The following is a 57,252-nucleotide window of genomic DNA, read 5'->3' on the forward strand; positions in this document are numbered from 1 at the left end:
TCGTCTGCCCGAGGTGCAGGACGAGGAAAAGGGTTCCATTCTCGGTGAGTACATCATCGTCGGTACGCTCGCGAGCGTTCTGGTCTCCATAACCGGCGCCGTGGCCGTTCGCCTTGCACTAGGATTGTCGGCACTATGACGAGCTTCCTGGAGCATCCCGGCTTCAAGCTGCTGTTGGGTCTTGGCCTGTCGCCGGAGGGCTTTGCCGTGGCCGGCAGCGGGCCCTTATTCGCCCGCGGCTGGATAACCGACCCCGGCGATGTCGACGTGATCGCCAGAGGCGCGACGTGGGATCAAGTTCGCGAATTAGGGCAAGTTGATGATGCTCCCTTTTCGAGAGTCAAACGCGTCCTGTTGTTCGACGGCCAGATCGAGGTGCTCGATGGATGGTTTCCGGAGATCTGGGATGTGGATGGACTGATCGATGACTCCGACGTCATCGAAGGAGTGCGGTTTGTGAGACTGGCGGTCATCGCCCAGACCAAGAAACTGCTCCGGCGGCCCCGGGATGAGCTTCACCTCAAGGTCTTGGCCGCGCACGGATGGGTCGGCTGACCGCCTATGCGAGCGCTCCGATCTGATCAGCCGCACGGCTGGCGGTGGGTCGCTCGCCTCGACTCGTACCACGCGTCGCCGACCGGCTCGCCGGCCAGGTTCCAGCTCCACGAGATCTTCGGCGTGACGCGCAGGTAGAAGCCGGGCCCCACCATCCCGGTCCGCTCGATGGGACCGTCGGCGCTGCCGTAGACGCGAATTCCTCTCGCGATGAACGGCTGCATCGAGACCAAGTCGTCCACCACCAGGGCGACCTGGCGATGGCCGGCCGCGACGTTCCGGATCTTTCGGGTGCGGTGGACCGACTCGCCCGAGCCGCCCACCCAGAAGTGGGTCCCGTCGAACTCGAAGGCGAGCGGCACGACGTCAGGCTGCGCTTGCGGCCCGATCGTCGAGAAACGCGCGAGCGGTTGAGATCGCAGGTAGGCGATCTCCTCGTCGGTGAACGACAAGGTGCCCCCTCGGGTGGTCGACGCTCCTTTACGCCCTGCAGTCTCTCAGGGATCACCGCATAACGCATCAAATGCGGGGGCGCTGCGTGCCTCAAGGCGAGCGGTGGGCCGGCCATCAGGAGGCCGGCGTGCCCGGCGCACCCGCCGCACTGAGCCGCACCCGCCGGTCTGGCAGGGTGGCGGCATGGCATTGTCCTGGGAAGAGTCGTACATCGGCGGCCTGCGCACGCTCGCCGGCGACGAGCGGGTGCTCATCTCCGTCGGCGCGCATGGGCTCGTTCGCGACGCGGATGGCCGGATTCTGCTGATCCAGCGCTCCGACGACCGGACCTGGGCGCTGCCCGGCGGCACGATGGAGCTGGGCGAGACGTTGCGCGAGTGCGCCATCCGGGAGATCCGCGAGGAAGCCGGCCTGCTGGCGCGCGAGGTCACCCCGTTCGGCCTCTACACCCGGGCGCGGGACTGGTTTCCCAACCCCTACGGGCACCGCTATCAGTACATCGCCCTGATGTGCCGGGTCGACGGCTACGACGGCGAGCTGGAGCGGGTCACCGACGAGAGCGTCGATGCCGGCTGGTTCGCCCCGGACGCGCTGCCGGCGGGCTCGGGTGGCCTGGTCACCCGGGCCCTGCGCGATCTGGCACTGTTCGAGGCGAAGGGCACCTTCGCCCTGGACTAGGCCGGGCCGCTACATGCCCGCGGCGACCTGGGCGAAGTAGCGGTTCGCCACCCGGGTGTGCAGCTCGAAGCCGAGCGGCTCCGGCGCGCGCAGCACCTGCCAGCCGAGGGCCTCCTTGTTCGGCACCACGGGCGGCAGGTCGTCCTCCGTGGACAACGCCGGGAGCAGGCCGAAGATCAGCAAGGTGCCGTCCGGTGCGCTGATCGCGTCGTACAGCCGTACCGAATCGGGGTCTGCCTCCAGGCCGACCTCCTCGCGCAGCTCGCGCACCGCCGCGTGCTCCCAGGTCTCGCCCACCTCGATGAAGCCGCCCGGCAGGGCCAGGGTGTCCCGCGCCGGCGGGATGCCGCGGCGCACGACCAGCAGGCCGCCGCCGACCGGCTGCACCGCGACGGCGACCGGCGTCGGGTTGAGGTAGCTGGTCTCGCCGCAGGCGCCGCAGCGGCGCGGCCAGGCCTGCCCGGGCACGAAGCGCGCGCCGCAGAAGGTGCAGTGCGCATATCTGTCAGGCATGCAGCGGGGCGTTGCAGGCCGCGACCAGTGCCTGACGGCAGGCCGTGGTCAGCGGGCGCAGGGCGGCGTCGCGCTGTTGGGCCTCGTAGCCGTTTACCGCGCCGCCGGGGGCGTTGTGCTCGGCCAGCACCAGGACCTGGTCGAGGACGCTGGCCCGGGCGAAGAGCCGGCGCGAGCGCGGGTCGAACCCCGGCGGCAGCGTCGCGGTGCTCTCCGGGCGGCGCAGCGCCTGTAGCGCGCCCGCCAGCTCCGGGCGCCAATGCGCGACGTCGAGGCGGGTCAGCTGCGTGGTCGCCTCGGCCAGCGCCGTGGTCAGCGCGGCCTCCGCCTCGGCGGAACCCATCTGGAACGTCGGCTTGAAGGCCGGCACCGGGTAGAAGCGCCACAGTACGGTCTCGAACTCGACGCCCGAGCCGGAGGTGTGCCGGCGCAGCTCGGGCACCACCCCGAAGGACGGCGTCACCAGGGCCTCGCCGGCCAGCAGCGCCGCGCCGGTCAGCTCGCCGGGGCCGGGTAGCCCGCGGGGGTCGCCGGGGGCTGGCAGCACCAGCCGGATGTCGTCCGGGTGCAGCTTGGCGAACGCGGGTAGCGCGTGGGCGATGGACACGTCGGTCCACGTGCCGGGGGCATCGGCGACGAGGTGCTCCTCGTCGCCGGCGATCTCGTCGGCCAGCTCGTCGAAGGGCACGAGACCGGCCCGCCAGGCGCGTACCCACGCTACGAACCGGGTCGACCGGCGTGCCGTGAGTGTCGCCGCATCTGCTGCGGGGGACATGCGAGCAAGGGTACGTGCCGTTCGGCGAGCTTGTCTCGGTCGGAGCGTCGGAACCGGCGTGTCCGGACCCACAAGTTAACGTGCGGGACATGTATGGCGATGATGTGCTCGCGGGTGAATGGCGGCGCCGCAAGGTGGTGCCCGAGGTGGACGCCGAGCGGGATCTGGTGGTCGAGGACGTCGATTCGGGGTTCTGCGGCGCGGTCGTCGGCTTCGAGCTGGGCGCCGTCGTGCTGGAGGACCGGCGCGGCAAGCGCCGCAACTTTCCGCTAGAGCCCGCCGCGTTCCTGCTGGAGGGCCAGGTCGTGACGCTGCGCCGGCCCGCCGCCAAGCAAGCCACCCCGGCACGGCAGCGGACCGCTTCCGGGTCCGTCGCGGTCGCGGGGGTACGCGCCCAGGTCGCCAAGGCCAGCCGGATCTGGGTCGAGGGCGTGCACGACGCCGCCCTGGTCGAGCGGATCTGGGGCGACGACCTGCGCGTCGAGGGGGTGGTGGTGGAGCCGCTGGACGGCATCGACGACCTGGCCGGCGCGGTGCGCGAGTTTCAGCCGGCCCGCAACCGCCGGGTCGGTGTGCTGGTCGACCACCTCGTCGCCGGGTCCAAGGAGAGCCGGATCGTCGCCGCGGTCCAGGACCCGAATGTGCTGGTCACCGGGCATCCGTACATCGACGTGTGGCAGGCGGTGAAGCCGGCGCGGGTCGGGCTGCGGGCCTGGCCGGTGATCCCGCCCGGGCAGCCGTGGAAGGAGGGCGTCTGCCGGGCCGTCGGCATCGCCGAGCCGTACGAGATGTGGCGGCGGATCCTGGGCGGTGTGAACAGCTACAAGGACGTCGAGACGCCGCTGATCAACGCGATGGAGCGGCTCATCGACTTCGTCACCGAGCCGAGCTGAGCAGCGCCTCGGCCAGCGCCGGACGGCGACGCCCTCGCGCTGCCCGCCGCGGTCGCGGCGATCGAGCGGATCACCGCGGCGGCCTCGACGAGACGGTCGAGCGGGCCACCGCCTACCTGGCGGCGGGCGCCGACGGCATCTTCGTGCCCGGGGTGACCGACCCGGCCACCGTCGCCGCCCTGGTCGAGCGGATCGACGCCCCGATCAATGCGATGGTCGGGCCCGGCGCGCCGGGCGTCGCGGAGCTGTCCGCGCTCGGCGTGGCCCGGATCAGCCTCGGCTCGTCCGTCGCCCAGGCGGCCCTCGGCGGGGGCGGCTACGGCGAAGCGTGCGGCGCGGCCGACTACGGCATGCTCAACGCCCTGCTCAAGCCGGGTCGCGTCTGAGCCTCAGGCCAGGTGCTTCGGGTCGCGGCTGAACACGAAGGTGGCGATGTCGAGCTTCGTGACCGCGCCGTCCGGGTCGCGGAGCACGGTCAGCACCTCGCCGGCGTTCGTGCCGGCCGTGCCCCGCCAGCGGTCCCGGCCCTCGCGGACGAACCGCCACGGCGGCCGCGCGGCCGGCCCGACCGGCCGCATGACCAGGTCCGGGCCGTCGGCGGACACCTCGTACTCGGCGCCCATCCACCACCAGCGGCCGCACAGCTCGGCGGCCTCGCCCTCCGGCGGGGGAGCGGGCCGCCACGGCTCGGGCACCACCGGCTCGGCGTCCAGGACCGTGGTCAGCACCTCCAGGCTCAGCGCCCGGATGCTGGTGCCGCGCAGGCCGTACGAGTTGGCGAAGGCGATCACGCCGGTGCGGCTGGGCCGGTGCACGACCAGCTGGGACACGTAGCCGGGCATCGAGCCGCCGTGGCCCGCGTACACCCGCTCGCCGACCCGCGTCAGCTCCGGTCCCAGGCCGTGCCCGGCGGTCCAGGCCTCGTCCTGGATGACCACCGGGGTGCACATCTCGTCGACGGTCTCGCGGCTGAGCACGGCCGGCGCCGGGTCGGCCAGGAACGCCGCCCACTTCGCCATGTCGGTCACCGTCGACCAGAGCTGGCCGGCCGGGGCCATCGCGCCCGAGTCCAGCCGGGGCTCCTCGTGCAGGCTGTCGTCCAGTTCGTGCACGACATAACCGCGGGCGTACGGCTCGACCGGGGAGTACGTGGTCCGCTTCATGCCCAGCGGGTCGAGCACCCGCTTGCCGACCAGGTCGGCCCAGGACTCACCGGTGGCGCGCCGCAGCACCGCGCCGAGCAGCCCGTACGCCAGGTTCGAGTAGTGGTAGGCCCGGAACGGCGGTCCGGCGATCTTGTCGAAGGCCAGCTCGGCCAGGAGCTGGTCCACGTCGCCGCCGGTGTTGCGCTCCCACCACGGTCCGTCGGGCTCGCGCTGCAGCCCGGAGACGTGCCCGAGCAGCTGGCGCAGGGTGATGCCGCCGACCGGGGTGCCCGGCAGGTGCCGGTAGAGCAGGTCGTCGAGGGCGAAGAAGCCCTCGTCCCGCAGCTGCATCACCAGGGTGGCGGTGAGCGTCTTGGTGATCGAGCCGAGCCGGTACTGGGTCTTGGGATCCGGTGGTGGGGTCTGCCCGGCGCCGGTGAAATGCAGCAGCGAGCGGTCGCGGACGACCGCCAGCGCCAGGGACGGCGCGCGGCCCGCGGACTGCGCGTGGGCGACGATCTCGGTGACGCGTCGGCCGGTTTCCGGCAGCAGGGACACGGTGAGCCTTTCTCGGACGGGGACGGTCCAAGGTCTAACTGAACGGCGCCGATATGGCTACGCCGGGAAGTCGACCTCACGCGGCGTCGCCGGGAGAGCGCGGACGTGTCACGATCAGAGGGTGGAAAGCGTTCTCTGGATCGTCCTCGCCATTGCCCTCGCGATCGCCGAGGCCTTCACCGCGTCTTTCCTGGTCATCTTCTTCGCCGTGGGCGCCCTCGCGGCGGCCGGCGCGGCGGCCCTCGGCGCCCCCGTGCTGGTGCAGGCGATCGTCTTCGCCATCGTCTCCGGTCTCTCCGTCGCGGCGATCCGTCCCATCATCATGCGGCATGCGCGGCCGGCGTCCGAGACGGGCGAGACCGCCTTCGGCATCGAGGCCATAGAGGGCTCCCAGGCGACCGTCCTCGAGGAGGTCACCGCCGACCACGGCCTCGTGAAGATCGACGGTGAGCTCTGGACGGCGCGCTCCTTCGACGGCGACGAGATCTACGCGCCGGGCGACCGGGTCCGGGTCATCAAGGTGAAGGGCGCCACCGCGATCGTGTGGCGCGACGAGCATCCCAACCTCTGAGCAACCGACTCACATAAGAGATAAGAAAAGAGGACGCCATGGAAGTTGTTATCGGTGTACTCATCTTCGTGATCGCCCTTTTCGCGGTGATCACCCTGGTCCGATCGGTCCGCATCGTCCCGCAGCAGCGGCACGACGTCGTGGAGCGGCTCGGCAAGTACAAGCGCACCCTGTCGCCCGGGCTCAACCTGCTCGTGCCGTTCATCGACACGGTGCGCACCAAGGTGGACATGCGGGAAAACGTCGTCAGCTTCCCGCCGCAGCCGGTGATCACCTCCGACAACCTCGTGGTCTCGATCGACACGGTGCTCTACTTCAAGGTCGTCGACCCGGTCCGCGCCACCTATGAGATCGCGAACTTCCTGCAGGCCATCGAGCAGTTGACCGTCACCACCCTGCGTAACGTCATCGGCTCGCTGGACCTGGAGCGCGCGCTGACCAGCCGCGAGGAGATCAACCGGCACCTGTCCGGCGTGCTCGACGAGACCACCGGCCGGTGGGGCGTCAAGGTCACCCGGGTCGAGATCAAGGCCATCGAGCCGCCGCCGAGCATCCGCGACTCGATGGAGAAGCAGATGCGCGCCGAGCGCGACCGCCGCGCCGCGATCCTGACCGCCGAGGGTGTCAAGCAGTCGCAGATCCTCACCGCCGAGGGTGACAAGCAGTCCGCGGTGCTGCGCGCCGACGGTGACCGGCAGGCCCGGATCCTGACCGCCGAGGGCCAGGCCAAGGCCATCCGGACCGTCTTCAACGCGATCCACGAGGCCAACCCCAGCCAGAAGGTGCTGGCCTACCAATATCTGCAGGCCCTGCCGCAGATCGCCAACGGCTCGGCCAACAAGGTCTGGATCGTGCCGACCGAGCTGACCCGCGCCCTGGAGGGCATGGGTGGCGCGCTCGGCGGGCTGGCCAACATGGTCGGCGACCTGCCGAGGTCGACGGTCGACGCCGCCGCGGTCGAGCGCGAGGCCGCCGAGGCGGCCGAGGCCGCGGCCCGGGAGGCCGCCGCCGTCAACGCCCAGGTCCGGGCCGCCGAGGCGCAGGTCTCCGGCGACAGCGGCCCGAAGGGGCTGCCGGCCCCGCAGGCCGTGCCGCCGTCCGCGGCGCTCGGCGGCGCCGACTACAACGGCGTGGGGGAGTCCGAACGCGCCTGACCTCCGCCACGGGAGGGTGCAAGATCGGAGCGAATACCGCAAAACCCCGCGCCCTCGCGCGGGGTTTTTGCCATGCTGACCGAGGACTCCGACCGGTACCCCCGGGCCGCTCGGCTTTGAGCTCAGACGAGGCGGCACGCAGGCGTCGGCTTGCGACTCCTCGGCTACCTGCGCCGACGACGGTCATCGCCGAGGGCGCCACCCGGAGGCGATGACATGAGCACCAGCCAGCAGCACACCGCGAGTGGACGCCCACTGCGCGTGGCACCGGCCTGGGTCGGCGGCGCCCGCTCCCGCGCCGCCGCGGATCACCTCCTGCCGGTCCACGAGGCCGTCTGGATCTGGTCGGTCCGCCGCTACGCCCGCGTGTCGCTGTGGGCCCTGCCGATCGGTGCCGCCCTGTACGGCTGGGCCACCCTCGGCCTCCCCGCCACACCCTCCCCGCTGCTGCTCGAACTCGCCGCCGGCTGGTTCTGCGCGGTCGCGATGATCGGCCTCGCCGGGCTGCTGGCCGGCTCCCGGACCCGCCGCCCGGCGCTCGCCGGCCTGCTCATCGGGCTGGCCGGCTTCGTCATGATGCTGCCGCTGGCCGCCGTGCCCACCGGCGCCGGCCTGGCGGGCACGGGGATTGACGCCGGCCAGGTCCGCACGGCCGCGCTGGTCGCCGCGGCCGTGACCGGCACCGGCTGGCTGCTGCTGGGCTGGGCGGTGTTCCGCTCCAAGCTGGTCAACCCGGCCGACGGCGTGCTGCTGATGCTCGCGGCCGTGTCGATCGGCGCCGGCTCGTACGCGGTCCGCCCGCTGCCGACGGTCGGCGCGCTGCTGTTGCTCGCCGCCGGCATGGGCCTGGCCTGGACCGGCTCGCGGCTGATCCCCCCGGCCTGAGTTCCCGGGTCCTACCCCGGGCTTTCTGTCGCACCCCGGTGGCATGCTCGGCTCGTAGTCGCAACCAGCCGGGGAGTGCGCATGGCAAAGGTGATCGCCGACATCTCGATGTCCCTCGACGGGTTCGTGACCGGGCCCGCGCCCGGCCCGGACAACGGCCTCGGCGACGGCGGCGAGGGCCTGCACACCTGGGCGTTCAGCGCCGACCCGGTCGACCGGGCAGTGCTGGCGTCGACCACCGACGCGACCGGGGCGGTCGTCATGGGCCGCCGCCTGTTCGACATCGTCGACGGCCCGCACGGCTGGAACGACGAGGTGGGCTACGGCGCCGGCCTGGCCGCGGCGCCGCCGGTGCTGGTGGTGACCCGCCAGGCGCCGGGCAGCGTGCGGCTGGCCGACCGGTTCACCTTCGTCGTCGACGGCGTGCGCAGCGCGATCGACAAGGCCAGGGCGCTGGCCGAGGATCGCCACGTGGTCGTCATGGGTGGTGCCGAGGTCATCCGGGGCGCGCTGCGGGCCGGTCAGGTCGACGAGTTGCGGCTGCATCTGGCGCCCGTGCTGCTCGGGGGCGGCACGGCGTTGTTCGCCGGCGGGGTCAGCCCGCGGGCGCTCCGCCAGGTGCACGTCCAGGTTTCCGCGCACGCCACCCACCTCACCTATCGGGTCGACTGACGACCCGCGTGACGTTCCGTGGCCGGCGCGTCACGTTGTCCGGCTGTGCTACTCATTGGCCCTCGCACAAGACGCCGGAGCGTCTGCACACTCGGGGGACAAGCCGTGCACACAGCAGGGACGGGCGACCTCACGCCCGAGTTGATCAATCGTCCACAGTGGGATGACGAGCTGGTCGCCGGGTCGGGGATGGCGGTGCGTGATGTCTCGTTCGTGACAGTCGGCGGCGGCATCGGCTCGTTCGTCACGGTGGACTACCTGCGGATCGCCGGTGTGCCCGCCGATCAGATCCGGGTGCTGTCCAACATCGACCAGCCCTGGCAGACCTACGAATATCTCACCCGGGTGTCGCAGATCCCGCGCACCGAGCGCATCCGCTCCGACTCGTCATCGCGACCGGACAACATCTGGGGCTTCCCGTCGTACGCGCTGGCGGAGGCGTGGCGGGACAGGACCCTGCGGCCGCTGCTGCACGTGCTCGGCGAGCCGCTCTTCGCCGACTACTGGACGCCGCGCGCCGGCGCCGTCTTCGCCAGCCTGGAGCGGGAGTCGAGCCGCATCGGCTACCCGGAGATGCAGGTCAACGGGGTGGTGCGGATGGTGCGCCGGCGGGTCGGCGGCGGCTACTTCACGGTGCTGACCCCGCCCGCCGGCAGCGGCGGCACGAAACGGGTCGTGTACCGGTCGCGCTTCGTGCACCTCGCCGTCGGCTATCCGGGTCTGCGGTTCCTGCCCGACCTGCAGGCGTTCCGCGAGCGCTATGGCGACTTTCACCACGTCGTCAACGCGTACGAGCCGCACGAGCACGTGTACGAGTATCTGAAGACCAGCCCCGGCACCGTCGTGGTGCGCGGCGGCGGGATCGTGGCGTCCCGGGTCCTGCAGAGGCTGATGGACGACCGGGAGCGGCACGGGCTGTCGACCGAGATCGTGCACATCTTCCGCACCTTCGTCACGGGCGCGCACGGGCCGCACCTGTGGTCCCGGCGCAAGGGCGGCCACGGCTTCGCCTACCAGGGTTTCAACTATCCGAAGTCGGTGTGGGGCGGGCAGCTGAAGGCGAAGATGCGCCGCCTCGACGGCGACGAACGCGCCGCCGAATACCGCCGGATGGGCGGCACCAACACCCCGAAGCGGCGCCGCTGGCAGCGGCAGATGCGCGCCGGCCGGTCGGCCGGCTGGTATCGGCCCATCCAGGGCACCGTGGATCAGGTCCGGCCGGGGCCGGAGAACAGTCTGGTCAGCGTCGTCACCGGCCAGGGCGGCACCCGCGAGATCGAGTCGGCGTACGTGATCGACTGCACCGGTCTGTCGGCCGACATCGCCGAGCACCGGGTGCTGGCCGACCTGCTCGAGCACGGCGGCGCCGGGCGCAACCCGCTCGGCCGGCTCGAAGTGGAACGGCACTTCGAGGTGAAGGGGACCGCGAGCGGCGACGGCGCGCTCTATGCTTCCGGCGCGGCCACTCTCGGCGGCTACTTCCCCGGCGTGGACACGTTCCTCGGTCTGCAGGTGGCCGCGCAGGAAATCACCGACGACCTGTCCAGGCGGGGCTTCGCGCCCCGGCTGGGACCGGTGCGGTCGACAGCCGGCTGGATCCGTTGGGCCCTCGGGCGCCCGGTGTAAGGGAGATCGACATGGTGCCCATTCTCTGGGGACGGATCCAGACCCGGATCTTCCTGACCGCCGTGGTCGGGGCGATGGTGACTCTCGCCGTCGTGCCGCTGCTGCCCGGGGACGCCCCGCTCACCGGCCGGTATGCCGGCGCGTTCGTCGTCCTCGCGGCGGTCGCCGTGCTGGGCATCGGGTGGGAGCTGCTGTACCACCTGCTGATGCAGTTCCGCTGGGAGAAGGACTGGCCGTCGCTGTTCGGCCTGCTCACCGGCGTGCCCGAGGCGCTTCTGCTCTGGGTGCTCCTGCGGGCCGGTGCGGTGCCCCTGCTGGAGACGGTGCCGCCCGGCGGCGCCTACGCGGTGCACTTCGCCTCGGTGTGGGTGGCGGTCTGGCTGGTGGCGAACGGGCCGCTGCGGGTGCCGTTCCTGCGCTGGCGGTTCCGCGGCGGGAGGCTCGTATGACCATCACCGTGCGCCCGGTGCCCGGCGCGGGTCTGGTGATGCGGGCCGGTGATCTGCTCGCCGTCTGCGCGGAGGCCGGAGCCGACACCGTCATCGCCCTGGTCCGGCGGGTCGCCGCGGCCGGCGGCGACGGCGCCGACCTGGTCGGCGCCCTGCCTGCCGACGCGCCGGACTGCGCGCTCGCCGGCCCGGTCCCCGAGGGGATGGCCGTGGCGCTCCGCGGTGGGGCCGTCGCCGAGGTCGACGGGCGGCCGGTCGCCGGTGGCGTCCACGGCCCGGTCCGCACCGTGCATCTCCGGCTGACCGGCGCCGGGACGCCGGATCCGCGGACCAGCCTCGATGGCGGCGTCATCGCCGGCGCGGGTCTGGTCGCGGAGTTCGCCGCGCGGCAGCCGGTCGTCCGGGCTCCCGACCGGCGGGCGCCGTTCGAGGCGGTCATCCTCCTCCCCGGGTATGCGGAACCGCCGGCCCCGGCCGCCGCCGATCCCGGTGCCGGAAACCACGCCCTGGTCGAGGGTGTGGTCTGCCGCAACAACCACTTCAACGACCCGCTGCTGCCGTACTGCCAGATCTGCGGAATCTCGATGGCGCAGCTGACCAAGGTGACCCGGCTGGGCCCGCGGCCGTCGCTCGGGCTGCTGCTGCTCGACGACGGCAGCACGATGCGCCTCGACAGCGACTACGTGGCGGGACGAGAGCCCGACCAGCACGCCGACGTCGCCGCCGGCCGCGCCCGGCCGCTGCGGCTCGCCGGCCCGGTGAGCGGGGTGTCCCGGCAGCACCTGCGGGTCGGCCTCGTCGGCTGGCAGGTCGAGGTGACGGACCTGGGGTCGGCGAACGGCACGCATGTGCGGCTGCCCCGGGCCGGCGGCACGAGGCAGCTCACCCCGGGCGAGCCGTTCGTGCTCCGCCCCGGCAGCCGCGTCGAGCTCGGCCGACGCTGGTTCCAGTACGAGTCCCACCGCAATCCGTAGAGGAGACCAGGTCAGGTGCAGGGCATCGCCGACTACGACTTCGTCCGGCCCCTGGGCTCGGGCAATCACGGGCAGTTCTTTCTCGCCAAACGACCGCGGCGGCTGCCGGTCGACGCCGACTTCGTCGCGGTCAAGGTGCTCGTCGCCGAGTCGACCGAGGCCGCGTTTCGCCGTGCCACCCGGGAGCTGGCGGCGTTCGCGGCGGTGGTGTCGCCATACCTGGTGAGCCCGTTCGACGCGGGCCAGCAGGACGGCGTCTTCTACTACTCGATGGGGTACGAGCCCGGTGGCTCGCTGGCCCGCCCGGCGGAGCCGGTGCCGGTGCCGCGCGCCCTGCGGGCCGTCGCCGACGCCGCGCGGGCCGCCGGCGCACTGCACGGGGCCGGCATCGTCCACCGCGACATCAAGCCGGGCAACGTCCTGGTGAACGCCGAGGGCGGCCGGCTGTCCGACCTCGGTCTGGCGCAGGTCTTCACCGAGGGCGTGACCGTCACCGGAATGGGCGACCTCGACGCGATCGAGTACGTGGATCCCGAGCTGCTGGTCGGCGGCAGGCCGGGCCCGGCGACCGACGTGTGGTCCCTCGGTGTGCTGCTGCACCGCGTGGTGGCCGGCAGCGGTCTCTACGGTGAGCTGCCGGAAGCCGACGGGCTGCTGGCCCTGCGCCGGGTCCTGTCGACGCCGCCGCGGGTCAGCGCCGCCCTGCCCGGTCCGGTCGCCGAGCTCGTCCGCGACTGCCTGGGACCGCCGGAGCAGCGGCCCGACGCGGCGACGGTCGCCGGCCGGCTCGACGCGGTCGCGCCATGACCGCGCACGACGTGGGCCGGCTGCTGCTGGGGCTGGCCGCTGTCATCGTGCTGGCCCGCCTGCTCGGGGCGCTCGCCAAGCGGGTCGGGCAGCCGCCCGTCGTCGGTGAGATCCTCGCGGGCATCCTCATCGGACCGAGCATCGTGGGCGGGCTGGTCAGCGACCGGCTCTTCCCGATGGAGATCCGGCCCGCGCTCGCCGGGCTCGCCAACGTCGGCCTGGTGCTGTTCATGTTCATCATCGGCTACGAGCTGGACCAGTCCCTGGTGCGTGGGCGGCAGCGGGTGGCCGTGAGCGTGTCCGCCGGCTCGGTGCTGCTGCCGCTCGGGCTCGGGGTCGGGCTGGCGCTGTGGCTGGCCGGGCGGCACGAGGTGACCGAGGTGCTGCCGTTCGCGCTGTTCATCGGCGCCGCGATGGCGGTCACCGCGTTCCCGGTGCTGGCCCGGATCGTGGCCGACCGCGGGCTGATGCGCACCGAGGTGGGCGGTCTCGCGCTGGCCAGCGCCGCCGTGGACGACGTCCTGGCCTGGTCGCTGCTGGCGGTCGTGGTGGCGATCGGCGCCGCGGACGGCGGGGCCCCGTGGCACCTGCTCGCCGCCGTGCCGTACCTGATCGCGATGTTCGGTCTGGTTCGGCCGCTGCTGCGCCGCCTGCTGGCGGCGCGGGACCGGGCGGGCCGGCTGACCCCGGACGTCCTCGCGGTGATCCTCGTCGGGCTGCTGCTCTCCTGCTACGCCACCGAGCTGATCGGCCTGCACGCGATCTTCGGCGCGTTCGTCTTCGGCTCGGTGATGCCGCGGGCCGGCGGCGAGGCGCTGCGCCACGAGATCCTGGAACGCCTCGAGCAGGTCAGCGTCCTGCTGCTGCTCCCGGTTTTCTTCGTCATCGCCGGCCTGCAGGTCGACCTGTCGACGGTCGACGCGTCCGCGCTGGTGGAACTGGCGCTCATCCTGGCCGTGGCGATCGGCGGCAAGTTCGTCGGCGCCTACGCCGGCGCCCGGCTGAACCGGGTCGGCCGCCGCCAGGCCGGGGCCATCGCCACCCTGATGAACACGCGCGGCCTCACCGAGATCGTCATCCTGACCGTGGGCCTGCAACTGGGCATCCTGGACGGTCAGCTGTTCTCGATGATGGTGGTGATGGCGCTGGTCACGACCATCATGGCGGGACCGCTGCTGGCCTGGATCTACCCTCGCCGGCTGGCGGAGGCGGACATCGCCCGGGCGGAGCGGGCCGGGATGGCCGACGCCGCGGGCTTTCGGGTGCTCGTCCTCGCACCGGGCGGGCCGACCGCCGCGGCGCTGGTGGGCCTCGCCGCCGACCTGGCCGGGCCGTCCCGGCCCGCGACGGTGGCCCTCACCCGCCTGGTGCCGTACTCGGCGTCGCCGCTGGAGGTGGGCAGCGGGCTCTCCCCGGACCTGCTGCAGATGAACGCGGCGATGGCGGAGCTGGCTGCCCTGGCCGCGTCGGTGCGCGATCGGGGGCTCACCGTGCCGATCGTCGCCCGGTTCACCCATGACCCGGCCGCCGACCTCGCCGAGCTGGTCCGGGTGGGCGAGCCCGACGTCGTCGTGATCTCCGGTGCCGGCGCGCCGCCGCCGAGACTGCCGATGACCCTGGTCAGCGTGCTGGAGCCGCCGACCCACGTCGGCGCCGTGCTCGCGCGGGTCGACGGCGCCGCGAGCGCCGCGGTCGTGTTGCGGGTGGCCGCCGCGGTCGCGATCGCCCGCGACCTGGCGTTGTTCGTCGATGCCGGGCCGCGGGCACCGCGCGAGGTGACGGCGGCGATCCGCGAGCTGACCCGGCACGGGGTGCCGGCCTCCGTCGGCGTGCCGGACGTCGCGGCGTTGGTCGTGGCAGGTGATCCAGGCGACCTTGTCAGCGGGGCGGAGCCGGCACACCTTATAGTCCGATCCGGATCGGAGCGGTCCGTGCCGGAGCAGTGGGTCGAGCAACTGGTGACCCGACCGGACCGGCCACTGACGCGGGCGGAGACGACATGACCGAGCTGGGCCGGCCGCTGCTGCCCGCGGACCCCACCGAGATCGGCCCGTACGAGCTGACCGGCCGCCTCGGCGAGGGCGGCATGGGCAGCGTCTACCTGGCCCGTGACGAGTCCGGCCGGCAGGTCGCCGTCAAGATCATCAAGGCGGAGCTGGCGCATCAGGACGAGTTCCGGTCCCGATTCCGCAGCGAGGTCGAGCGCGCCCGCGAGGTGCCACCGTTCTGCACCGCCGAGGTGCTCGACGCCGACCCCGACCACGAGACGCCGTACCTCGTCGTCGAATACGTCGACGGGCCCAGCCTGGCCGCGGTCGTCGCCGAGCGTGGCCCGCTTTCTCCGTCCAACCTGCACGGCGTCGCGATCGGGGTGGCGACGGCCCTGACGGCGATCCACGGCGCCGGTGTCATCCACCGCGACCTCAAACCCAGCAACGTGCTGCTCGCCCCCGGCACCCCCAAGGTGATCGACTTCGGCATCGCCCGGGCGGTGCAGGCCGGCGACGGCCCGACCCGCACCAACCAGATGATCGGGACCGTCACCTACATGGCGCCCGAACGGCTCGAACCGCAAGCCGGCCGGACCATCACCCCGGCCGCCGACGTGTTCGCCTGGGGCGCCGTCGTCGCGTACGCGGGCACCGGCCGGTCCCCGTTCGCCGCCGAGATGCCGTACATGGTCGCCGTCCGCATCCTCACCGCGGAGCCGGACATCGACGGTCTCACCGGGCCGCTGCGTGACCTGGTCGTGCAGACGCTGGCCAAGGACCCGGCGGCGCGGCCCTCCGCGCGTGAGGTGCTGGACCGGCTGCTCACCATGGGCCCGCAGCGGGTCGGCAACTCGGCCGCGGTCCTCGACCGGCAGCCGGCGCTGCGCCAGGCGGTCGCCGAGGCGCGCGCCGCCACCGACGTCCATCCGGTCCGCGAGCTCACCGAGCACGCGGCCCAGGCCCCGCCCGTCGCCGAGGAGCAGGCCGGGGGCGTGCCCGTCGTGCCGGGTCAGGGCGTGGCGACGACACGGTTCCACGGCGTCGGATCCGCGTCGGCCCCGCCTGCGGAATCGCCCGTGCCGTCGACCGGGCCCGTGCCGTCGACCGGGCCCGTGCCGTCGACCGGGCCCGTGCCGTCGACCGGGCCCGTGCCGTCGACCGGGCCCGTGCCGTCGACAGGTCCCGTGTTGTCGACTGGGCCCGGGCCCGTTCAAGACCCACCCCGGCGACCGCGGCGCCGGGCTCGCGCGGTCGCGATCGTCGGCGCCGCGGTGATCGCTCTGGTGCTGCTGGCCGGGGTCGTCTTCGACAGGATTCCGCTGTCCTGGCCGGCGAACAGGGACGAAGCCGTCGGGAGCCCGAGCACGCCCGCCAGCGTCGCCGGGCCGCAGCCCAGCACCAGCACCGGCACCGCCGCGCCGCTGTTCACGGAATCGCTCACCGTCGCGGGACGAGACTGGCCGCTGGATGAGAACTCCGCCGAGAAGGCCACCTGCCGGATCGACGAGGGACTCATCGTGGAGAAGCAGAAGGCCGGCCCTTACCGGTGCAAGGGCACGCGCCGGGAGTTCAGCGACATCGCCGCCACCGTGAAGGTGACCCTGCACAACACCGCGAGCTGCGCCGGCGTGTGGTTCCGGTTCACCCGGTCCACCGAGACCGGCGAGGACGCGGGATATCTGCTGCGGATCTGCGACGACACCACCACGCTGCTGGTGCACGGGGACCCGACGCCGAGCACGATGTCCGTGCTCGCCACGTTTCCGAACGACACCCCGGCCACCGCCGGAGAGCCGGTCACGGTCGGCGTGACGGCGCTGGGTGACGAGCTGACGTTCACCCGCGACGGGAAGCCGGTCGGCGAATGGCAGGACCCCACGTTCACCGCCGGCCGGGTCGTCCTCGGCATCGTGGGCAAGAAGTCCGCAGAGCCGCCCTTCCGCGTCTCGTATACGGACCTGACGATCGGCGCGGCGTAGCAGGGCGGCCGCGGAGCCTCGCGGCCCGGCGCCCGCGGGACGGGCGCCGGGCCATGGTGGAGGTGACCGGCGGTCAGCCTCTGATCTGCTTGGGGTTGCTGCCGCCGCCACCGATGCTGATCTTGCGGGGCTTGGCCTTCTCGGAGACGGGGATGCGCAGGGTCAGCACGCCGTTGTCGTAGCTGGCCTGGAGATCGTCGGTGTTGAGGGTGTCGCCGAGGAACAGTTGCCGGGTGAAGACGCCCATCGGGCGTTCGGAGATCACGGTCTCCACGCCGTCGCGCTGGAAGCGCTGGCGCTGGGCCTTGACCGACAGGACGTTGCGTTCGACGGTCAGTTCGATGCTGTCGGGGTCGACACCGGGCAGGTCGAAGTAGACGTTGAACCAGTCGCCGTCGCGTTCGGCGTCGATGTGCATGACAGCCGGTCGGCCCGAGGTGCCGGCGAGCTGCTCGAACATGCGGTCGATGTCACGGAAGGGGTCGGTGCGCATCAACATGGTCATCTCCTCCTTGGTGCTCCTTCACCGGGGCTTGGTGGTTGAGTCCCCTTGACTCAACTTACTTTCTGATTTACAACGAAGTCATGTCGCTGTCAAGTCGAAGCTTCGGGATGCGGGAAGGTTTTCCCGCGGGGCCGGCCGAGGGCCTGTTCCCGATCTCGGTGGTGACCGAGCTGACCGGCATCGGGGCGCATACGCTGCGCGGATACGAGCGCGCCGGCCTGCTCTGCCCGGCGCGCACCGAGGGCGGGGTGCGCCGCTACAGCGGCGATGATCTGACGACGGTGCGCCGCGTCGCCGCGCTGTCCGGCGAGGGGATCAACCTGAGCGGCATCCGGCGCATCCTGGCGCTGGAGGCCGAACTAGCCGCGCTCCGCGCGGAGATCGACGCGCTGCGGGCCGCTCAGCACGCCGGCTCCCGCAAGCGACGTTGATCATGCGGAGGAAGTGAGGGCGTCCGCCGTCAGGGTGGTCATCATGGGCCGCAGGACGCACCCCGCTCTGCTCACCCCTACCCCCACCGGCTCAGGCGGTCGACCCTGTCCGTCAAACACATACGAGGGCACATGCGCGCGTGGAGCGGGAGGCCACATGAATTTCAAAGATGCTGAAGATCTTGTGGATCAGCTCGAGCGACGCGCCGGCTATCTGGCCGGAACCGGGCTGGCGGCAGCCGCCTTCCTCGCTTGCCGTGGGAATCGGCCGTTGCTGCTGGAAGGTGCGCCGGGCGTCGGGAAGACGGCGTTCGCCGGCGCGATGGCTACCGTCCTCGGTCGACCGCTCGAGCGGGTGCAGTGCTATCCGGGCCTCGACGCGAGCCAGGTCCTCTACGACTGGAACTTCTCAGCGCAGATGCTGGCCTTGCGGGCGGCCGGGGAGGGCGACCACACGGACCGGCTGCCGGAATTGTGGGACGACAAGTACCTCGTCGCCCGGCCGATCCTCCGGGCGCTGCGGGGTGAACCCGCGGTGCTGCTCATCGACGAGATCGACCGCGCCGAGGAGGATTTCGAGGCGCTCCTGCTGCAGGTGCTGGACAAGTTCGAGATCACCATCCCGGAACTGGGAACCATCAGGGCTGACGTCGCACCGTTCGTGATCCTCACGTCCAATCGCACCCGGGAGCCGCACGACGCCGTCAAGCGGCGCTGCTTCTACCACTGGATCGATCATCCCGAGCCCGAGCTCGAGGCCAGGATCCTTCGCTGCCATGTCGACGGGCTTCCGCCGGACCTGGCGACCGCCGTCTCCGAGGCTATGGCAGAGCTACGCCGACTCGAACTGGTCAAGCAGCCCAGCCTGGCCGAGGCTATCGACTACGCGCGTGCGATGCACCAACTGGGCGCCACCGCGCAGACTCCGAAGATGGTGGACGCGGCGATCAGCACGCTCGTCAAGCATCACGACGACGAGGAACCGGTACGTCGGGTACTCGTGGGAGAGCAGCGCAGCCGATGACCGACGACCCGCTGACCGTGCTCGTCCGGTTCGGCGCGGCGTTGCGCGCGGCCGGGCTGGCCGTGAGCGTCGACCGGGTCACCGCCGCGGCCGAGGCGCTGAGGCACTGGGGTGTCGCCGACGGCGCCGAACCGTACTGGCCGCTGCGTGTCGCCTTGTGCGGAAGCAAGCCCGACGTGCCCGTCTTCGAAGCGGTGTACCGCCAATGGTTCGGCCAACTGCCGGTTGACGCCCGCCCCGCGGACCCTGTGCTCGTCGCCGCGCAGTCCCGGAGCCCGACCGGCGGGACGGGCACCGACGAGTCGGCGCGGGATGCCGACGGCGGCGGGGGCGGCAACACCAGCCTGTTGGCCAGCCACGACTTCGAGGACATGACCGAGGAGGAGCTGCGGGAGGTGTCGGCCTGGATTGATCTGCTGCGGCCGGTGCCGCTGCGGCGGAGCATGCACCGCCGGCAGGCCCGATCCGGCGCGATGGATCCGGGCCGCACGATGCGGCTCATGCTGCGCGACGGCGGCGAGTTGGTGCGGTTGCGATACCGGCGCCCGGCGCCGCGCCCGCGCCGGATACTCCTGCTCGTCGACATCAGCGCGTCGATGAGCCCGTACAGCGACATGCTGTTGCGTTTCGCGGCCGCCACGCTGGCCGGGAACCCGCGCACCACCGAAGTATTCGCCGTTGGAACCGACCACACCCGGCTCACCCGGTCGATGGCCGGGTTGCGGCCCCGGGACGCGCTGCTGGCCGCCGGCCGGATGCGAACCGGCTGGTCCGGCGGAACCACGCTCGGCGTAGCGCTGAACGGTTTCCTGCGGCGCTGGGGCGGCACCGACGTCGTCCGCTCGGCGATCGTGATCTTCGGTTCGGACGGGTTCGAGCACTCGGACCCCGCTCCGATGATCCGGCAGGTCCAGCGGCTTGCCGCCCTCGCCAAGGTGCTGGTCTGGGTCGACCCCGATCACCGCGAGCACGGCGACCGGCCGGTGGATGTCCACATCGCACGAGCACAGCGATCGGCCGCCCGAGTGCTGGGCTGCCATGACTACGAGGCACTCCGCGGACTGGCGAAGGTGATCACCGATGCGTGACCTGGAAGCACACGACGTGGCGATCCGGCGGATCATGCGCCGCGATGACCTACTGACCCTGGCCGCGGCCGCCGACAAGGCCGTGGGCATCGTCCGAATGCGCGAGGCAGAGGCGTTGACCGGCGTCGAGGGCCGAACGCTTTTCGACCTCGCGCTGGACAAGCAGATCGGAATGGCGACCGAACACGGTGGATGGGCGGAGCGGGCGCAGGCCTGGGATCACGCCGCGGTCCTCGTCCGATACTGCGAGCTGGCCGGCACCGAGCTGAAAAGCCCGTACACCGCGGTCGACATGCACGCCCGCTCGTTGCGCGAGCTCGAAGAGAACCGGCCCAAGGCCGGTCTGCGCCGGCTCGACAAGGACCTGACCCTGGGCGCCTTCAACCGTTACCACGCGGCCCGGGATCTGCGGTTGGCGGGCCGGATCCAGGAGGCCCGCGACCTCGCCAAACGGTCGCCGAAAGATCTGTACGGCACCGGCGCTGAGCCGCACATCGCGCACTACCAGTACGAACTGGCCGCGACCTACCTCGAGCAGGGGCATCCGGAGCAGGTCCGCCGCCAGTTCAAGGAGCTGCGCTCGTACTGGAAGGGCGCCCGAGCCAAGGAGTTCTCGACCCACCACCGGTTTGAGTTCGCCGAGGCACTGGTCTCCTGGTACAAGAAAAGCGGAGGCGACCAGGCCGGGCGGCACTTCGCCGCCGCGCTCGAACTGGTCGACACCGGCCGGGATGCTGGCGACGTCAGCGTCTTCGAGGGCGATGACAACCAGGGCGTACGCGAATTGTCGCTGGCGCTTGCGGCCGCCGAGCATCTCGTCCTCACCGGGGGTGATCTCGACCGGGCGATGGATCTGACGTCGCGTGCGTTGACTGCCGCCGAGCGGGTCCGGGCACGGTGGCGGGTCATCGCACGCTCTCGGGCGCCGCTGGCCGAAGCGCTCCATCGGGTCTACGGCGACGTCTGCCAACTGGCCCACCGGATCGACAACGAGCGGGCGGCCGGGCTGGGCCTGCGGGCGGCGCTGTCCGCGAAGTCGACCGGGTTCGCCGCGCGGATCCGCGACGGGCTGACCTTCGACGACAACCCGCGCATCAACCGGCTGCTGACCCAGATCCTCGATATCGAGAACCCCGACCCCGGTGCCATGACCGGCGCGGACAGCCGCGTCGCACAGCTCAAGGCGTTGCGTAAGGACCTGGAGGTCGCCGTCTCGCCGATGCTCGCGGACACCGTGTTCCCGCTGCCCGCCAATCTGACCGAGTTGGTCGGCAAGGTCGGAGCGCGGTACGCCCTCGACTACGTCGAGCTGACCGACAGCCTGACGACAAAGGCGTTCTTCCGTACGCTCATCCGGCCCGGCGGCAGGATGGAATTCGACCGGTTCGACCCCGGCGAGGGTTTTCGCGTCTTTTTCAGCCAGGCCCGCGTCGGCCAGCTGGCGAGTGCCCGGGATGTCGTCGATCCGGCGGTTCCGGGCTTGCTCGACGGGGGAGTTCTCGACTTCCGGGCGCTGGCCGGGAGTGTCCTGCCGAAACGGTTGACCGAGGAGATCCTGCACAGCTACGCGGAAGACGCGCCCGCGATCCTGCTGATCTCGGCCCACTCGTGGTTGAGCCTGATTCCGTGGGCGGCCCTGCGGATCGATCCCCACACCCGGTTGATCGAGCGGGCCGTGGTGTCGCAGAGCCCGGTGCTCACCTCCCTGTCGGGCGAACTGGCGCCGCCTGTGTCCGGCGACGGCCTGGTCCGCCTGGTCGGCCCGGGCGAGACGGTCGAGATCGACGGAAAGGGACTTCCTGATCTCGACATCGAGAAAGAGCGGGCGGCGTGGGGCCTGACGGGAGACACCGCCGATGTTCCGCTCAGCAGTTGCGTCGTGCGCAGCGGCGACGCTCCGGCGGCACTCCATGGCCGCCGTTTCGCGGACGTGCTGCAGGAGGGCAACCGCTGGCAGTTCCTGCACATCGCCGCGCACGGCGGCGGCCGGGGCTTCGGTCAGTTCCTGGCCTTCCCCAACGAGCGGCTGTCGGCGGCCCAGGCGCTCGGGCTGCGCTGGCCGCTGTCGGTGCTGATGGCGTCCTGCCACGTCGGCCTGGTGCAGAACGATCACGGTGCCGAGCCGCTGAGCTTCGTCATGGCGCTGCTCACCGGCGGCGCACGCTGCGTGGTGGCCGGCATCGACAGCGTCGACGACGACGGAACCGGCCGGATAGCCGCCGCGATGGTGCGGGCCGTCCGGTCCGGCGACGTGTCCATCGACGTCGCGCTGCGCAACGCCCAGCTGGGCGAGATCCGGAGGGGCACGCCGGAGCACGGCTGGGCGTTGCTCTCCGCGTACGTGAAATGAGCGGGAAACTCAGCCGGCCGCGTCCAGCGCCCAGCGCACCCGGTCGAGGCGGCCCTCCTCGTTGGAGTACTGATCCAGCGAGAACCACTTGATCCGCCAGGTCTGATAGCCCCGATCGTCCGGCCCCGATCCGCGGCACTCGACCAGCGACCGGATGAACAGCGGCATCGTCGCCGCGCCGAGCGCCCGCTCGCGTCCCTTTCCGCTCGGCCCGCCCAGGTGTGCGGACATGGCCTCCACGGCGTCGTCGGACAGCGGGTTGATCGCCAGGCACGGCAGGTTGTCCGCTCGCCGCGACGGAAGGTCGAAGCCTGGTTTGAGGAGCGCCAGGTTGAGCCGTACGTGCACCAGCTGCCGCTGGAAGCCCGCATCCATCTCGGTTTTCCCGGGCACGTCTTCCTCGATGGCCCGGTATGCCCGGACGAACCGGTCCAGGGTGGCCTTCTCCCACAGCTCCCAGGACTCGAACTCCGGTGGATGGTTGCGGCCGAGGCTCCGCATCGCCGGCCGGAGCGCCAGCAGCAGCGATGCCGCCCGCGCCGTCATGATCCCGGGATTCTGGAACGCGGTCCCCTGGGTGAGTCGGTGTTCGTCCACCTTGTCGGCGAAGCCCAGCTCGTCCCGGATGCGATAGACCGTCGCGATCGCGATCTCACCGACCGCGACGCCGTCGGTGAGCTCGCGGAACACACGCTGAATCCACCGCTCCTGCTCGGAGCGTGACCAGTCCGGGCGCTCCGGGTCCTCGAACTCCTCCGCCCACCGCGCGATCACGCGCTCGGCGGTGCGGCAGGCGGTGCCGGTCTCGGCGAGCGCCAGTTGGACGAACACCTCTTCCAGCCGGAGTCGATGTGACCGGCTGGCATCGCCGGAACCGTAGCCGTCGCGGAACTCGGCGTTCTTGTTCCGGGACTCGACGTGCAACATCCAGGCCGCGTCGTATCCCTGCTCCGTGTCTCGCTTGGATTCGGCAAGGGCCAGGGCGCGCAGCGCACCGAGCGCCCGCGGGGCGAACTCCGGCCACGGCAGACCCCGGGCGCAGTTCGCGATACGCCGGACCCGATCGAGCTCCGCCCCGCTCTGCTCGCGATCGTCCGGCGCCGTGGCGTGGCGGTCGAACGACGTCGAGATTCGTTGGACGCAGTCCCAGCTCGTCTCGTAGATCATCCAACCCATCAGCGGAAGTCGCTCGGCCAGCTCGGCGGGCGGCAACGGGGTCGGATCGGCGGCCAGCACGTCGCGATACGCCCGCACATCCGCCTCCAGGCGATCGACCAGCGGGTCATCGGTGAAGCGCTCCTTGGCGCGCAACGCGGTGCACAGTTCCCGCAACTCGTCGGCGGTCATCATCGCTGGAGGCTCTTCCTACTCGCTCGGTGTCATGTCGAAGTCGATGGCGTGGATCTCGTAGCGGACGCTGGTCGACAGGTCGGGCTCGACCTCGCGGGAGCCGCCGACGGCGATCTGATCGATCATGTCCCGCAGCCGGGTGCCGCTGCCCTGCGAACGGGTCCGGACGATCTCGGGTTGCTCCAGCGCGACGAGGCTCTGCGGCTCGGAAGTGAGCACCACCAGGATCGTCTCGGTCCGGGCGTACACCGGATCGAGCTGTTTCGGCCAGGACAGTCCCGCCCCGGCCAGCTCCCGGCGGGCGTCGTTGTAGCCGTACGTGTAAGCGCGGCGGGGCAGCAGCAACCGTCCGCTGGGGGTGCCCCGCATCAGCAGCGCGGCCCGCCCGGAGAGGCCGATGTCCAGCATCGACACGTACACCGGCACGTCGCCCTGGTTATGCACGGTCACAAAGATTCGCTGATTCGGAGTCAGCGGGCTTCCGGCGACGGGCGGCGGCTGCCTCGCACCGTCTACGACCAGGCCCCACTCAACCGTGACCTCGGTGCCCAGCGGAGCGGACGGATCGCCGGCCAGACACCGAAGCTGTGTCGCCCGGGCGTGGATCAGGACCGCGCGGGCGAGGTCGGCAAAGCCTTGGGCGTCGCTCGGGTACGGCGGATGCAGCGGCCCGATATGGTCGCAGAGGACGATTCCGCCGGAGTCGTCGAAGCGGATCTCGGCGCTCGCCTCCTTGCCGTGCTCGGCCGGGCGAGCCAGCGCCGTCCGCCGGAGCGCCTCCAGTGCCCGCTCCGAGCGCGGGTCGCCGCTCGGCACCCGCACGACGATCTGCGGCGCGGTCACCTTGGTGCGAAACGCCCGCGCACCCGTCGGCACCGCCGATCGTCCCGGCTCGAAGACCACTGTGCCCGCGACGGACATCGCCGTCACCTGGTCGATCGTGAGGGTGCCGACCCGATCCGCCCGGTCCTCGAGGGTCCTGCCCGGCGGCATGACGACGAACTCGTCGTCGGGCTGCACGCGCAGCAGGGCGCCGCCATCCAGCCGAACCCGCTCCGGCGGATGCAGCGGCGTCACCGGCAGGGAGTTCAGCAGTTCCTGCCGCTCGGTGGTGAAGAGCACCCGGTCGGCCGGCCCTTCCGCCTCGGGGCGCTGTTCCAGCATGCGCCCGGTCATCCGGTAGCGGATCAGGTCGAGCAGCGCGGCCCAGGTCACCGGCACCTCGCCGACCTCGGTGAGGGCACGGGTCAGCTCGTTGGTGAGGACGCCGCGGCAGACCCCCTGGTCATCCGGGCCCTCGAACGCGCGTTGGCCGGGAGCACAGGCGACGATGCGTACCGCGTTCTCGTTGCTCTCGCTGGGCACCAGGTCCATAGGCAGACGAAGCCGGTCGAGGCGGTCGCGGAGCCACGCATGCGGCGCCCTTTCCCGCATCGTCCGCAGACGCAGGCTCCCGTCGCGGGACATCAGCCCGGCATGGCAGCAGTCGAGAATCACCGTGACGTCGCGGGTCACCGCGGTGAGGCGGGACTGCAGGACGGACAGTTCCGCGGAGGCGATGCCACGGAAGTCGCCGGCGGTGGACTCGCCGTAGTCCACCGGAAGGATGTACTGCAGGTCGGCGGGTCGGTAGGGCCCCGTCTCCGGTGGCTGGGCCGAACCGCCGTGGCCCGAGTAGTAGATGACGACGGAGTCGCCCGGCCCCGCATCGGCGATGATTTTCTCGTACGCGGCGAGGATCCCGGCCCGCGTCGCCTTTGCCGGCGGGCACTCGCGTACGGCGAATCCGCGCGCCCGCAGGACCTCCTTCATCGCCACGAGATCATGTTTCGGGCCTTGCAGGCCGTCGTAGTCGGAGCCGATGAGCAGCGCCAGCCGATTCACCAGATCCCCCCGTCCGGATCCCGCTCCAGCATCAGCTCGATGTCGCTCCACCGATCAGGGCCGTACCGGTCGAGCACGGTCCACTCCTTTCGCCATTGTTGGTAGTTCGCGGTAGCTCCGGCGTCGTCCCGGCAGGCCTCGACCGAGCGGATGAAGTGCGGCATGGACGCGCAGCCGACGATGCTCGCGTCACCGCGAACCCCGTCGCCCTTGTCGGACGGTGCGGCCAGCCAGCGCGCCATCGCCTGCGCGGCGTCGTCGTCGAGCCGTCGCAGGGTAAGCGTCTCGTCCACGACCAGCGGCTCGTCGAGCGTCTCCGATGCCGTCAGCAGCGCCAGGTGCAGGCAGAACTGCACGATCGCGCGGGCGTGATCCTTGAGCAGCGGAATGGGGGTGTGGTCGGCCTTCTCCGCCGGACGTACGAGGAAGGCCAGCCCGATGCGGAATCGCCGGCGCAGGGAAGACATGAAGTCCGGCCAGGTGTCGTGGCCGGGCGGGAGCATGCCGAGACGCTGCATCGCCGGGCAGAGCGAGTACATGAGCAACAGCGCTCGGCATGTCATGATCGCCGGGTTGCGAAACCCGGTCCGCATGATGAGCCGGCTTTCGGTGATCATCTCCACGAAGCCGTGCTTCGCGTGGATCCGATCGGCGATGCCCAGCGCCAGCTCTCCCACCTCTGCCCCTTCGGAGAGCTGCCGGAACATGCGCAGCACCCACCGATCGGCCTCGCGCCGCTCGGTGGCCACGCTCGCGCCGCCCCACTTCTCGATCCAATGGCCGACCGTCTCTTCAGCGGTGCGACAGGCGGTGCCGGTCTCGGCAAGGGCGAGTTGCAGCAACACTTCGTCGAGGTCAAGGACGAAGCGCGCGTTCGCCTTGTCGTCGCCAAGGCTGTCCAGGTACGACTGGTGCTTGGCACGCACCTCCTGATGCAGCAGCCACGCCCCGTCGTAGTCGTTCCACTTGGAATCCACGAGGGCCAGCGCGCGGATCGCGCCCAGCGCGCGCGGTGCGAACTCCGGCCACGGCAGCGATCTGGCGACGTCGGCCAGCCGCGTGATCAGGTCGGCGTTGGCCCGGGACGCGCGCTGCACCTCGGCCGGGAGGTGGTCGATCTCGGCCTTGACACTCCAGAGCAGCATCAGCGAGGTCTCGTAGATCAACCAGCCCAGCAGCGGCAGCCGCTCCCGCAGATCCGCCGGTGGCAGCGAGGTGGGCTCGGCGCGCAGCCGATCGCGGCACTCCTCGGTGTCCTGCTCGATCCGGACCACCAGTGCCTCGTCGACGGGAACTTCCTTCAGCCGGACGTCGATGCAGAGCTGGCGGAGAACATTGCTTTCGATCATGGTCCCGTCGACCTCCCCTGTGCTGCGGACCCCTCGACCGCTACTGACGGACGGCGAATCAGTCGAGGAAGGTGCAGAGGGCGGCGGTGGCATCGTCGTGCTGCTTGCGACTTCCCGGTGGCGGCCCGTGCGATTCCGCGGCACGGACCGCATGGACGACGCCGCGCATCGGGCCCGCGGCGGCGAGATCGATCACCTCCCGCCAGCTGTATCCGTAGTGGTCGACCAGGCGAGAGATGCCGTCCGTGCAGGCGAACACCGATGTGGTCGGCACCCTTGGCAGCGCCCCGGTCAGCGCCTCCCGGGCCGCGTCCGGGTCGGTCGAGGCGACCCAGAAGCCGCCTCGACGGTTGCGCCACCCGGCGACCTCCGCCCGGGTGAGCCCGCGCATCGCGGCCGTCCGGTCGTCGGTCACCACCCGGCTGATCTCGCCTCCTGGGCCGACCAGGACCAGCGCCGAATCGCACAGCACCAGGTAGTCGACGAGATCGGGGCGTTCACGCAGAAGCACCACGGTGGAGGACGGGCTCTCCGGATGAGACAAATCACAGGTGCCGCCGTGCGCGGCACGCACCGCGGCGATGGCATCGGCGAGCACCTCGGTCAGCGGCCGGGTGCCGGGGGCGCTCAACCGCTGGGCCAGCGCCGCGCCCAGGGTCCGAACGAGCCACACCGGGTCGTGCGTGCATCCGGTGGGCACGTGCGGTGGGGAGGTGACGCCGTCCAGAAGGATCAGGAAATCGTTGCCCGCGAGTACGAGATCTTCGTTGGGCCGGCCCGGCGCAGCGGACGTCGCAAACCTGACATCCATCCACCACTCCCGTCCGGCCACCGCGACGCCGCCGCGTTCGAGCGCCGCTCTCGGGCCTCTAGTATCGGTGGCGACCGAGCACGCACCGATGTCGCGTGGAGGATTCATGTCCGGCTTCGCACCCGTAGCGCTCCCCGCTTGTGCACCGAACTTCCAGCCGGACGCGATCGCCGCCGATATCGAGGTGTGGATCTCCTCGGAACCGATCCGAGCGCTGGTCGGCAGGTTCGGCGGTGCCCTGCCGGCAGCCGATGTCGGCGGGCTGTTGACCTGGTTGGACGACTTCTCCGGCGAGCACTGGGACTTTCGCAAGAGGGCAGCCGGGGCGGAGCGCGACCAGGTCAAGGCGCCCGAGTTCGACCCGCCTACCACCCAACTGGTAACCAGCGCGGCAACCGCGCTGCAACTGGTCGAGCCGCGGATGCCGGCCCATCGGGAGTACGACCATCTGCTCGTCCTCGGCGGCCTGGGCCGGGCCTGCCTGCAGCGCACGGAGTATGCCGCGCAGCTCATCGACCAGGGGGTGGTCGCCGTCCCCGAGCTGGCCGCGCTGGGTAGCTTTCGCCCGCTGACCGCGGCCGAGAAGGAGCTGCCCGGCCTCGCTGGCAGCGGCCACGAGGTGGACGCGATGGACGCCGGCGTGCGCGCCGCCTTCCACCTCGACGAGTCCGGGCTGCTCGAGTCGTCGGACGGCCCGGTCGACAATAGTTCCTGGTCGGTGCGCACCTACCGGTCCCCGGCCGGTGTCGAGGTGCACGTGCTCGCCTCACCGTCGAGCGAACCGGCCACCCGCCGGGCCAACACCCCGGACACCTATGAGTTCTGGGCGCAGCGGATCAAACTGCGCGCCAAGGACCGCATTCTGGTGGTGACGTCACCGATCTACGTGCCGTTTCAGCACGCCGATGCGATGCGCATGCTCGCTTTGCGGTACGGCTGCGGGATCGACACGATCGGATTCGACTCGGGCAAGGTGAGCGTGCCGCTCGCACCCGGCGCCACCAACCCGGACCGCTACCTGCAGGAGATCCGCTCCGGAATTCTGTCCATGGTGCGGCTGCACCGGGCGGTCGCCGAGTCCGCGGCGATCCGATGACCGACGTCTACACCGGCGCGCCCCTGCCGTCGTGCGCCCCGGGGGCTGACCGGGCAGGCACGGCGGAGGGAATCGCCGCGTGGCTCGGATCGGCCGCGATGACCGCCCTGCTGGACGTGTTCGGGTTTCGCCTACCGGCCGGCGGCCCGCTCGTTGACCGGCTCGCCGACGCCGAGCGCTTCTCCACCCGGTGGGATTACCGCAAGGGGTCGGAACGCCACCAGGCGGTCGGCGAGACGTTCGAGCCGGAACGCGACGCGCTGATCCGGGAGACGACGGCCGCCCTCGGCCTGGCTGACTGCGCCGCACCCGCCGCGGAGCGGTACGACCATGTCCTGGTCCTCGGTGGCGGCGTCCGCACGATGCTGGCCAGAGCCGACCTCGCCGCGACGGTGTTGCGGCGACGGACCGGGGTTTCGACCGTGGCCGGGCTGGGCAGCACGCGGCCGCTGGTGGGCCAGGAGGAGATAACCCGCGAGCTGGGGCTGCGGCCCTGTCCCACCGAGGGTGACGCGGTGGAGGAAGCGCTACGCCGCGAGTTCGGCCTCGGCGAACCGACCGGGCACCGTCAAGGCGACGGCTGGTGGGTGCGCGAGCACGCCGATGCCCGGCCGCCGGTGTACGTGCTGGCCGCCCCGTCGACCCGATCGGGCATGCGCGCGAACACGGCCGACACGTTCGTCGGCTGGGCCGAGCTGCTGCCCGGCATCGCCCGCGGCGCGCGGCTGCTGCTGGTCACGACCGACATGTTCGTGCCGTTCCAGCATTGCGACGCTGTGCGGGTGCTCGGCCTCGGCTACGGCGCCATGATCGAGACGATCGGGTTCGCGACCGCGACCAGCCGCTGGGTGCCGCCCGCCCGCACGTTCGAGGTGCTGCAGGAGGTCCGTTCGGCGATCCGCTCCATGCAGCTGCTCTACGCCGCGGTGGCCTGAATCGCCTCGCGGAACGCCCGCGACTTGTGTTCCCAGTTGTCGTACCGGCCGTAGCTGGGCGCGGCGGGGGACAGCAGCACCACGCCGCCCGCCGGGGTGACCTCGCGGCTCAGCCGCACCGCGTCCGCCAAGTCGCCGGTGGAGATCGTCGTGATGCCGGGCAGGTCACGCAGCAGGCCGAGGATGACGTCGCCGTTGTCCGGGACGCCGATCAGCGTCGCCGTGATCTTGCGCTGCTCCAGGTAATCGCGGAGCGGGGTGTAGTCCACGGCGCGGTCCAGGCTGCCGCCGATGATCACGGTCAGCGGGCGGTCGGCGTACGCCTCGATCGCGAACATCGCCGACTGCGGGATGGTGGAGAGCGAGTCGTCCACAAAGATCAGCCCGGACGGATCGGGCAGCTCGGTCATCCGGTACTTCAGTGGCGCGTACTCCTGGACGGCGCGGGCCAGGTCGTCGCGGTGGACCAGGCAGTCGACTCCTTCGCCCTGGACCGCAGCCAGCGCCACGCAGAGGTTGCCCTCGTTGTGGAGCCCGACCGGCGCGAACAGGTCGCGCGGGAACAGCGGCTCGCCGGCCAGGAAGACCCAGCGCCGGCCGTCGGTGTGCTCGGTCACGTGGAACGAGTCCGGCCGGTTCGCGGCGACCAGCGGCAGGTCGAGACCAGCGCCCTGCTCGCGCAGCTCGGCGGCCAGCCGCTCGTCCTGACCGTTGTAAACGACCACCTCGGCGCCGTGCATCACGACGTTGAGCTTGTCGCGGTAGTAGGCGCTCTCGCCGCCCGACCAGTCGAGGTGCTCTTGGAAGAGCGAGGTCAGCGCCACCACCCGAGGCGAGTCCTCGATGTCGGCACACTGGTAGACGCTCAGCTCCAGCACATATCGCTCGGACTCGGGCAGGGCGAGCGCCGCCAGGCCGATGTTGCCACCGAGGGTGGTCTGCCGGCCGACGGCCTCCAGCATCTGATGAATCAGCGTCGTCGTGGTGCTCTTGCCCTTGCTGCCGGTGACGCCGACCGTGCGAGCGGCGTGGTCGGCCATCCACAGCGCGGTGCCGCCGGTGACCACCCCGCCCCTGGCGCGGTGCTCCACGATCCAGGGATGCGTCTGGCCGATGATCGGCGACCGGACGATCACATCGATCGAACGGAGCTGGTCGTGGGCCGCTTCCCCCTCGTAGAGCGGCGCGATCTCGGCGAGATGGCCGTCCCAGCCGGTGGCCAGGAAGGTCGTCTTGTCCTGGATCGCGATCATCCGCGCGGGACCGTGCGGGGCGATGGCCTCGGCGGCGGCGATCGCCTCCCGGCCGGTGCCCCAAACGGCGACGCGACGACCTTTCAAGTTCTCCAGACGCACGAGCGCTCCTCGGGTGCCACCAGAGCCGTCGATTACGGCTGTCACAGTACCGGGGCCCCGGCGGTCCCGACCGAGGCGCCCCGCAGCGATCTACCTGGCGGAAGCCCCCGCACGTGTCGCCCTCAGTAAAATTTTACAATCTGGTTCGGATTAGTCCTTGTCCCAAGGCTTCACCGAGAATGACGCCGAATCCCGGGTCACACCACAAGGCGTTCCTCGCGACGAAAGCATGTGACATAGTACTGCCGTGTCCGCTCACCTCCGGGCCCTCGTCGTGGGGGCCGGCATCGTCGGCGCCGCGACCGCCCGGGCGCTGGCCCGTGCCGGCTGCGACGTGGTCGTGGTCGAGCGAGGTGCCACCGCGGGTGGCACCTCGGCCGGCGGAGAGGGCAACATCCTCGTTTCGGACAAGGGCCCCGGCGCCGAGCTGCAGCTGACCTGGCGCACCCTCGCCGCCTGGGCCCGGGTGCGCGAGGAGCTGCGCGACGAGCTGCCGGCCGGCTTCCCCGACCTGGAGTTCGACCGCAAGGGCGGCCTGGTCGTGGCGACCACCCCGGCGGGGGCGGAGGCCCTGCTGGCCTTCGCGCGGACCCAGCGCGCGGCGGGCGTACGCGCCGAGGTCGTCGACGACGCCCGCGCCCACGAGCTGGAACCGGATCTCACCCCCGACCTCACCTCCGCCGTCTTCTACCCGGAGGATGCCCAGGTCCAGCCGGTGGTGGCGACCGAGGCCCTGCTCGCCGCGGCCCGCCGGTACGGCGCCCGGGTGCGCCAGCGGGTCGAGGTGACCGGCCCGCTGCTCGCCGGCGGCCGGCTCGCCGGCGTCCGCACCACGGCCGGTGACCTGTTCGCCGACGCCGTCGTGGTCGCCGCCGGCCCGTGGTCCGCCGGCGTCGCCCAGCGGCTCGGCGTCGGGCTGCCGGTCCGGCCCCGCCGCGGCACCGTGCTGGTCACCTCGCGGATGCCCGCGCGCGTGCGGCACAAGGTCTATGACGCGGACTACGTGGGCGCGGTCGGCTCCGGCTCGGCGGACCTCCAGGTGTCCAGCGTGGTCGAGTCGACCGCGGCCGGCACGGTGCTGATCGGGTCGTCCCGGGAGCAGCGCGGCTTCGACGGCCGGATCGAGGCCCGGGTGCTGGCCGCGCTCGCCGCGAAGGCGCTGCTGCTGTTCCCGTTCCTGGCCGATGCCCAGGTGATCCGGGCGTACGGCGGGTTCCGGCCCTACGTGCCGGACCATCTGCCGATCATCGGCGCCGACCCGCGGCTGCCCGGTTTGTGGCATGCCACCGGGCACGAGGGAGCGGGGATCGGGCTCAGCCTGGCCACCGCCGACCTGCTGCACGACCTGATCCTGGCGCCGGAGAAGGCCGACCCGCTGGCCGACGCGTTCCGTCCGGACCGGCCCGGCCTGCCGCAGGAACGTCTCCCGGACCGGCACAACGAAGAGCAGGAACGTCCGGAAGGAGTCGCTTGATGACCCCCGTCGCCAGGACCGTTCGGATCGAGGTGGCCGGCGAGCCGGTCGACGGCCTGGCCGGGCAGACCATCGCGGGCATTCTGCTGGCCGGCGGCCGGCTCTCCTGGCGGCGCAGCCGCACCGGCCGTCCGCGCGGGGTGTTCTGCGGCATCGGTGTCTGCTTCGATTGCCTGGTCGTGGTGAACGGCCTCCGCGACGTCCGGGCCTGCCAGCGGCGTGCCGTCGACGGCGACCGGATCGAGTTGCAGGAGGACGACCGTGGCTGATGCCCACCCGCGGCCGAAGGAGCACCGCGTCGAACAGGTCCCGGTGCTGGTGGTCGGCGGCGGCCCGGCGGGGATGGCGGCGGCCCGCGCGGCCCGCCGTGGCGGCGCCCGCGTCGTGCTCGTCGAGGCGGGCGACGACCTGGGCGGCCAGTACTGGCGGCACCTGCCGGCCGAGCGCGCGCCGGCCCGCGAGGACCTCTCGCACCACGGTTGGGCCCGGTTCCGCCGGATGCGGGACGACCTCCTGCGCGACGCCGGCTGCGAGGTCGTGCTCGGCGGTCACGTCTGGTCGGTGGACCGCCGGGACGGAGCACCACCGCTGGTCCATGTGCTGGTCGGGGCGCCGGACGGCGCCGGGCGGCAGCCGCGCGCGTTCGAGCCCGCCGCGCTGGTCCTCGCCACCGGCGCGCACGAGCGCACCCTGCCGTTCCCGGGCTGGGATCTGCCCGGGGTGTTCACCGCCGGCGCCGCGCAGGCGCTCGCCAAGGGGGAGCGGGTCGCGGTCGGCCGCCGGGTGCTGGTCGCCGGGTCCGGCCCGTTCCTGCTGCCCGTGGCGTCCAGCCTGGTGCGCACCGGCGCCCGGGTGGCCGGCGTGGTCGAGGCGGCCGGCCGGGCCCAGCTCGCCCGCGGCTGGGGCAGCCGGCCGTGGCGCCTGCTGCCCGCCCTGGCCAAGGGCGGTGAGCTGGCCGGATACGTGCGGGACCTGGCCGCGTACCGGATTCCCTATCGCACCGGCGCGGCGGTCGTCGCCGCGCACGGCACCGATCGGGTCGAGGCAGTCACCGTCGCCCGCCTCACGCCGGGCTGGGCGCCGGTGCCGGGCTCGGCACGCCGGATCGCGGTCGACGCGGTCTGTGTCGGCCACGGCTTCGTGCCGCGCGCGGAGCTCGCCACGGCGGCGGGCTGCGCGCTCGGTGCTGACGGCTCGGTCGCGGTGGACGCCGGGCAGCGTACGTCGGTGCCCGGCGTGCTGACCGCGGGCGAACTGGCCGGCATCGGTGGTGCCGATCTCGCCCTCGCCGAGGGGGAGGTCGCCGGTGCGGTCGCCGCCGGCCGCGCCCCGCCCCCGGCGGCGGTCCGCAGCCGCGACGTGTTCCGGGAGTTCGCGGCCCGGCTCGCCGCCGCGCACCAGATCCGGCCCGGCTGGCAGTCCTGGGTGGCCGACCACACCGTGGTCTGCCGCTGCGAGGACGTCACGGCCGGGGAGTTGCGGTCGGTCGCCGCGCTGACCGGTTCCCGGGGGCTGCGTTCGCTCAAGCTCACCACCCGCGCGGGCCTGGGCAGCTGCCAGGGCCGCACGTGCGGGCGGTCGGTGGAGGAGATCCTCGGGCCGGCCGGGCTCGTGGACGCCGGCCGCACCGCCCATCGCCCGATCGCGGTCCCCATCCGGCTGGGGGAACTGGCCGCCACCACCGCTGCAGGAGAGGACGTCCGATGAGCATCGATCTTCGTGGGGTCATTGTCGCCACCGCGTTGCCGTACAAGGAGAATCCGGCCGCGCCCGCCGGCCTGGAGGTCGACTTCGACCGGTTCGCCGAGCATTGCGACTGGCTGGTGAGCAACGGCTGCCGCGGCGTCGGGCCGAACGGCTCGCTGGGCGAATATTCCGCGCTCACCGACGCCGAGCGCCGCCGGGTCGTACAGGTGGCGGTGGAGGCGGTGGCCGGCCGCGGCATCGTGGTGGCCGGTGTGCACGGACCCGGCTGGCATCAGGCGCGGCACTGGGCCGAGCTGGCCGCCGAGGACGGCGCCGACGGCCTGCTCGCGCTGCCGCCGACCATGTACCGGGCCAGCCGCGAGCAGGTTGTCGAGCACTTCGCGCGGATCGGCGAGGTCGGCCTGCCGATCATGATCTACAACAATCCGATCGACACCAAGGTCGACCTGGTCCCGGAGCTGGTCGCGGAGATCGCGCGGTTGCCGAACGTCTCGGCGATCAAGGAGTTCAGCGGCGACGTGCGGCGGCTGTTCGAGATCTCCGAGAAGTGCGACATCGACGTCGTCGCGGGCGCCGACGACGTGCTGTTCGAGCTGATGGCGGACGGCGCGGTGGGCTGGTTCGCCGGCTTCCCCAACGTGTTCCCGCACGAGTCCGTCGTGCTTTACGAGCACCTGCTGGCCGGGCGCTTCGTCGAGGCGCGCGAGCTGTACCGGCACCTGATCGCCGCGTTCCGGTGGGATTCGCGCACCGAGTTCGTGCAGGCCATCAAGCTCGGCATGGAGATGGTCGGCCGGTACGGCGGCCCGTGCCGCCCGCCGCGCGGCCCGCTCACCGCCGAGCACACCGCACAGGTCCGCGCCGACGTGGAGCGCGCGATCGCCGGCCTGGAGGCGCACCGAGCGGCGGCGGTCTAGGTGCGGGCGTCACGGCTGTTCGCCGCGGTCGACTCGCACACCGAGGGGATGCCGACCCGGGTGGTCACCGGCGGGTTCGGCGTCGTGCCCGGCGCGACGATGAACGAGCGGCGGCTCCACTTCATCGCGCACCTGGACCACTTGCGGCGCCTGCTCGTCAGCGAACCGCGCGGGCACTCGGCGATGAGCGGGGCGATCCTGCAACCGCCGACCCGGCCGGACGCCGACTTCGGCGTGCTCTTCATCGAGGTGTCCGGCTGCCTGCCGATGTGCGGGCACGGCACGATCGGGGTGGCGACCGTGCTGGTCGAGACCGGGATGGTCGAGGTGACCGAGCCGGTCACCACGATCAGGCTGGACACCCCGGCCGGGCTCGTGGTCGCGCGGGTGGCCGTCCGCGACGGGCACGCGGAGAGCGTCACCCTGGAGAACGTGCCGTCCTATTGCGACCGGCTGGACGAGACCGTCGAGGTGCCCGGGTACGGCGAGGTCGGCTACAGCCTGGCGTTCGGCGGCAACTTCTACGCGATGGTCGACCTGGCCGCGCTGGGGCTGCCGTTCGACCGCGGGCGCAAGGACGAGATCCTGCGGGCCGGGCTGGCCATCATGGAGGCGATCAACGCCGGAACGCCGCCGCGGCACCCGGAGATCGAGGGGGTGGACCACTGCCACCACGTGGAGTTCATCGCGCCCGGCTCGGACGCCCGGCACTCCCGGCACGCGATGGCCATCCACCCCGGCTGGTTCGACCGGTCGCCGTGCGGCACCGGCACCTCCGCCCGGATGGCGGAACTGCACGCCCGCGGCGAACTGCCGCTGGGGCGGGATTTCGTCAACGAGTCCTTCATCGGCAGTCGTTTCACCGGCCGGCTGGTGGGCGAGACCACGGTCGGGGGCATTCCCGCGGTGCTGCCGACCATCACCGGCCGGGCCTGGGTCACCGGCATCGGCCAGTATCTGTTGGACCCGACCGACCCGTACCCGGCGGGTTTCGAGTTCTGAGAGGCTTACCCAGTGGACCTGGAACGAATTCTGACAGCGGCGGACGAGGCCCGGCCGACCCTGCGCCGCGGCGACCCGGCGGAGCGGGCGGCCTGGCTGGAGGCGGTGGCCGAGGCACTGGAGGCCGCGTCCGCCGAGCTGGTCGCGCTGGCCGGCACGGAGACCCACCTGCCGGCGGCGCGGCTGACCGGCGAGCTGCGGCGGACCACGTTCCAGGCCCGGCTGTTCGCGCAGGGCCTGCGGTCGGGAGAGCTCCTTCCGGTACGCGTCGACGCCGCCGACCCGGAGTGGGGCATGGGCCCGCGCCCGGACCTGCGCCGAACCGTCATCCCGATCGGGCCGGTGCTGGTCTTCGCGGCGAGCAACTTTCCGTTCGCGTTCAGCGTGTTCGGCGGCGACACCGTGTCGGCGCTGGCGGCCGGCTGCCCGGTGGTCGTCAAGGCACACCCCGGCCACCCCGAGCTGTCCCGGCGCACCGCCGCGATCGTCGCCGGGGCGCTGCGCGTGGCCGGGGCGCCGGAGGGCACGTTCGCGCTGATCGAGGGCGTCGAGGCGTCGCTGACCGTGCTGCGCGATCCGCGCATCCGGGCGGCCGCGTTCACCGGGTCCACCGCCGGCGGCCGGGCGCTGTTCGACATCGCCGCGGCCCGGCCCGACCCGATCCCGTTCTACGGCGAGCTGGGCAGCGTCAACCCGGTGGTGGTGACGCCGGCGGCGTGGGCCGAGCGGGCGACCGCGATCGCCGAGGGCTGGGTGGGTTCGCTCACCCTGGGCGCCGGCCAGTTCTGTACGAACCCCGGCGTCGTGCTGGTCCCCGACCCGGACGCGTTCCTGGCCGCGGTGGACCTGCCGGTGCCCGGCCGGATGCTGACCGAGGGCATCGAGCAGGGCTTCGCGAAGGCGGTGTCCCAGGTGGGCGCGCTGCCCGGCGTGCGCGTCGCGGCCGTGGGCCCGCAGAACGCCGAGGGGGTCCGGGCCGGTGTGCTGCGGGCCGAGGCGGCCGACGTGCTGGCCGACCCGCGGGCGCTGGAGATCGAGATGTTCGGCCCGGCCGGCCTGGTGGTCGGATACTCCTCGGCCGACGAGCTGATCGGCGTGCTGCGCCGGCTGCCGGGGCAGCTCACCGGGACGGTGCAGGCGCACAGCGCGGAGGCCGACCCGGTCGCGGCGGCGGCGGTCGACGCGCTGACCGAGACCGCCGGGCGGATCATCTATAACGACTGGCCGACCGGGGTCACCGTCTCCGGGGCGCAGCAGCACGGCGGGCCGTACCCGGCGACCACTGCGCCGACCACCACCTCGGTCGGTCTTTCGGCCATCGCCCGGTTCCAGCGGCCGGTGGCCTACCAGGGCGCCCCGGCGTCGGTGCTGCCGCCCGAGCTGCGGGATCGGTAGCCGGAGTGCGCAGTGTGACATTGTATTATCGGGCCGGGGCGCGCCGGATGAGCCGCCCGCGCCCTGGAGGTCACCGGTGAGGACGTCCGCCATCGGTCCCGTGGTCGTCGGCATGAGCCTGCGCGGCACGGTGGAGGACGCGGTCGCCGTCGCGATCGTCTCCGGCGAGCTGGCGCCCGGCACGCTGGTCAGCGCGCCGACCCTCGCCGTGCAGTTCGGGGTGTCCGCCACCCCGGTCCGCGAGGCCCTGCTCAACCTCCAGAAGCGCGGCTTCGTCGACGTGGTGCGGAACAAAGGCTTCCGGGTCACCGAGGTCAGCGAGCAGGATCTGTGGGAGATCGTCCGGCTGCGCCAGCAGCTGGAGGCGCCGCCGATGCGGGAGATCGCCCGCATCCTGCAGCCCGAGGCCGCGGCAGACCTGCGGACCAGGGCGCAGGCGATCGTGGATGCGGCCGCGGCCGCCGACCTGCCGGCCTACCTGGCCGCCGACATGGCATTCCACCTGCGCCTGCTTGAGCTGCACGGCAACCGGCGACTGGTCGCCATGGTCCAGGAGCTGCGCCAGCAGACCCGCATGGTGGGCCTGGCCGACATGATCGGGACGGCCGAGCTGACCCGCTCGGCGGCCGAGCACCACAGCCTGGTCGACCTGCTCGAGGCGCGCGACGGCCGGGGCGCGGAAGCCCTGCTCACGGCCCACATCGGGCACGTGCTCGGCTGGTGGAACGGCCGCGCCGAGGACTGACCGGCCCCCGCCGCCCCGCTCCGAACATCGGTGATTGGCTAACAAGTCGCCCAGAACCCTTCGCCAGCGAGGTGTGACATACTACTGTTCCCTTCATCGACCGGCTTCGCTCAGTCGAACGGAAGGCGGACTCTTGACCAGAACCTCACCCCCGGTGGCCCTGGCCGGGCTACTCGTCTCCGCGCTGGCCTTGCAGGCCTGCTCCGGCGGCGGCACGTCCGGCGACAAGAGCGGCGGCGGCTCGGCCGTCAAGGGCGGCACCGTCAATGTCTTGCAGGCCGATGACTTCTCCTATCTCGACCCGGCCCGGGGCTTCGACGGCGGGGTCAACGCGTTCTACCGGCTCGTCTACCGCACCCTGGTCACCAAGGCGGCCAACGACGCGAGCGACCCGAACGCGATGGTCCCCGACCTGGCGGAGAGCCTGGGCGTGGCCGCCGCGGACGCCAAGACCTGGACCTACAAGCTCAAGGCGGGCGTCAAGTTCGACACCGGCGCCCCGATCACCGCCAAGGACGTCAAGTTCGGCATCAGCCGCGGCTGGGACCCGCAGATCGGCATCGGCGCCCCGTACCTCAAGCAGCTGGTCGACGCGCCGGCCGGCTATCAGGGGCCGTACCGCTCGGGTGAGTTGTCCGCCATCGAGACGCCGGACGACCGGACTGTGGTGTTCCACCTCAAGACGCCGTTCCCCGAGTTCGACGCGGTCCTGTCGATGCCCAGCGCGGTCCCGTTCCCGGTCGGCACCGGCGGCGGCGACACGTTCATCAAGGACATCGTCGCCTCCGGCCCGTACGACCTGGCGACGTTCACCCCGGGCAGCACGATCGAGTTGAAACGCAACCCGCAGTGGGACGCGGCGACCGACTCGGTCCGCAAGGCGTACCCGGACAACTGGAAGTTCTCGATCGGCATCGCCGGCGCGACCATCGACGAGCGGCTGATCGCCGGCCAGGGCGCCGACGTCAACGCGATGTCCGGCAGCGTGCAGACCGCCACCATCGCCCGGCTCCAGACGCCGCAGCTGAAGGAACGGGTGGTCAAGGCCCCGTCCACCTGCCTCACCTACATCGGCCTGAACACCACCAAGAAGCCGCTCGACGACGTCCGGGTCCGGCAGGCGATCAACTACGCGGTGGACAAGACGTCGGTGCTCAACGCCACCGGCGGCAACCAGTTCGCGACCGTGTCCAACACGATCCTGCCGGCGTCGGTGTCCGGGCACGCCGACTACGACCTGTACCCGAGCGCCGGCGGCACCGGCGACGTCGCCAAGGCCACCCAGTTGCTGACCGAGGCCGGCTACCCGAAGGGCTTCAAGCTCACCCTGGACATCCGTTCCCACCCGATGACGCAGCGCCAGGCTGAGGCCCTGCAGCAGAGCCTCAAGCGGGTCGGCATCGAGGTGTCGCTCAACGTCATCGACGTGTCCACCTTCTACGAGACCATCGGCACCCCGTCGCAGCAGCACGACGCGGCGATCACCGGCTGGTGCCCGGACTGGGCGTCGAGCGCGTCCACCTTCCTGCCGCCGCTGTTCGACGGCCGGCAGGTCGCCGCGAAGGGCAACCAGAACCTCGCCCAGCTCAAGAACGACGCGGTGAACGCGGACATCGACCGGATCCGGGCGATGACCGACCTGGCCGCCGCGAACAAGGAGTGGTCCGCGCTGGACCGCAAGGTCATGGAGCTGGCGCCGATCGTCCCGCTGAACGTGGAGAACCGGATCTTCCTGCCGGGCGTCAACGTCGCGGGCGTGGTGGCGCCGCAGGGCGACCTCGACTACGGGATCGTCGGGCTCAAGGACCCGTCGAGGGGCTGACGTGACGATCTCGTCGACTCCGCTGGAGGCGGCGGCGGCCGATCCGGTCGCCGCCACCACGGACCCCCGGCGCAGCGTGGTGCGGGTGCTGCTGCGCGATCGGGCGGCCGTGGCCTGCCTCGCCTACATCGGGCTGGTGGTCGCGATGGCGGTGTTCGCGCCGCTCATCGTCCGGATCAGCGGCTGGGACCCGTACGAGTTCGACCAGAGCGCCATCGACCCGAATCTCGGCAGCATCCCGATCGGATCCTGGGGCGGCATCTCGGCGGAGCACTGGCTCGGCGTCGAGCCGGGCAGCGGGCGGGACGTCTTCGCCCGCATCGTCTACGGCGCCCGCTCGTCGATGCTCATCGCGCTCGGCGCCACCCTGCTCACCACCGTGCTGGGCGTCGTGTTCGGCCTGCTCGCCGGCTACTTCGGCGGCCGGACCGACGCGCTGATCTCGCGGTTCATGGAGTTCCTGATGGCGTTCCCCGCGCTGATCTTCATGATCGCCGTGCTGTCCGCGCTGCCCGCCGACGACCGGCGGTTCCTGCTGGTCGCGGTGATCTCGGTGTTCGGCTGGCCCTACCTGGCCCGGATCGTGCGGGCGCAGACCCTGTCGCTCAAGCAGCGGGAGTTCGTCGAGGCGGCCCGCGCGTCCGGCGCCTCCCGTGGCCAGGTCGTGTTCCGGGAGGTTCTGCCCAACCTGCGCTCCACCATCCTGGTGATGGTCACGATGGCGGTGCCCGGCTACATCGGCACCGAGGCCGGGCTGTCCTTCCTCGGGGTCGGGTTGGTCCCGCCGACGCCGTCCTGGGGCCAGATGATCGCCAGTTCGGTGAGCTGGTATTCGGTCGTACCGACCTACTTCCTGGTGCCGGGCGTCTTCCTGGCGCTGCTCGTGCTCTCCTTCATGGTCCTGGGCGACCACGTCCGCGCCGCGGTCGACCCGGGGGGCGGGGCATGACCGCCTGCACCGAGCGGCACCCGGCCGCACCGAACCACGGCCTCGCAGGCGAGGGCCAGAAGGGCATGCCAAAGGTGGACACAGCATGACGCGCTACCTGGTGCACCGGGTCGCCGGGATGCTCGTCGTGCTGTTCCTGGTGTGCCTGTTCACGTACGTGGTGTTCTTCGTCCTCTCGCCGGACCCGGCGGTGCAGATCTGCGGCAAGAACTGCACCCCGGACCGGATCGACCAGATCCGCGCGAACCTCGGCCTGGACGATCCGTTCTGGACCCAGTTCGGCCAGTTCCTGCAGGGCCTGGTGGCCGGCAGAACCTACGGCGCGGGCTCGTCCGTGGTGAACTGCCCGGCGCCGTGCCTGGGCTACTCGTTCCAGACGTCGCAGATCGTCACCGACATGATCGTGCAACGGCTGCCGGTGACCGCGGTGGTGGCCATCGGCGCGGCCGTGCTGTGGCTGTTCGCCGGGGTGATCGGCGGCCTGGTCAGCGCGGTCCAGGAGGGCCGCTTCGCCGACCGGTTCATCGCCGGGCTCACCCTCGGCGGCATGTCGGTCCCGAACTACGTGCTCGCGCTCGCCCTCCAGTACGTCTTCGTGGTCCAGCTGCAGTGGCTGCCGTTCCCGCAGGCCGTCCCGTTCGCCGACGACCCGGCACAGTGGTTCGGAAATTTCGTTCTGCCGTGGACGGTGCTGGCGATCGGATACGCGTCGGCGTACACCCGGCTCACCCGGGCCAACGTCATCGACACGCTGAGCGAGAATTTCGTGCGCACCGCGAAGGCCAAGGGGCTGCGGCCCGACCTGGTCTGGCGGCGGCACGCGCTGCGCCCGGCGCTGACCCCGGTGGTCACCATCGCCGGCATGGATTTCGCCGGCCTGCTCGGCGGGGCGCTGATCACCGAGACCGTGTTCGGGATCAACGGGGTGGGCAAGCTCGCCGCCGACTCGATCACCAAGAACGACCAGCCGGTGATCATGGCTGTCACGCTGCTCGCCGCGTTCTTCGTCGTGGTCGGCAACATGGTCGTCGACCTCTTGTATTCGGCGATCGATCCCCGGGTGCGGGTGGGTTCATCGTGAGCGACACCCTGCTCGACGTGCGGGAGCTGTCGGTCTCCTTCGGGGACGTGTGCGTCGTCGACGGGATCGGCTTCGACCTGCCGCGCGGCGGCGCCCTCGGCATCGTCGGCGAGTCCGGCTCCGGCAAGTCGATGACCAGCCTCGCCGTGATGGGCCTGCTCCCGGCCGGGGCGAGCAGCACCGGTGGCATCGTCTTCGACGGCGTCGACCTGGCCACCCTGACCGAGCGCCGGATGCGCGCGATCCGCGGCGACCGGATCGCGATGGTGTTCCAGGATCCGCTGTCCTCGCTGAACCCGTATTACACGGTCGGGATGCAGATCGCCGAGGCGTACCGGTCGCACCGCTCCGGGGTGGGCCGCCGCGCGGCCCGGCAGGCGGCGATCGAGGCGATGGAGCGGGTGCACATCAGGGAGGCCGGCCGCCGGGTGGACGACTACCCGCACCAGTTCTCCGGCGGCATGCGGCAGCGCGTGATGATCGCGATGGCGCTGATCACCGAGCCCGAGCTGATCATCGCGGACGAGCCGACCACCGCGCTCGACGTCACCGTGCAGGCCCAGATCCTCGACCTGCTCGCCGAGGTGCGCCGGGACACCGGCGCGGCGCTCGTCCTCATCACCCACGACCTGGCCGTGGTCAGCGCGGTCGCCGACCGGGTGGTGGTGATGCACCGCGGCCGGGTCGTGGAGACCGGCGCCGCCGAGCAGATCTTCTCCGATCCGCGGCACGAATACACCCGGGCACTGCTCGACGCGGTGCCCCGGATCGACGACGAGATCGGCGAGCTGCGCGACACCGGAGGAGACCGATGACCGGCGAGCCGCTGCTGCGCGCCCGCGACCTGGTGAAGGAATTCCCGGTGGCGGGCACGGCCCGGCTGCTGCTGCCGGCGAAGAAATTCACCGCCGTCGACGCGGTCTCCTTCGACCTGTACGCGGGCCGCACGCTCGCGCTGGTCGGCGAGTCCGGGTCGGGCAAGTCCACCACCGCGCGGCTGGCCGCCCGGCTGATCGACGTCACCTCCGGAACCGTGCACCTGGACGGGCGGGACATCACCACCCTGCGCGGGCGCGACCTGCGGGGCGTACGCCGTGCGGTGCAGATGGTCTTCCAGGACCCGTCCTCCTCGCTGAACCCGCGGCACACCGTGGAACGGATCGTCACCGCGCCGCTCGTCTACCAGCGGCTGCCCGTGCCCGGCGGCATCCGCCGGTTCGCCCAGTCGCTGATGGAGCGGGTCGGGCTGGAGCCGGACCACGTCGACCGGTACCCGTCGCAGTTCTCCGGCGGCCAGGCCCAGCGGATCGGCATCGCCCGGGCCATCGCCATCGGGCCCCGGGTGCTGGTCTGCGACGAGGCGGTGTCGGCACTGGACGTGTCGGTGCAGGCGCAGATCATCAACCTGCTCCGCGGGCTGCAGCGCGAGGAGGGCTTCGCCTGCCTGTTCATCGCGCACGACCTCGCCGTGGTCCGGCAGATCGCCACCTCGGTCGCGGTCATGACGGCCGGCAAGGTGGTCGAGGCGGGCGACCGCGACGAGGTGTTCGACCGGCCGCGGCATGAGTACACCCGCCGGCTGCTGGCCGCCGTGCCGCGGATCCGCCCCGAGTGGGAGGCCGCCCGGCGGCGCAACGCTTCGGAAAGGGAGGCGGCCCGGTGATCGAGTATCCGATCCCCGGCGCCTGGGTTCGGGAGTTCACCGTCGAGGCGCCGCTCGACTGGGACAACCCGGGCCGCGACACCGTCCGGCTCTTCGTCCGGGAGTTGGCCGACCCGGACCGGCGGCACGACGACCTGCCGCTGCTCACCTTCCTGCAGGGCGGCCCGGGCGGGGCCAACCCGCGGCCCACCGCGGTGAACGGCTGGCTGGCCGAGGCGCTGCCGCACTACCGGGTGGTGCTGGTCGACCAGCGCGGCACCGGCGGCAGCACCCGGGTCGACGGCACGGTCATCGCCGGATTCCCGGACCCGGCCGAAGCGGCCCGGTATCTGCTGCGCTTCCGGGCCGACTCGATCGTGCGCGACCTGGAGCACGTACGGCGGCAGCGGTATGCCGGCCGGCGGTGGGCGACCCTCGCCCAGAGCTACGGCGGATGGCTGACCCTGACCTACCTGTCACACGCACCGGAGGCGCTGACCGCCTGCTACGTCTGCGGCGGCATCCCGGGCCTGCCACCCGATCCGGAGGAGGTCTACCGGCGTACGTTCACCCGGGCGGCAGGCAAGACCGCCGACTTCTACGACCGCTACCCGCAGGACGTGGCCGCGGTCGCCGCCATCGCCGACCGGCTGGCGGCCGGCGACGTGGTGCTGCCCGACGGCTCGCCGCTGTCCGTGCGCCGGTTCCAGACGCTCGGCGGCGAGCTCGGCATGGGCCCCGGCCACCTGCGGCTGCACTGGCTGGTCTCCGAGGCGTTCGCGCCGGGCGGCCACCTCACCGACGCGTTCCTGGAGAGCGTCCAGGTCAAGACGTCGGTCGCGGACAATCCGCTGTTCTGGACCCTGCAGGAGTCGATCTACGGGGACGGCCCGAACGGACCGTTCCGCTGGGCCGCCCAGCGCGAGCGGGACCGGCGGCCGGAATTCGCCGGTGACCGGCGGCCGCTGCTGTTCACCACCGAGATGGCCTTCCCCTGGATGTTCCGGGAGATCCGCGCGCTGCGCCCGTTCGCCCCGGCCATGGCGGAACTGGCCGCGCTTCCGACCTGGAGCCCGCTGTACGACCCGGACCGGCTGGCCGCCAACGAGGTGCCGCTGGCCGCCGCGGTCTACGCCGACGATGTGTTCGTCGACGCCGGGCTGCAACAGGACACGCTGGCCCGGGTCGGCGCGGCCCGGGCCTGGGTGACCAACGAGTTCGAACACGACGGCATCGGCAGCGGGCGAGTGTTCACCCGGCTGCGCGAGATGATCCGCGATCGGGGAGGAGAGCGCCGATGACCCGGGACACCCGTCCGCCGTACGCCGGAACCCGGCCGCCCAAGCTGGCCGACGACAGCCCGGGCTTCCTCGCCCGGATCGGCCACGGCTGGGCCGAGCGGCAGGTGCCCGCGCCGGTCGACGACGCGGCGGCGAAGGCCGCGGCGGCGCACCGCGCCCGGTTGAGCGAGCGCTTCCCGGACCGCACGCTGGTGCTGTCCGCCGGGCATGCCCGGCACCGCAACGGCGACGCCGACTACCCGTTCCGGCCGGACAGCGACTTCGTCTGGGCCACCTCGTGCCAGGCCGAGGGCGCGGTCCTGGTGCTGCGCCACCGGCCCGGCGGCCACGACCCGGTGCTCTACCTGACGCCCCCGGCCGGGCCGGGGGAACGCGACTTCTTCGCCAGCGCGGCACACGGCGAGCTGTGGGTCGGCCCGTCCGCCGGCCTGGCCGCCTGGTCCGCGGCGCTGGACCTGCCGGTCCGGCCGGTGAGCGAGTACGCCGCCCCGGCCGACGCCGTGCGGCCGGCCGAGCTGTCCCGGGTGGTCTCCGGCCTGCGCATGATCAAGGACGACTGGGAGATCGCCCAGCTGCGCGAGGCGGTCGAGCACACGATCGGCGGATTCGCCGCGGTCGCCGCTGAGGTGCCCCGCGCGGTCGCCGGAAACCTGGGCGAACGCTGGCTGCAGGGCACCTTCGACCGGCACGCCCGCACCTTCGGCAACGGGCCCGGCTACAGCACCATCGTCGGCTCCGGCGAGCACGCCCCGGTGCTGCACTGGGTCCGCTGCGACGGCCCGGTCCGGCCCGGCGAGGTGCTGCTGCTCGACATGGGCGTCGAGGCGAAGTCCCTCTACACCGCGGACGTCACCCGCACGATTCCGGTCGGCGGCGGGTTCACCCCGACGCAGCGCGCGGTGCACGACCTGGTCGAGGCGGCCCACCGTGCGGGGATGGACCGGGTACGGCCCGGCGCGCACTATTCCGACTTCCACTTCGCCGCGATGGAGGTGCTGGCGCACGGGCTGGCCGACTGGGGCCTGCTGCCCGTGTCGGTGGACGAGGCGCTCGCCCCGGAGGGTCAGCAGCATCGCCGCTTCCTGGCCTGCGGCATCGGCCACCACCTCGGCCTGGACGTGCACGACTGCGGCAGTTCCGGTTACGAGCAGTACCAGGGCGCGCCGCTGGAGCCGGGCATGGTGCTGACCGTGGAGCCCGGCCTGTATTTCCACGCCCACGACGAGACCGTCCCGCCGGAACTGCGCGGCATCGGCATCCGCCTCGAGGACGACCTGCTGGTCACCGAGACCGGCCAGGACGTGCTGTCCGGCGCGCTGCCGATCGACGCGACCGGCCTCGAACGCTGGACCCGCGAGCAGACCCGGTGATCCTCGTCCGCCGGTAGCTCGCGTGGCCCGGCGCTTGCGGAGGCCGGGCGCCGGGCTGGTGCGGAGGTGACAGGTGAGCTCCTCAAGCCAGGCCGTTGTCGGCCAGCCACTGCGGGTCCGGCGCCACCATCTGCAGCACCTCAACGAGCAATCCGTCCGGGCCGGCGACCTGGAACCGGCGCTGTCCCCACCTCTCGTGACCCTCGCCGAACGTGCACGAGGTCGCCCGGACGCCGTGACGCCGGTGCGAGGGCCGGCGTTCAGCGCAGGATTTTGGCGACGCCGAAGGTGAAGCGCTCCTCGAAGGACTCCTCCATCAGCACCGGGGCCACCCGCCGGAGCGCGGGGCGCTGCCCCACGTCGAGGTCGCGGGTGAAGCGCCCGGGCAGCGCCTGCTCCTCCTGGGTGAGCCCGACGACGAAGTAGACCAGGCTCCAGCAGGTCCAGGCCGCCTCCCGCGCCGGCAGGCCGCCGTCGAGCAGCGTCGCGACCAGCGCCTCGGCGAAGTCGAGGGTGGCCGGCTCGGCCGCGTAGGTGCCGGCCACCACCACCGCGCCGTCGCGATGAGCGAGCAGGGCGGCCCGGTAGCGGCGGGCGAGTTCGGTGGCCCGCTCCCGCCAGTGCTCCGGCAGGCCGTCGAGCGAGGCGCCACCGACGATCGCGTCGGCCATCAGCTCCAGCAGCCGGGCCTTGCTCTTCGCGTGCCACAGCACGGTGTTCATCCGTACGCCGAGCCGCTCCGCGATGGCGCGCATCGAGACGGCCGCCGCCCCCGAATCGTCGAGGACTTCGAGGGCGACCCGCACGACATCCGCTTGACTCTTGGTCACTGACCTAGTCTACTCGACACGCATTCGTTGGTCAGTGACCAAGAGAGGGTTGACGCATGGAAGACGTTGTCATCGTCGGAGCCGGGCCGACCGGCCTGTGGCTTGCCGGGGAATTGCGGCTGGGTGGCGCCTCCGTCACGGTCCTGGAGGCGCGCGAGGAGCGGGACCCGAACTCGAAGGCACTGACGATCCACCCCCGTACCATCGAGATCCTCGACTGCCGGGGCATCGCGGGGCCGTTCCTGGCCGAAGGTTCGCGCATCCCGAACGGCCACTTCGGCGGCCTGCCGGACCGGATGGACTTCGCGGTGCTCGACACGCCGTACCCGTTCACGCTGGCGCTGCCGCAGGCCCGTACCGAAGAACTGCTCGAAGCCCGCGCCGATCGGATGGGCGCGACCATCCGCCGGGGTTGCGCGGTCGCCGGCCTGGCGGGCGACGGCGTGCGCTTGGCGGACGGAACGGTGGTCGAGGCTCGATACGTGGTCGGTTGCGACGGCACCCGCAGCACCGTCCGCACCGCCGCCGGCATCGACTTCCCGGGCACGGACGCCACCACGTGGGGCTGGCTCGGCGACGTCGTGCTCGACTCACCGCCCGACCGCGGCTTCGCGAGCTTCGCCGGCCCGGCCGGCGGCCTGATGGTCGTGCCGCTGCCCGGCGGGATCCACCGCCTCGTCGGCGGCGACCCGGGCACCGACGGGCCCGAATGGCCCGGCGAGCTGACCCTCGACGAACTGCGGGCGACCGTACGGCGGATCGCCGGCACGGACTTCGGCATGCGCGACCCGGTCTGGCTGTCCCGCTTCGGCAACGCCACCCGGCAGGCGGCGGCGTATCGCAAGGGCACCGTGCTGCTGGCCGGGGACGCCGCCCACGCGCACTTCCCGACCGGAGGCGTCGGCATGAACGTCGGCATCCAGGACGCGCACAACCTCGGCTGGAAGCTCGCCGCCGTCGTCACCGGGCGCGCGGACGGGACGCTGCTCGACACCTACCACGAGGAACGGCATCCGGTCGGGGCCGAACTGCTGGAACACACCCGCGCGCAGACCGCCCTGATCACGGCGTACGCACCCGAGGGCCGGGCGTTGCGGGCGGTGCTGAGCGGACTCATCGCCGCCGCGCCGGACATGTCGCGGGAACTCGCCGAGCGGCTGTCCGGGCTCAACGTCGCCTACGAAACCGGCAAGCGCGTCTCCAACCTGGAATTCCCGGACGGCGGCACGCTCTTCGAACGGCTGCGCACGGGCGAGCACGTCAGGACCTCGGCAGGACTCGTGCGGCCGGACGGCCACCTCGCCTGAGCACCGAGCGACTCATCGAGGTCGAGATCGCCGCCGCGATCGAACGCTGACCGGGTCTATGCGGGTTCGGTATCGGGCTCTGTTGGAGCATGCGGATTATGCAAGGTAGTGTGCAAGGTGTGCAAGGAAGGTCCCGCCTCCTCCCGCTGCTGCGCTCGCCACTGCTGGGCGAGCTGCTGGCCTGGATCTACCTGCACCCGGAGACAAGCTACTCGGTGACGGAGCTGGCCCGCCGACTCAAATCCTCCCAGTCGACCGTCAGCCGGGAGGCCGACCGACTGGTCGAGGCAGGCCTCGTCAGCGAAGAGCGGCGGGGAAACATGCGCCTGCTTCAGGCGGATCTCACCAGCCCGCTCGCTCGCGCGCTCGCCGAGGTGCTCGCCCTGACCTACGGACCCGCCGCGGTCCTGGCTGACCTACTTCCGCCGGTGGACGGCGTGGACGAGGCATACATCTATGGGTCGTGGGCGGCGCGCCATGCCGGCGAAGCCGGCCCTCCGCCGCGCGACGTGGATGTGCTGGTGGTGGGCGACGCGGACGAGGACGACCTGGCCGACGTGGCGTTGGCGGCGGAGCGGCGGCTGGGCCGGGAGGTCAATATCCACCGGGTGTCCGTAACGACTTGGCGGTCGCCCGGCGGTGATCCGTTTCTGACGTCGGTGCGATCCCGCCCGTTGTACCCCATCGTCGAGCATGGAGACCGCTCATGAGGTGGCAGCAGGGCCGTGAAGCCCTTGACGGCATGATCGCGCGGGGCGAGTTGGAGAGGGTGCCGGCCAGCCGCGAGCACGCAGACGTGATGCTGGCACAGGCGCGCCGGCATCTCGCCTCGGCGGTCGCCATCGCCGACTCGGACCCGGCCGGCGCATACCAGCTGCTGTATGACGCCGCGCGTAAGGCCTTCGCCGCCGTGTTGGAGAACCAGGGCGTACGGGCGACGAGCCGTGGTGGGCACATCGCGGTGCGCGACGCAGTCACCGCCCAGCTCGATCCGCCGCTGGGTGGGGTGTTGCGCCCGTTCGACCGCCTCCGACGGCGCCGCAACCAGGTTGAGTACCCTTCCTCGGCAGCACCCAGCGTCAGTGCGGAAGAGGTCGAGCGCGATGTGCCCAAGGTCGAGCAGATCCTCGACGTAGCAGCCAGAGTGCTGGACCAGATGAGTCCGCTGTAGCTCCCCGTGGCTGAAACACGGGCGGGTGCTCAGGCTGTCTCGGTGCGGGAGAGCTCCCAGAAGGCGATGGCGGCCGAGGTCGCGACGTTGAGGGAGTCGACGTTGTTGTGCATCGGGATGGCGACGCGAACGTCGCTGGCCTGCAGCGCCTCGCGGCTGAGGCCGGGTCCCTCGGCGCCGAACAGCAGCGCGGGCCGTTCCCGCTGGGCGGCGGTGAGGTGCTGCAGGGCGACGGCGTCGGGGGCCGGGGTCATCGCGAGGAGAGTGAAGCCGGCGTCCCGGATGGCGGCGAGGGTCAGCGGCCAGTTCTCGGTCTTGGCGTACGGGATGGCGAAGACCTCGCCCATGCTAACCCGCACCGCGCGGCGGTAGAGCGGATCGGCGCAGGTGGGGGAGAGCACGACCGCGTCGATGCCGAGGGCGGCCGCGCTCCGGAAGAGGGCACCGAGATTGGTGTGGGTGTTGAGGCCCTCGAGAACGGCCAGCCGCCGGGCGCCGGCCAGGAGCTGGTCCAGCGGCGTCAGGTCGCGCCGGTGGAACGAGGCGAGGATGCCGCGATGGACGTGGAATCCGGTCACCGATTCGAGGACACTCGGTGCCGCGGTGTAGAGCGGCGCGTCGGCGGGCAGGTCGCTGACCTGGTCGACACGCTTCTCGTCGACCAGCGCGGAGCGCAGCTTGTAGCCCGCGCGCAGGGCACGGTGGATGACCAGCTCGCCCTCGGCGATGAACAGCCCGTTCGGCGGCTCCCACCGGGTTCGCAGCTCGAGGTCGGTGAGGGCGCGGTAGTCGGCGATCCGCGGGTCGTCGGGGTCGGTGATGCTGAGTGCTGGCACATACCGCATTGTGCCTACCGACGACGGGCCCGCCGCTGCCGGTAGCCTTCGGGGAGCCGGGACGCGAGGATGAGTTGATGTTCGACGACTCGCTGGAGACCCTCCGCAAACGCCGCAGCGCGAAGTGGCGCACCTACCCCGCCGACGTCCTGCCCCTCGCCGTCGCCGAGATGGACTGCTCGCTCGCCCCGCCGATCACGGCCGCCCTGCGCGAAGCGGTCGACGCCGCCGACACCGGCTATTCGGCGGCGCAGCCGGACCTCGGCGCGGCGATCGCCGGCTTCGCGGCCCGGCGCTGGGGCTGGGAGCTGGATCCGGCCGCGATCACCGCGGTCGCCGACGTCGGCGTCGGCGTGGTCGAGCTGCTGCGGATGCTCACCCGCCCGGCGGACGCCGTGGTGATCAGCCCGCCGGTCTACCCACCGTTCTTCCAGTGGCCGGTGGAGGCCGGCGCCCAGCTCCGCGAGGTGCCGCTCACCGCGGACTTCCGCCTGGACCTGCCGGCCCTGGAGGCGGCCTTCGCCGCCCATCCGGCGGTCTACGTGCTCTGCAACCCGCACAATCCGGTCGGCCGCGTGCACACCCACGACGAGCTGGCCGCTCTGGTCCGGCTGGCGCGACTGTACGGCGTGACGATCGTCAGCGATGAGATCCACGCCCCGCTGGTGCTGCCCGGCGCCGAGTTCACGCCCCTGCTCTCGATCCCGGGTGCGGCCCAGGTGGCGGTGAGCGTGGTGTCGGCGAGCAAGGCCTTCAACCTGGCCGGCCTCAAGTGCGCGGCGATCGTCACCGGCGACCCGGCCATGGCCGCGCTGGTCGAACGCTTCCCCCACGACGTCCGCTGGCGCACCGGGCACTTCGGCGTGCTGGCGACGGTGGCGGCCTTCACCGAGGGCGACGCCTGGCTGGACGAGCTGCTCACGGAGCTGGACGCCCGCCGTGCGGAGCTGGGCGAGCACCTGCGCACCCGGCTGCCGAAGGTCGGCTGGCTCCCACCGGAGGCGACGTACCTGGCCTGGCTGGACTGCCGCGCGCTGGGCGAGGACGACGAACCGCGCGAGCTGTTCCTGTCCCAGGGCCGCGTCGGACTGGAGCCCGGCACCCGCTTCGGCGCGCGCGGCGCGAGCTACGTTCGGCTGAACTTCGGCACGAGCGCGGATATCCTCGACGAGGCGACCGCCCGGATGGCGCGCGTCACCGCCGGGTAGCGGCGGCAGCCCGGACGCGGCGGCAGTACGGTTGTACTGTTCGCGTCGTTCTGCCGTCGGGGGTGCGCAGGTGTCGTCCGGATCAGACCCCCACTTGCTGGCGCTGCTGCGAGCCATCAGGCTCCGGCTGGCGGCACCGGACGCGGTCGCCGCGGGCGCCGCCGACACGGCCGCGGCCCTGACCGCCGCCGCCGAAGACCAGTCACCAGAGCCGCCCAGCGGCGAGCCGGTCCACCCCGACTGGCTGATGCACCCCGACTGGCCCGCCGCGGCCACCGGCGGGGACCGATCCGTGCCGGAAGGCCAGCCACCGCAGGCCCCGGCGGATCAGCGCGGCTCGGATCAGAGCGGCTCGGATCAGAGCCGCCTGGATCAGAACCGGCCGGATCGGAGCCGCCCGGATCAGAGCAGCTCGGATCGGAACCGCCCGGATCAGAACCGGCTGGATCAGAACCGCCCGGATCAGAACCGGCTGGATCAGAATCGGCTGGATCAGCTCCGGTCCGGGGGATTGCCGTCCGATCAGGCTGCATCGGATCACGCCGGTGGTGGGTCTGAGCTTCCCGCCGCGCATCCGTTTCGGGATGCCGGGGCCGGCAGCGTGCCGCGTGCCGATCGGGCGACGGCCGACGCCGAGGGCCGAAGCTTCCGGGCCAGTGTCGGGCCGATGCCGGGCGGTCCGCGCCCGCCCTATCAGCCGCCTTCGTCGCCGGGCACCGTGCCCTCGCCGCCGAGCGGTCCGGTGCCGTCCGCGCCGCCGCCGAGCGGTCCGGTGCCGTCCGCGCCGGCGCCGGGCGGCGGTTCCGGCCCTGGTCAGGTGGATCCGGGCGCGGGTGGCTCGGTGCCGGTGCCATCGTCTCCCGGCAGTGACCTGGCTGACCTTCTGACGCCGATTCCGTGGAGAGTTGACTCACCCAGGTGGACGCCGGGTCGTTCCGGCGTCACGCCGCCGGGTGGCTGGCCCGTGCCCTCCGCACCTGACGATGACGATTCCGGTCAGAGTCCCGATATTTCCGGTGAAGGTGGGGTGAGGCCTTATCCGGCCGGTTCGGGCTTCTCGCGTCGGTCTGGCGCGATCCCGGGCCTTCCCTCGGCATTCAGCACCAATCCGGTACCCGGAGCGGCTCCCTTCGGTCCCGGTTCGGGCGGGGCTGCTGGCTCGGGCGGGGGCGCGGGCACAGCTCCCGGTGTGGGTTCTGGTCCGGGTGTGGTTCCCGGATCGCTTCCTGGCGGCGGTCCGACCCGCGGCGCAGGTTCGCCTCCGGGCGCGGGCCCCGGCACGTCGCCACCTGGCGGCGCGCCTGTTCCCGGCATGCCCACTCCAGGCACCAGCGTCCCCGGCGGCCCGGGTGCTGGTGGGGTGCCTCCCGGCGGCACCGCCTCGGGTGGCCTGGTTCCCGGTGGCTGGGGCGGCCCGATTTCCGGCGGTGGCCACGGACCAGACACAGGCCAGGGCCTTGGCAGCGCACCGGGCGCCTCGGGCGCACTGGGTACGTCGGGTGCACTGGGTACGTCGGGTGCACCGGGTGCACCTGGTGCACCGGGCACCTCGGGCGGACCAGGCACCTCGGGCGGACCGGGTACGTCGGGTGCACCGGGTACCTCGGGCGCACCGGGCGCACCGGGTGGCACCCCAGGTGGTCGGGTGCCGGGTGGTCCGGTGCCAGGGAGTTGGCCTGGCGGTCGGACGCCAGGGAGCCCGCCGGGAGTCCCGGGATCGGGCGGTCAGGCACCGACCGGCGCACCAGGCGGTCACCTACCGGGTCAAGTCCCGGGCGGCCAGCTGCCGGGCGGTGTGCCGGGCAGCCCGCTACCGGGCAGCGTGCCAAGCGGTCTGCTACCAGGCGGGAACGCGCCGGGCACCGTGCCGGGCGGCCCCGGTATGCCCGGTACTGGGCACCCGCCCGGTGCCGCTCCACCTCCGGGAACCTCGCTCATTCCGGCGACCCGGCCCGGCACCGTCGTCCCGACCGGTCCATTCCCCACCACTCCCATCCCCACCAGGCAGGGACCGGGCGGCCTAGGACCCACCGGCCCGGGATCGGGTGGCCAGGGATCGGGTGGCCTCGGCACGCCCGGCGGCGGGACCCCGCCTGTGCCCGGCAGGCTGCTTCCCGGCGTACCCCGTCCCGGCGCCACCACCCCGTACCCGCCCGGCGCCGGACCGTGGCCCGGCGGCATACCCATCTCCCCGCGGTCCACGACCGAGCCCGTCAGTGGCATTCCCGGCATCGGCGGCCCGCGGGCGGCCGGGCCGCAGTGGCCCGGCGATCCGGTCCAGGCCACCAACCCGGTCGGTGCGCTGCGGATGCCGAGCTTCGCCGAGCCCGTCACCGCCCGCCCGGCCGCGCCCGCCGACGGCATGGACCCCGCCGACGACGCCGCCATGCGCGAACTGGCCCGGCTGCTCGGCAACAGCCTGTCGCTGGCCGGCGGCTCGGAAGAGGTTGCCGGCCGGCTGCGGGCAGCCCTCGCCCAGGCGCAGCCGGCGCTGTTCCTCCGGCTGCCCGGCGGCGCGGCCGCCCAGACGGAGCAGCTCGCCGAGGCGCTGAACTGGCTGGTGCACCACCTGGATCAGCCGCCGGTGCTGGTCGCGGCGTGTGGCCGACTCGGTGCGGCGCTCGCCGAGTGTGGGGTGGCGCCGCAGCAGTTGCAGCTTGCCGGTGCCGCGCTCGCCGAGGCGATGCGGGCCGGCATGGCCGCCGGTGGCTGGCGGCAGGACTTCGACCAGGCCTGGCGCTCGACGTGGCAGCACGCCTACGAGTGGATCGCGCACGGGATGGCCGCCGCCGCGTATCAGCCGACGGTGTGGACCGCCGTCGTGGTCGGGCACGAGCGGCGGCGGGATGATCTTGCCGTGTTGTGGCTGAGACCGTATTTGCCCATGCCCTACCGGCCCGGTCAGTATGCCCGGGTCGAGGTGCCCGGTCAGCCCGGGGTGTGGCGGCCGTATTCGCTGACCGGCGTGCCGCGTCGGGACAACATGGTGGAACTGCACGTGCGGGCCAAGAGCCACAGCGGGGTCAGCGGTGCCCTCGTCTATCAGACGGCCGTCGGTGACAAGGTGCGGATCGCCCGCGCCGAGGGGGAGATGGGCCTGCCCGCGTCCGGGCGGGATCTGCTGATGATCGCCGGGGACACCGGGGTGGTCCCGCTCAAGGCCCTGCTCACCGAGCTCGCGTCGACCGGGGACCCGCGGTCGGCGGTGCTCTTCTGGGGCGTCCGCAACCTCAGCGAGCTCTATGACGTCGACGACATCATGGACATCGCCCGCGCCTGCCGCCGGGCCACGGTGATCCCGGTGATCTCCGAGGGCGAGGCCGGCCCGTACGCCAGCGGCCTGGTCACCGACGCGGTCGCCGCCTATGGCGAATGGTCCGGCCACGAGGTCTATCTGGCCGGGCCGCCGCTGATGCTGGCCGTCACGAGCGCGGCGCTGCAGGACCTCGGCGTAGCGCCGGAACGCATCCACCACGACAAACCGGATTGACCGCTGCTCGCCACACCGCGCCACACCGCGCCGCGCCGCGCCGCAGGATCGAACCGCGAAATGGCAATTGGTCCGGATCAGGCCAGCGCGTCCGCCAGGATCTTGGCGTAGGCCGGCGGCACGAAGGTCGTTCCGCTCGGGGTCAGCACCTCGTCGCGGGAGGCCGCCGCCCACGCCTCGGCTGGCACGGCCGCGCGCAGCGCCGTGATCACCGGCGCGTCCCGCCACTGCGGGTCGTCGCCGAGCATCGTCAGCGCGACCAGCGACTCCTCGACCTCGCCGACGCATTCGAACGGTTTGTGCGCGTCGATGCCGAGCAGTTCCAGGTAGCCCGGCACCTGGGCCGGGTCGGCGAACAGGTCCCGGCCGAAGATGCGGGTGAGCCGCTCACGCGGTATCGACGGCGCCATGGCCAGCGCCACGAAGCGGCACTTGGGGCAGTCGCCGCACCAGCGGACGGTCGGGTCGTGCAGCTTGAACGCCTTGTTGCAGCTCGTCACCACGTCGTCGTAGGCGGTGTGCCGGGCGAAGAGCTGGGCGATGTGCAGCTCCGACAGCGAGCGCAGCAGCGAGAAATACGGCTCGGTCAGGCCGGCGTGTGCGGTGACCGCGGCCCGGAGCAGGCCCTCGGCGGCGAGGCCCTTGGACCACTGGTGGTTGATCTCGTGACCGTTCCAGATCAGGTTGGGGTCGGAGGCCGAGCGCTCGTTGGACATCACGACCGGGCCCAGGCCGTGCAGCGCCGCGGTGGCGATCGCGACAAGCGAGTTGATCGCGGTGACCGGGATGTGCCCGTTCAGCGCGCCGGCCTTGTTCAGCTCGAACAGGCGGGGGTCCAGCTTGCGGCGGGCGGCCAGGGCCGTCAGCCCCGAGGCGGTGTTGACGTTGACGATCACCGGGTTGGGGTTGACCGAGAACGGCACCGGGTCCAGCCCGGCGGCCCGGAGGATTTCCAGCGTGACGATCGAGTCCTTGCCGCCACCGACCGCCGACAGCGGCCGCCCCTCCGCATTGTCCACCGGAGCAGCCGCAGCCGACTCCGCAGGCGTCGAAACCGACAGCCCGAGCACGTGCGGCAGCTTGTTGACGTAGGCGTACTCCCCGAGGCCGTGGGTGTAGACGGCCGTGAACAGAGCAGCAGCCGAAGCCGGCACCGCGACCGGCGCCTCGATCCGCGGCGGCGCGCCGACCTTGTAGTAGCTCACCCCGGCGACGACATGCAGCAGCTCGAGCACCTTGAAGAAGTGCGCGGGCGGCGCGGACGGGCCGAGCGGGAAGGTGATGGTCTCGGTGAACTCCAGCGGTGCCGGGCCGTCGAGCAGGTAGTCGAATTCCGCGACCCCCGTCGCCGGATCGAACCTGTATGCGGGGAACCGCATGACCTCGAACTGCGCACGCACCCGGAAGCTCCCGTCGTAGGACCAGCGAGCCATACTAGTGCGACTCGACCGAGGGAGACGACAGTGCGCTTGGCAGACCTGCGCGGACGTTCCGTAGCCGTCTGGGGGACCGGCCGGGAGGGCCGGGCCGCGGTCACGGCCATCGCCGCGCATGGTCCTTCGCGCCTGATCGCGGTGGACGACAGCGCGAATTTCCTGTCCGTGCCCTGGGAGGGCGAGCTGGCCGGGCTGGCGCCGCTGGCCGGTGGTGACCACGCCCAGGCCGCGCTGATCGCCGCCGACGTGGTGGTGCGCTCGCCGGGCGTGCCGCAGACCCACCCGTGGATGGCTCAGCTGCGCTCCCGGGGGGTCGTCGTGACCGGCGGCAGCGCGCTGTGGCTCGCCGACCACGCCAACCGCACCATCGGGGTGACCGGCAGCAAGGGCAAGAGCACCACCGCCGCGTTGATCAGTCACCTACTGGCGGCCGTCGGCCGGCCGAATTTCCTCGGCGGCAACATCGGGGTGCCGCTGCTGGATCTGCCCCCGGCCGAGCAGTACGTCCTCGCACTGTCCAGCTACCAGTGCAGCGACCTGACCGACTCGCCGCGCGTCGCGGTCGTGACCTCGCTGTTCCCCGAGCACCCGGACGAGCACGGCGGCGAGCAGGAGTACTACCGCGACAAGCTCAACCTGCTGGCGTACGGTCCCGAGCTGATCGTGATCAACGGTGCCGACGACCGCCTGGTCGCCGAGACGGTGACGCTCAA

At 72.1% G+C, this 57,252-nt stretch carries 54 protein-coding genes (2 of these 54 running past the window's edge); 41 read left to right on the forward strand and 13 right to left on the reverse strand.

Annotation, left to right across the window (positions count from 1 at the left end):
• Positions 1–139, forward strand: partial view of a hypothetical protein gene (locus tag DMB66_RS06095; protein WP_125803015.1) — the final stretch only. Its footprint begins 617 nt before the window's first position; the window shows 139 of its 756 coding nt (coding positions 618–756); the start codon falls outside the window, past its left edge; the stop codon is at positions 137–139.
• On the forward strand, positions 136–555 hold the full coding sequence (locus DMB66_RS06100) for a hypothetical protein (protein ID WP_125803016.1): 420 nt from the start codon (positions 136–138) through the stop codon (positions 553–555). Before DMB66_RS06095 ends, DMB66_RS06100 begins: the two co-directional genes overlap by 4 nt.
• Positions 556–581: 26 nt before the next feature.
• Here the strand turns inward: DMB66_RS06100 and DMB66_RS06105 are convergent, their stop codons facing one another.
• Positions 582–1,007 (reverse strand): PPOX class F420-dependent oxidoreductase, encoded by a 426-nt coding sequence (locus DMB66_RS06105; RefSeq protein WP_125803017.1) that lies wholly within the window; start codon positions 1,005–1,007, stop codon positions 582–584.
• A gap of 184 nt (positions 1,008–1,191) precedes the next feature.
• Here DMB66_RS06105 and DMB66_RS06110 point away from each other — a divergent pair, with 184 nt between their 5' ends.
• Entirely contained in the window at positions 1,192–1,686 is a 495-nt protein-coding gene (locus DMB66_RS06110) for an NUDIX domain-containing protein (RefSeq protein ID WP_125803018.1), read from the forward strand.
• A gap of 9 nt (positions 1,687–1,695) precedes the next feature.
• Here DMB66_RS06110 and DMB66_RS06115 read toward each other — a convergent pair whose 3' ends face one another.
• Together DMB66_RS06115 and DMB66_RS06120 are read right to left on the reverse strand one after the other, a co-directional pair.
• Positions 1,696–2,199, reverse strand: coding sequence for an NUDIX domain-containing protein (locus DMB66_RS06115; protein ID WP_125803019.1), 504 nt, complete (start codon positions 2,197–2,199; stop codon positions 1,696–1,698).
• Positions 2,192–2,974 carry a hypothetical protein gene (locus DMB66_RS06120; protein WP_125803020.1) on the reverse strand — a complete coding sequence of 261 codons (783 nt, stop codon included), beginning with the start codon at positions 2,972–2,974 and terminating at the stop codon, positions 2,192–2,194. The genes DMB66_RS06115 and DMB66_RS06120 overlap by 8 nt, the downstream gene beginning before the upstream one ends.
• An 89-nt stretch (positions 2,975–3,063) precedes the next feature.
• On the opposite strand from DMB66_RS06120, the gene DMB66_RS06125 reads away from it, so the two are divergent.
• Together DMB66_RS06125 and DMB66_RS65765 are read left to right on the forward strand one after the other, a co-directional pair.
• On the forward strand, positions 3,064–3,867 hold the full coding sequence (locus DMB66_RS06125) for a DUF3097 domain-containing protein (RefSeq protein WP_125803021.1): 804 nt from the start codon (positions 3,064–3,066) through the stop codon (positions 3,865–3,867).
• Entirely contained in the window at positions 3,765–4,253 is a 489-nt protein-coding gene (locus DMB66_RS65765; protein ID WP_125803022.1) for an isocitrate lyase/phosphoenolpyruvate mutase family protein, read from the forward strand. The genes DMB66_RS06125 and DMB66_RS65765 overlap by 103 nt, the downstream gene beginning before the upstream one ends.
• A gap of 3 nt (positions 4,254–4,256) precedes the next feature.
• Here DMB66_RS65765 and DMB66_RS06135 read toward each other — a convergent pair whose 3' ends face one another.
• The gene (locus DMB66_RS06135; protein WP_125803023.1) at positions 4,257–5,570 is read right to left on the reverse strand and encodes a serine hydrolase; all 1,314 of its coding nucleotides are present in this window, start codon (positions 5,568–5,570) and stop codon (positions 4,257–4,259) included.
• A gap of 121 nt (positions 5,571–5,691) precedes the next feature.
• Here DMB66_RS06135 and DMB66_RS06140 point away from each other — a divergent pair, with 121 nt between their 5' ends.
• From DMB66_RS06140 to DMB66_RS62445, 10 genes are all read left to right on the forward strand, one after another.
• A complete protein-coding gene (locus tag DMB66_RS06140; protein WP_125803024.1) occupies positions 5,692–6,141 on the forward strand; it encodes an NfeD family protein in 450 nt (149 codons plus the stop codon).
• A 38-nt stretch (positions 6,142–6,179) separates the two neighbouring features.
• A complete protein-coding gene (locus DMB66_RS06145) occupies positions 6,180–7,295 on the forward strand; it encodes an SPFH domain-containing protein (RefSeq protein ID WP_125803025.1) in 1,116 nt (371 codons plus the stop codon).
• 216 nt (positions 7,296–7,511) lie between these two features.
• Positions 7,512–8,180, forward strand: a complete 669-nt coding sequence (locus DMB66_RS06150; protein WP_199752056.1) for a hypothetical protein — start codon at positions 7,512–7,514, stop codon at positions 8,178–8,180.
• An 81-nt stretch (positions 8,181–8,261) separates the two neighbouring features.
• The gene (locus DMB66_RS06155) at positions 8,262–8,852 is read left to right on the forward strand and encodes a dihydrofolate reductase family protein (protein WP_125803026.1); all 591 of its coding nucleotides are present in this window, start codon (positions 8,262–8,264) and stop codon (positions 8,850–8,852) included.
• A 105-nt stretch (positions 8,853–8,957) separates the two neighbouring features.
• A complete protein-coding gene (locus DMB66_RS06160; protein ID WP_125803027.1) occupies positions 8,958–10,478 on the forward strand; it encodes a hypothetical protein in 1,521 nt (506 codons plus the stop codon).
• An 11-nt stretch (positions 10,479–10,489) separates the two neighbouring features.
• On the forward strand, positions 10,490–10,927 hold the full coding sequence (locus DMB66_RS06165; protein ID WP_125803028.1) for a hypothetical protein: 438 nt from the start codon (positions 10,490–10,492) through the stop codon (positions 10,925–10,927).
• Positions 10,924–11,901, forward strand: coding sequence for an FHA domain-containing protein (locus tag DMB66_RS06170; protein WP_125803029.1), 978 nt, complete (start codon positions 10,924–10,926; stop codon positions 11,899–11,901). The genes DMB66_RS06165 and DMB66_RS06170 overlap by 4 nt, the downstream gene beginning before the upstream one ends.
• Positions 11,902–11,916: 15 nt before the next feature.
• Positions 11,917–12,708, forward strand: a complete 792-nt coding sequence (locus DMB66_RS06175; protein WP_125803030.1) for a serine/threonine-protein kinase — start codon at positions 11,917–11,919, stop codon at positions 12,706–12,708.
• Complete coding sequence (locus tag DMB66_RS06180; protein ID WP_125803031.1) at positions 12,705–14,711, forward strand: cation:proton antiporter; 2,007 nt, start codon at positions 12,705–12,707, stop codon at positions 14,709–14,711. Before DMB66_RS06175 ends, DMB66_RS06180 begins: the two co-directional genes overlap by 4 nt.
• Entirely contained in the window at positions 14,708–16,678 is a 1,971-nt protein-coding gene (locus DMB66_RS62445; RefSeq protein ID WP_233624332.1) for a serine/threonine-protein kinase, read from the forward strand. The genes DMB66_RS06180 and DMB66_RS62445 overlap by 4 nt, the downstream gene beginning before the upstream one ends.
• Positions 16,679–16,751: 73 nt before the next feature.
• Here the strand turns inward: DMB66_RS62445 and DMB66_RS06190 are convergent, their stop codons facing one another.
• A complete protein-coding gene (locus DMB66_RS06190) occupies positions 16,752–17,177 on the reverse strand; it encodes an Hsp20/alpha crystallin family protein (RefSeq protein ID WP_125803161.1) in 426 nt (141 codons plus the stop codon).
• Positions 17,178–17,263: 86 nt separating this feature from the next.
• Here DMB66_RS06190 and DMB66_RS06195 point away from each other — a divergent pair, with 86 nt between their 5' ends.
• The 4 genes from DMB66_RS06195 (at position 17,264) to DMB66_RS06210 (ending at position 22,076) form a co-directional block, all read left to right on the forward strand.
• Positions 17,264–17,614: a MerR family transcriptional regulator gene (locus DMB66_RS06195; protein ID WP_233624333.1), complete on the forward strand. Its 351-nt coding sequence runs from the start codon at positions 17,264–17,266 to the stop codon at positions 17,612–17,614.
• Positions 17,615–17,798: 184 nt separating this feature from the next.
• A complete protein-coding gene (locus DMB66_RS06200; protein ID WP_158647151.1) occupies positions 17,799–18,638 on the forward strand; it encodes a MoxR family ATPase in 840 nt (279 codons plus the stop codon).
• Positions 18,635–19,726, forward strand: a complete 1,092-nt coding sequence (locus DMB66_RS06205) for a VWA domain-containing protein (RefSeq protein ID WP_125803033.1) — start codon at positions 18,635–18,637, stop codon at positions 19,724–19,726. The genes DMB66_RS06200 and DMB66_RS06205 overlap by 4 nt, the downstream gene beginning before the upstream one ends.
• The gene (locus DMB66_RS06210; RefSeq protein WP_125803034.1) at positions 19,719–22,076 is read left to right on the forward strand and encodes a CHAT domain-containing protein; all 2,358 of its coding nucleotides are present in this window, start codon (positions 19,719–19,721) and stop codon (positions 22,074–22,076) included. The genes DMB66_RS06205 and DMB66_RS06210 overlap by 8 nt, the downstream gene beginning before the upstream one ends.
• A gap of 9 nt (positions 22,077–22,085) precedes the next feature.
• Here the strand turns inward: DMB66_RS06210 and DMB66_RS06215 are convergent, their stop codons facing one another.
• From DMB66_RS06215 to DMB66_RS06230, 4 genes are read right to left on the reverse strand one after another with little or no spacing between them, the layout of a single operon-like run.
• Positions 22,086–23,426, reverse strand: a complete 1,341-nt coding sequence (locus DMB66_RS06215) for a hypothetical protein (protein WP_125803035.1) — start codon at positions 23,424–23,426, stop codon at positions 22,086–22,088.
• Positions 23,427–23,441: 15 nt separating this feature from the next.
• On the reverse strand, positions 23,442–25,310 hold the full coding sequence (locus DMB66_RS06220; protein ID WP_158647152.1) for a caspase family protein: 1,869 nt from the start codon (positions 25,308–25,310) through the stop codon (positions 23,442–23,444).
• Positions 25,307–26,659 (reverse strand): hypothetical protein, encoded by a 1,353-nt coding sequence (locus DMB66_RS06225; RefSeq protein ID WP_125803037.1) that lies wholly within the window; start codon positions 26,657–26,659, stop codon positions 25,307–25,309. The genes DMB66_RS06220 and DMB66_RS06225 overlap by 4 nt, the downstream gene beginning before the upstream one ends.
• Positions 26,660–26,717: 58 nt before the next feature.
• Complete coding sequence (locus DMB66_RS06230; protein WP_199752057.1) at positions 26,718–27,578, reverse strand: protein phosphatase 2C domain-containing protein; 861 nt, start codon at positions 27,576–27,578, stop codon at positions 26,718–26,720.
• Here DMB66_RS06230 and DMB66_RS06235 point away from each other — a divergent pair.
• Complete coding sequence (locus DMB66_RS06235; protein ID WP_125803038.1) at positions 27,577–28,566, forward strand: hypothetical protein; 990 nt, start codon at positions 27,577–27,579, stop codon at positions 28,564–28,566. The two genes, DMB66_RS06230 and DMB66_RS06235, sit on opposite strands and share 2 nt — an antisense overlap.
• The gene (locus DMB66_RS06240) at positions 28,563–29,501 is read left to right on the forward strand and encodes a hypothetical protein (RefSeq protein WP_125803039.1); all 939 of its coding nucleotides are present in this window, start codon (positions 28,563–28,565) and stop codon (positions 29,499–29,501) included. Before DMB66_RS06235 ends, DMB66_RS06240 begins: the two co-directional genes overlap by 4 nt.
• On the opposite strand, the gene murD (DMB66_RS06245) is transcribed toward DMB66_RS06240, so the two are convergent.
• Positions 29,483–30,856 (reverse strand): UDP-N-acetylmuramoyl-L-alanine--D-glutamate ligase, encoded by a 1,374-nt coding sequence (gene murD / locus DMB66_RS06245; protein WP_125803040.1) that lies wholly within the window; start codon positions 30,854–30,856, stop codon positions 29,483–29,485. The two genes, DMB66_RS06240 and murD (DMB66_RS06245), sit on opposite strands and share 19 nt — an antisense overlap.
• A gap of 247 nt (positions 30,857–31,103) precedes the next feature.
• Here murD (DMB66_RS06245) and DMB66_RS06250 point away from each other — a divergent pair, with 247 nt between their 5' ends.
• The 14 genes from DMB66_RS06250 to DMB66_RS06315 all read left to right on the forward strand — a co-directional run bounded on the left by DMB66_RS06250 (position 31,104) and on the right by DMB66_RS06315 (position 46,261).
• Positions 31,104–32,330, forward strand: coding sequence for an FAD-binding oxidoreductase (locus DMB66_RS06250; RefSeq protein ID WP_125803041.1), 1,227 nt, complete (start codon positions 31,104–31,106; stop codon positions 32,328–32,330).
• Positions 32,330–32,599 carry a (2Fe-2S)-binding protein gene (locus DMB66_RS06255; protein WP_125803042.1) on the forward strand — a complete coding sequence of 90 codons (270 nt, stop codon included), beginning with the start codon at positions 32,330–32,332 and terminating at the stop codon, positions 32,597–32,599. The genes DMB66_RS06250 and DMB66_RS06255 overlap by 1 nt, the downstream gene beginning before the upstream one ends.
• Positions 32,592–34,037: an NAD(P)/FAD-dependent oxidoreductase gene (locus tag DMB66_RS06260; RefSeq protein WP_233624334.1), complete on the forward strand. Its 1,446-nt coding sequence runs from the start codon at positions 32,592–32,594 to the stop codon at positions 34,035–34,037. Before DMB66_RS06255 ends, DMB66_RS06260 begins: the two co-directional genes overlap by 8 nt.
• Entirely contained in the window at positions 34,034–34,954 is a 921-nt protein-coding gene (locus DMB66_RS06265; protein WP_125803043.1) for a dihydrodipicolinate synthase family protein, read from the forward strand. The genes DMB66_RS06260 and DMB66_RS06265 overlap by 4 nt, the downstream gene beginning before the upstream one ends.
• Positions 34,955–35,956: a proline racemase family protein gene (locus tag DMB66_RS06270; protein WP_125803044.1), complete on the forward strand. Its 1,002-nt coding sequence runs from the start codon at positions 34,955–34,957 to the stop codon at positions 35,954–35,956.
• Between the two features lie 12 nt (positions 35,957–35,968).
• Positions 35,969–37,351: an aldehyde dehydrogenase family protein gene (locus DMB66_RS06275; protein ID WP_125803045.1), complete on the forward strand. Its 1,383-nt coding sequence runs from the start codon at positions 35,969–35,971 to the stop codon at positions 37,349–37,351.
• A 76-nt stretch (positions 37,352–37,427) separates the two neighbouring features.
• Positions 37,428–38,096 (forward strand): GntR family transcriptional regulator, encoded by a 669-nt coding sequence (locus DMB66_RS06280; RefSeq protein WP_233624335.1) that lies wholly within the window; start codon positions 37,428–37,430, stop codon positions 38,094–38,096.
• 133 nt (positions 38,097–38,229) lie between these two features.
• Positions 38,230–39,918: an ABC transporter substrate-binding protein gene (locus DMB66_RS06285; protein ID WP_125803046.1), complete on the forward strand. Its 1,689-nt coding sequence runs from the start codon at positions 38,230–38,232 to the stop codon at positions 39,916–39,918.
• A 1-nt stretch (position 39,919) separates the two neighbouring features.
• On the forward strand, positions 39,920–40,867 hold the full coding sequence (locus DMB66_RS06290; protein WP_199752058.1) for an ABC transporter permease: 948 nt from the start codon (positions 39,920–39,922) through the stop codon (positions 40,865–40,867).
• Positions 40,868–40,952: 85 nt separating this feature from the next.
• Complete coding sequence (locus tag DMB66_RS06295) at positions 40,953–41,948, forward strand: ABC transporter permease (RefSeq protein WP_125803047.1); 996 nt, start codon at positions 40,953–40,955, stop codon at positions 41,946–41,948.
• Complete coding sequence (locus tag DMB66_RS06300; RefSeq protein WP_125803048.1) at positions 41,945–42,763, forward strand: ABC transporter ATP-binding protein; 819 nt, start codon at positions 41,945–41,947, stop codon at positions 42,761–42,763. Before DMB66_RS06295 ends, DMB66_RS06300 begins: the two co-directional genes overlap by 4 nt.
• Positions 42,760–43,611 (forward strand): ATP-binding cassette domain-containing protein, encoded by an 852-nt coding sequence (locus tag DMB66_RS06305; RefSeq protein WP_125803049.1) that lies wholly within the window; start codon positions 42,760–42,762, stop codon positions 43,609–43,611. The genes DMB66_RS06300 and DMB66_RS06305 overlap by 4 nt, the downstream gene beginning before the upstream one ends.
• Positions 43,608–44,891, forward strand: a complete 1,284-nt coding sequence (locus DMB66_RS06310; RefSeq protein ID WP_125803050.1) for an alpha/beta fold hydrolase — start codon at positions 43,608–43,610, stop codon at positions 44,889–44,891. Before DMB66_RS06305 ends, DMB66_RS06310 begins: the two co-directional genes overlap by 4 nt.
• A complete protein-coding gene (locus tag DMB66_RS06315; RefSeq protein ID WP_125803051.1) occupies positions 44,888–46,261 on the forward strand; it encodes an aminopeptidase P family protein in 1,374 nt (457 codons plus the stop codon). The genes DMB66_RS06310 and DMB66_RS06315 overlap by 4 nt, the downstream gene beginning before the upstream one ends.
• Before the next feature lie 260 nt (positions 46,262–46,521).
• Here DMB66_RS06315 and DMB66_RS06320 read toward each other — a convergent pair whose 3' ends face one another.
• Positions 46,522–47,091, reverse strand: coding sequence for a TetR/AcrR family transcriptional regulator C-terminal domain-containing protein (locus DMB66_RS06320; protein WP_125803052.1), 570 nt, complete (start codon positions 47,089–47,091; stop codon positions 46,522–46,524).
• A 56-nt stretch (positions 47,092–47,147) separates the two neighbouring features.
• Here DMB66_RS06320 and DMB66_RS06325 point away from each other — a divergent pair, with 56 nt between their 5' ends.
• The 3 genes from DMB66_RS06325 to DMB66_RS06335 all read left to right on the forward strand — a co-directional run bounded on the left by DMB66_RS06325 (position 47,148) and on the right by DMB66_RS06335 (position 49,569).
• Positions 47,148–48,398, forward strand: coding sequence for an FAD-dependent monooxygenase (locus DMB66_RS06325; RefSeq protein ID WP_125803053.1), 1,251 nt, complete (start codon positions 47,148–47,150; stop codon positions 48,396–48,398).
• A 119-nt stretch (positions 48,399–48,517) separates the two neighbouring features.
• Entirely contained in the window at positions 48,518–49,108 is a 591-nt protein-coding gene (locus DMB66_RS06330) for a MarR family transcriptional regulator (protein ID WP_125803054.1), read from the forward strand.
• Positions 49,105–49,569, forward strand: a complete 465-nt coding sequence (locus DMB66_RS06335; protein WP_125803055.1) for a hypothetical protein — start codon at positions 49,105–49,107, stop codon at positions 49,567–49,569. Before DMB66_RS06330 ends, DMB66_RS06335 begins: the two co-directional genes overlap by 4 nt.
• A 29-nt stretch (positions 49,570–49,598) precedes the next feature.
• Here the strand turns inward: DMB66_RS06335 and DMB66_RS06340 are convergent, their stop codons facing one another.
• On the reverse strand, positions 49,599–50,405 hold the full coding sequence (locus tag DMB66_RS06340) for an RNA methyltransferase (protein WP_125803056.1): 807 nt from the start codon (positions 50,403–50,405) through the stop codon (positions 49,599–49,601).
• A gap of 77 nt (positions 50,406–50,482) precedes the next feature.
• On the opposite strand from DMB66_RS06340, the gene DMB66_RS06345 reads away from it, so the two are divergent.
• Positions 50,483–51,613 carry a MalY/PatB family protein gene (locus DMB66_RS06345; RefSeq protein WP_125803057.1) on the forward strand — a complete coding sequence of 377 codons (1,131 nt, stop codon included), beginning with the start codon at positions 50,483–50,485 and terminating at the stop codon, positions 51,611–51,613.
• A gap of 2,095 nt (positions 51,614–53,708) precedes the next feature.
• Positions 53,709–55,103, forward strand: a complete 1,395-nt coding sequence (locus DMB66_RS06350) for an FAD-binding oxidoreductase (protein WP_305025050.1) — start codon at positions 53,709–53,711, stop codon at positions 55,101–55,103.
• 77 nt (positions 55,104–55,180) lie between these two features.
• On the opposite strand, the gene DMB66_RS06355 is transcribed toward DMB66_RS06350, so the two are convergent.
• A complete protein-coding gene (locus tag DMB66_RS06355; RefSeq protein ID WP_370318340.1) occupies positions 55,181–56,482 on the reverse strand; it encodes a hypothetical protein in 1,302 nt (433 codons plus the stop codon).
• 84 nt (positions 56,483–56,566) lie between these two features.
• Between DMB66_RS06355 and murD (DMB66_RS06360) the strand changes: the two genes are divergently transcribed.
• Positions 56,567–57,252, forward strand: partial view of a UDP-N-acetylmuramoyl-L-alanine--D-glutamate ligase gene (gene murD / locus DMB66_RS06360; RefSeq protein ID WP_125803059.1) — the 5' portion only. It continues 667 nt past the right edge of the window; only the first 686 of its 1,353 coding nucleotides appear in the window; its start codon is at positions 56,567–56,569; the stop codon falls past the right edge of the window.

The organism is Actinoplanes sp. ATCC 53533, from assembly GCF_003947245.1.

Bases quoted from the DNA above. Each gene is read 5' to 3' on its own strand.
- DMB66_RS06345 (WP_125803057.1), top strand. From the start codon at position 50,483: ATGTTCGACGACTCGCTGGAGACCCTCCGCAAACGCCGCAGCGCGAAG.
- DMB66_RS06165 (WP_125803028.1), top strand. From the start codon at position 10,490: ATGGTGCCCATTCTCTGGGGACGGATCCAGACCCGGATCTTCCTGACC.
- DMB66_RS06235 (WP_125803038.1), top strand. From the start codon at position 27,577: ATGTCCGGCTTCGCACCCGTAGCGCTCCCCGCTTGTGCACCGAACTTC.
- DMB66_RS06210 (WP_125803034.1), top strand. From the start codon at position 19,719: ATGCGTGACCTGGAAGCACACGACGTGGCGATCCGGCGGATCATGCGC.
- DMB66_RS06265 (WP_125803043.1), top strand. From the start codon at position 34,034: ATGAGCATCGATCTTCGTGGGGTCATTGTCGCCACCGCGTTGCCGTAC.
- DMB66_RS06170 (WP_125803029.1), top strand. From the start codon at position 10,924: ATGACCATCACCGTGCGCCCGGTGCCCGGCGCGGGTCTGGTGATGCGG.
- DMB66_RS06150 (WP_199752056.1), top strand. From the start codon at position 7,512: ATGAGCACCAGCCAGCAGCACACCGCGAGTGGACGCCCACTGCGCGTG.
- DMB66_RS06155 (WP_125803026.1), top strand. From the start codon at position 8,262: ATGGCAAAGGTGATCGCCGACATCTCGATGTCCCTCGACGGGTTCGTG.
- DMB66_RS06115 (WP_125803019.1), bottom strand. From the start codon at position 2,199: ATGCCTGACAGATATGCGCACTGCACCTTCTGCGGCGCGCGCTTCGTG.
- DMB66_RS06180 (WP_125803031.1), top strand. From the start codon at position 12,705: ATGACCGCGCACGACGTGGGCCGGCTGCTGCTGGGGCTGGCCGCTGTC.
- DMB66_RS06325 (WP_125803053.1), top strand. From the start codon at position 47,148: ATGGAAGACGTTGTCATCGTCGGAGCCGGGCCGACCGGCCTGTGGCTT.
- DMB66_RS06230 (WP_199752057.1), bottom strand. From the start codon at position 27,578: ATGAATCCTCCACGCGACATCGGTGCGTGCTCGGTCGCCACCGATACT.
- DMB66_RS06255 (WP_125803042.1), top strand. From the start codon at position 32,330: ATGACCCCCGTCGCCAGGACCGTTCGGATCGAGGTGGCCGGCGAGCCG.
- DMB66_RS06145 (WP_125803025.1), top strand. From the start codon at position 6,180: ATGGAAGTTGTTATCGGTGTACTCATCTTCGTGATCGCCCTTTTCGCG.
- DMB66_RS06355 (WP_370318340.1), bottom strand. From the start codon at position 56,482: ATGCGGTTCCCCGCATACAGGTTCGATCCGGCGACGGGGGTCGCGGAA.
- DMB66_RS06120 (WP_125803020.1), bottom strand. From the start codon at position 2,974: ATGTCCCCCGCAGCAGATGCGGCGACACTCACGGCACGCCGGTCGACC.
- DMB66_RS06335 (WP_125803055.1), top strand. From the start codon at position 49,105: ATGAGGTGGCAGCAGGGCCGTGAAGCCCTTGACGGCATGATCGCGCGG.
- DMB66_RS06295 (WP_125803047.1), top strand. From the start codon at position 40,953: ATGACGCGCTACCTGGTGCACCGGGTCGCCGGGATGCTCGTCGTGCTG.
- DMB66_RS62445 (WP_233624332.1), top strand. From the start codon at position 14,708: ATGACCGAGCTGGGCCGGCCGCTGCTGCCCGCGGACCCCACCGAGATC.
- DMB66_RS06125 (WP_125803021.1), top strand. From the start codon at position 3,064: ATGTATGGCGATGATGTGCTCGCGGGTGAATGGCGGCGCCGCAAGGTG.
- DMB66_RS06110 (WP_125803018.1), top strand. From the start codon at position 1,192: ATGGCATTGTCCTGGGAAGAGTCGTACATCGGCGGCCTGCGCACGCTC.
- DMB66_RS06240 (WP_125803039.1), top strand. From the start codon at position 28,563: ATGACCGACGTCTACACCGGCGCGCCCCTGCCGTCGTGCGCCCCGGGG.
- DMB66_RS06205 (WP_125803033.1), top strand. From the start codon at position 18,635: ATGACCGACGACCCGCTGACCGTGCTCGTCCGGTTCGGCGCGGCGTTG.
- DMB66_RS06100 (WP_125803016.1), top strand. From the start codon at position 136: ATGACGAGCTTCCTGGAGCATCCCGGCTTCAAGCTGCTGTTGGGTCTT.
- DMB66_RS06225 (WP_125803037.1), bottom strand. From the start codon at position 26,659: ATGATCGAAAGCAATGTTCTCCGCCAGCTCTGCATCGACGTCCGGCTG.
- DMB66_RS06190 (WP_125803161.1), bottom strand. From the start codon at position 17,177: ATGTTGATGCGCACCGACCCCTTCCGTGACATCGACCGCATGTTCGAG.
- DMB66_RS06195 (WP_233624333.1), top strand. From the start codon at position 17,264: ATGTCGCTGTCAAGTCGAAGCTTCGGGATGCGGGAAGGTTTTCCCGCG.
- DMB66_RS06305 (WP_125803049.1), top strand. From the start codon at position 42,760: ATGACCGGCGAGCCGCTGCTGCGCGCCCGCGACCTGGTGAAGGAATTC.
- DMB66_RS06315 (WP_125803051.1), top strand. From the start codon at position 44,888: ATGACCCGGGACACCCGTCCGCCGTACGCCGGAACCCGGCCGCCCAAG.
- DMB66_RS06215 (WP_125803035.1), bottom strand. From the start codon at position 23,426: ATGATGACCGCCGACGAGTTGCGGGAACTGTGCACCGCGTTGCGCGCC.